At 61.9% G+C, this 42,587-nt stretch carries 37 protein-coding genes; 27 read left to right on the forward strand and 10 right to left on the reverse strand.

The annotated features are described in order from the left end of the window. Positions 1-320 (forward strand): hypothetical protein (locus VKV28_09295; GenBank protein HLH76984.1); only part of this gene is annotated, 320 nt, incomplete at its 5' end. 293 nt (positions 321-613) lie between these two features. Here the strand turns inward: VKV28_09295 and VKV28_09300 are convergent. Continuing rightward, positions 614-1,321 (reverse strand): HAD family phosphatase, encoded by a 708-nt coding sequence (locus VKV28_09300; protein ID HLH76985.1) that lies wholly within the window; start codon positions 1,319-1,321, stop codon positions 614-616. Between the two features lie 23 nt (positions 1,322-1,344). Beyond that, entirely contained in the window at positions 1,345-1,812 is a 468-nt protein-coding gene (locus tag VKV28_09305) for a TIGR03668 family PPOX class F420-dependent oxidoreductase (protein HLH76986.1), read from the reverse strand. A 332-nt stretch (positions 1,813-2,144) separates the two neighbouring features. On the opposite strand from VKV28_09305, the gene VKV28_09310 reads away from it, so the two are divergent. Both VKV28_09310 and VKV28_09315 read left to right on the forward strand, forming a co-directional pair. Then, a complete protein-coding gene (locus tag VKV28_09310) occupies positions 2,145-3,296 on the forward strand; it encodes an XdhC/CoxI family protein (protein ID HLH76987.1) in 1,152 nt (383 codons plus the stop codon). Positions 3,297-3,310: 14 nt separating this feature from the next. After that, a complete protein-coding gene (locus VKV28_09315) occupies positions 3,311-3,910 on the forward strand; it encodes a nucleotidyltransferase family protein (GenBank protein HLH76988.1) in 600 nt (199 codons plus the stop codon). On the opposite strand, the gene VKV28_09320 is transcribed toward VKV28_09315, so the two are convergent. Further along, positions 3,907-4,467, reverse strand: coding sequence for a tetratricopeptide repeat protein (locus VKV28_09320; GenBank protein ID HLH76989.1), 561 nt, complete (start codon positions 4,465-4,467; stop codon positions 3,907-3,909). The two genes, VKV28_09315 and VKV28_09320, sit on opposite strands and share 4 nt — an antisense overlap. 56 nt (positions 4,468-4,523) lie before the next feature. On the opposite strand from VKV28_09320, the gene VKV28_09325 reads away from it, so the two are divergent. Then, entirely contained in the window at positions 4,524-5,348 is an 825-nt protein-coding gene (locus tag VKV28_09325; GenBank protein HLH76990.1) for an alpha/beta hydrolase, read from the forward strand. Between the two features lie 18 nt (positions 5,349-5,366). Here the strand turns inward: VKV28_09325 and VKV28_09330 are convergent, their stop codons facing one another. Continuing rightward, entirely contained in the window at positions 5,367-5,780 is a 414-nt protein-coding gene (locus tag VKV28_09330) for a GNAT family N-acetyltransferase (protein HLH76991.1), read from the reverse strand. A 78-nt stretch (positions 5,781-5,858) separates the two neighbouring features. Then, positions 5,859-6,335 carry a flavin reductase family protein gene (locus tag VKV28_09335; protein ID HLH76992.1) on the reverse strand — a complete coding sequence of 159 codons (477 nt, stop codon included), beginning with the start codon at positions 6,333-6,335 and terminating at the stop codon, positions 5,859-5,861. A gap of 213 nt (positions 6,336-6,548) precedes the next feature. Between VKV28_09335 and VKV28_09340 the strand changes: the two genes are divergently transcribed. The 6 genes from VKV28_09340 to carB all read left to right on the forward strand — a co-directional run bounded on the left by VKV28_09340 (position 6,549) and on the right by carB (position 16,161). After that, the gene (locus VKV28_09340; GenBank protein ID HLH76993.1) at positions 6,549-7,331 is read left to right on the forward strand and encodes a Sir2 family NAD-dependent protein deacetylase; all 783 of its coding nucleotides are present in this window, start codon (positions 6,549-6,551) and stop codon (positions 7,329-7,331) included. Positions 7,332-7,750: 419 nt separating this feature from the next. Further along, positions 7,751-8,311, forward strand: coding sequence for a bifunctional pyr operon transcriptional regulator/uracil phosphoribosyltransferase PyrR (pyrR, locus tag VKV28_09345; GenBank protein ID HLH76994.1), 561 nt, complete (start codon positions 7,751-7,753; stop codon positions 8,309-8,311). A gap of 8 nt (positions 8,312-8,319) precedes the next feature. Continuing rightward, positions 8,320-10,248, forward strand: coding sequence for a phosphoribosyltransferase family protein (locus VKV28_09350; protein ID HLH76995.1), 1,929 nt, complete (start codon positions 8,320-8,322; stop codon positions 10,246-10,248). After that, a complete protein-coding gene (locus tag VKV28_09355; GenBank protein HLH76996.1) occupies positions 10,245-11,615 on the forward strand; it encodes a dihydroorotase in 1,371 nt (456 codons plus the stop codon). Before VKV28_09350 ends, VKV28_09355 begins: the two co-directional genes overlap by 4 nt. Positions 11,616-11,745: 130 nt before the next feature. After that, a complete protein-coding gene (carA, locus tag VKV28_09360) occupies positions 11,746-12,933 on the forward strand; it encodes a glutamine-hydrolyzing carbamoyl-phosphate synthase small subunit (GenBank protein HLH76997.1) in 1,188 nt (395 codons plus the stop codon). 6 nt (positions 12,934-12,939) lie between these two features. Further along, entirely contained in the window at positions 12,940-16,161 is a 3,222-nt protein-coding gene (gene carB / locus VKV28_09365; protein HLH76998.1) for a carbamoyl-phosphate synthase large subunit, read from the forward strand. A gap of 112 nt (positions 16,162-16,273) precedes the next feature. Here the strand turns inward: carB and VKV28_09370 are convergent, their stop codons facing one another. Further along, complete coding sequence (locus VKV28_09370; protein ID HLH76999.1) at positions 16,274-18,217, reverse strand: ABC-F family ATP-binding cassette domain-containing protein; 1,944 nt, start codon at positions 18,215-18,217, stop codon at positions 16,274-16,276. 212 nt (positions 18,218-18,429) lie between these two features. Between VKV28_09370 and VKV28_09375 the strand changes: the two genes are divergently transcribed. Then, positions 18,430-18,771, forward strand: a complete 342-nt coding sequence (locus VKV28_09375; GenBank protein ID HLH77000.1) for a hypothetical protein — start codon at positions 18,430-18,432, stop codon at positions 18,769-18,771. Here VKV28_09375 and VKV28_09380 read toward each other — a convergent pair. Next, a complete protein-coding gene (locus tag VKV28_09380) occupies positions 18,753-19,664 on the reverse strand; it encodes an alpha/beta hydrolase (protein ID HLH77001.1) in 912 nt (303 codons plus the stop codon). The two genes, VKV28_09375 and VKV28_09380, sit on opposite strands and share 19 nt — an antisense overlap. A gap of 419 nt (positions 19,665-20,083) precedes the next feature. Between VKV28_09380 and VKV28_09385 the strand changes: the two genes are divergently transcribed. From VKV28_09385 to VKV28_09460, 16 genes are all read left to right on the forward strand, one after another. Then, positions 20,084-20,437 carry a PKD domain-containing protein gene (locus tag VKV28_09385; GenBank protein HLH77002.1) on the forward strand — a complete coding sequence of 118 codons (354 nt, stop codon included), beginning with the start codon at positions 20,084-20,086 and terminating at the stop codon, positions 20,435-20,437. A 2-nt stretch (positions 20,438-20,439) separates the two neighbouring features. Further along, positions 20,440-20,922: a hypothetical protein gene (locus tag VKV28_09390; protein HLH77003.1), complete on the forward strand. Its 483-nt coding sequence runs from the start codon at positions 20,440-20,442 to the stop codon at positions 20,920-20,922. A gap of 102 nt (positions 20,923-21,024) precedes the next feature. Continuing rightward, the gene (locus tag VKV28_09395) at positions 21,025-22,281 is read left to right on the forward strand and encodes an MFS transporter (GenBank protein ID HLH77004.1); all 1,257 of its coding nucleotides are present in this window, start codon (positions 21,025-21,027) and stop codon (positions 22,279-22,281) included. A 58-nt stretch (positions 22,282-22,339) separates the two neighbouring features. Continuing rightward, positions 22,340-23,800, forward strand: a complete 1,461-nt coding sequence (locus VKV28_09400; GenBank protein ID HLH77005.1) for a DUF3536 domain-containing protein — start codon at positions 22,340-22,342, stop codon at positions 23,798-23,800. Positions 23,801-23,803: 3 nt separating this feature from the next. After that, positions 23,804-25,762 carry an acetate--CoA ligase gene (gene acs / locus VKV28_09405; protein HLH77006.1) on the forward strand — a complete coding sequence of 653 codons (1,959 nt, stop codon included), beginning with the start codon at positions 23,804-23,806 and terminating at the stop codon, positions 25,760-25,762. A 123-nt stretch (positions 25,763-25,885) separates the two neighbouring features. Further along, on the forward strand, positions 25,886-26,389 hold the full coding sequence (gene rimP / locus VKV28_09410; GenBank protein HLH77007.1) for a ribosome maturation factor RimP: 504 nt from the start codon (positions 25,886-25,888) through the stop codon (positions 26,387-26,389). Between the two features lie 62 nt (positions 26,390-26,451). Continuing rightward, entirely contained in the window at positions 26,452-27,825 is a 1,374-nt protein-coding gene (gene nusA / locus VKV28_09415) for a transcription termination factor NusA (protein HLH77008.1), read from the forward strand. Positions 27,826-28,112: 287 nt separating this feature from the next. Then, complete coding sequence (gene infB, locus VKV28_09420; protein HLH77009.1) at positions 28,113-31,097, forward strand: translation initiation factor IF-2; 2,985 nt, start codon at positions 28,113-28,115, stop codon at positions 31,095-31,097. Positions 31,098-31,208: 111 nt separating this feature from the next. Continuing rightward, positions 31,209-31,496 (forward strand): DUF503 domain-containing protein, encoded by a 288-nt coding sequence (locus VKV28_09425; GenBank protein HLH77010.1) that lies wholly within the window; start codon positions 31,209-31,211, stop codon positions 31,494-31,496. Between the two features lie 168 nt (positions 31,497-31,664). Further along, the gene (gene rbfA / locus VKV28_09430) at positions 31,665-32,015 is read left to right on the forward strand and encodes a 30S ribosome-binding factor RbfA (protein ID HLH77011.1); all 351 of its coding nucleotides are present in this window, start codon (positions 31,665-31,667) and stop codon (positions 32,013-32,015) included. Between the two features lie 21 nt (positions 32,016-32,036). Then, a complete protein-coding gene (gene truB / locus VKV28_09435) occupies positions 32,037-32,915 on the forward strand; it encodes a tRNA pseudouridine(55) synthase TruB (protein ID HLH77012.1) in 879 nt (292 codons plus the stop codon). A 105-nt stretch (positions 32,916-33,020) separates the two neighbouring features. Next, positions 33,021-34,052 carry a HoxN/HupN/NixA family nickel/cobalt transporter gene (locus VKV28_09440; GenBank protein ID HLH77013.1) on the forward strand — a complete coding sequence of 344 codons (1,032 nt, stop codon included), beginning with the start codon at positions 33,021-33,023 and terminating at the stop codon, positions 34,050-34,052. A 19-nt stretch (positions 34,053-34,071) separates the two neighbouring features. Then, complete coding sequence (locus tag VKV28_09445) at positions 34,072-35,286, forward strand: cytochrome P450 (protein HLH77014.1); 1,215 nt, start codon at positions 34,072-34,074, stop codon at positions 35,284-35,286. Between the two features lie 188 nt (positions 35,287-35,474). Further along, complete coding sequence (gene rpsO / locus VKV28_09450) at positions 35,475-35,744, forward strand: 30S ribosomal protein S15 (protein HLH77015.1); 270 nt, start codon at positions 35,475-35,477, stop codon at positions 35,742-35,744. A gap of 132 nt (positions 35,745-35,876) precedes the next feature. Beyond that, the gene (pnp, locus tag VKV28_09455; protein ID HLH77016.1) at positions 35,877-37,973 is read left to right on the forward strand and encodes a polyribonucleotide nucleotidyltransferase; all 2,097 of its coding nucleotides are present in this window, start codon (positions 35,877-35,879) and stop codon (positions 37,971-37,973) included. A 14-nt stretch (positions 37,974-37,987) separates the two neighbouring features. Then, on the forward strand, positions 37,988-39,244 hold the full coding sequence (locus VKV28_09460; protein ID HLH77017.1) for a pitrilysin family protein: 1,257 nt from the start codon (positions 37,988-37,990) through the stop codon (positions 39,242-39,244). A gap of 55 nt (positions 39,245-39,299) precedes the next feature. Here VKV28_09460 and VKV28_09465 read toward each other — a convergent pair whose 3' ends face one another. The 3 genes from VKV28_09465 to VKV28_09475 form a co-directional block, all read right to left on the reverse strand. Further along, the gene (locus VKV28_09465; GenBank protein HLH77018.1) at positions 39,300-40,517 is read right to left on the reverse strand and encodes an acyl-CoA dehydrogenase family protein; all 1,218 of its coding nucleotides are present in this window, start codon (positions 40,515-40,517) and stop codon (positions 39,300-39,302) included. 131 nt (positions 40,518-40,648) lie between these two features. Then, a complete protein-coding gene (locus tag VKV28_09470; protein ID HLH77019.1) occupies positions 40,649-41,443 on the reverse strand; it encodes a hypothetical protein in 795 nt (264 codons plus the stop codon). Positions 41,444-41,659: 216 nt separating this feature from the next. After that, positions 41,660-42,373 (reverse strand): methyltransferase domain-containing protein, encoded by a 714-nt coding sequence (locus VKV28_09475; protein HLH77020.1) that lies wholly within the window; start codon positions 42,371-42,373, stop codon positions 41,660-41,662. Positions 42,374-42,587: the final 214 nt, after the last annotated feature.

Raw genomic sequence — 42,587 nt, forward strand, 5'->3', positions numbered from 1 at the left:
TGGACGGTGGCACGGTTAGGCTCGCTGGCGTCGTAGCGCTTCGTTTGAGCAGTGGCGACACGCCTCTTTCCGGCGTTCTGATGCTGATCGGTATCGGCCTGATCGCGATACCGCTGAGCTCGCGCCGGCGCCTTGCCCTGGTGCTGATCGCGGCGCTGGCAATGACCGCGGGAATCGCCGGGTGCGGTGGCAGCAGCAGTAAGCCGGGAATAGCAGGAACTTCCACCCAAGCGGTAACCGCGGTGGCCGTAACAGCTCCCTCGGGGCCTGTGGGTGTCAGCGGCCTGCCAGCCTCGCTTGGCCAGGTTTCCGTCTTGTGAGGATGGTAGCGAAGCCGGTAGCCGAAGAGCTGGATGCGACAGTTTAGCGGGTCCGGATCATTGGTTCGCTTCGGGCAATCGATCTCGGGGCGAACCAACCCATTACCAGGCAAACAGAGAATGGAAAGCCACCGCGCCGAAGGCCGCGCGCTGCTGGCCTGGGCAGCCGAGGGACTCAAGCTCAACCGCACGCGAGGTTGCCCGCGAGCTGGCGAGCACCAGGGGTTATGATTCCGAGGGAAAGCGCTCCTGAAAGGGTAAACATCCGCACGGCCTTATAGTCCGCTCCCTATTTACTGGACCTGACGGGTGTGGAGACGCAGAGCGGAGAGGACATCGTCGAGGTCGGTCTCGGCCAGCGACGGGCGGATCAAGTCGGCCTGCGCCAGCATCTCCGGGGCGCTAGTATGGGCGATCGCGAGCACCTTCATGCCTGCTGCGTGAGCGGCTTCGATGCCCGCCGTGGTATCCTCGACCACCAGACATTGTCGTGCTTGTATTTCTGCTCCCAGGCGCTGATTAAGGCGCATCAGCGCGAGCTGAAATAGGGCAGGGTCGGGCTTGCCGCACGCGACGTCATCGGCGCTGGCCACGGCCACGAAGCAATCGGCCAATTCCATCCGGCGCAAAATCAATTCGGCTTCATGACGAAGTGTCCCGGTTGCCAGGGCCAGCGGGAAACGCGCGGCGCAGTTGCAGACGAAGCGGTGGGCGGCGGGATAGAGCAGATTGGCGCCGTCGATCAGCTCCAGGTAGCGGCGTGCCTTGCGTTCGACCATTGCGGCTACGATTTCAGAACTGGACGGATGCCCCCGCTCACGTAGCATCAATTCGAAACATTCGCGATCGGTAAAATGAATTAGCCGGCGGAAGTAGTCCTCGCGCGCAAGCTCGATCCCTTCCTGGGCCAAAACTTCGGCGATACCGGTGAAATGCATCGGTTCGGTATCAACCAAGGTGCCGTCAAGATCGAAAACAATCGCAGCGACGGTGTCCATCATGCTTTTATGGCGAACCAGGGCGCTCAACTCACCGGCAGGCTGAAGCGCGCGCCCCAGGCATGGACCCGCAGCGGCTCGATTCGGACCATGAGGTTGGTTTCCCGACTGAGCGGCATGGTCCGGTACTGCGGGTACCGGTCGCGCAAATTGCGCAACGCCTCCATGTACTCCTCCTGCTCCTCGACTACTTGGGCTCGGCCCGCCACCAGGACGTAGGCAAGCTGGCTCCAGTCTTCCTCGTAATGGTCGATCAGCAGGGCGATTTGCGCGTTGGCCGTGATGTTGCGCATCCGCTTGAGCTGCAAACCGCGCTGCCGTTTGGGTTTTTCGTCGATCACAAAATAAAAATTGCTGCCATCAAACCAGTAACATACCGGGATCGCGTGTGGCAGGCCCTCGGGAGTGGCGGTAGCCAAGCGGGCCACGCGCGCCAGCGAGACAAAAGCGCGGATGGCCGGCTGCTGAAGCACAGCGATTCCATCGATCGCCATCGTCAACCCACAGTCACAACAATTTTGCGCAGGTCTGGATCAGCGGCGGTTGGGTGTGTTGGCTCCAACAGCGCGGCCAATGCTCGTGCGCTCAATGCTTTGCGGGCAATTTCGACGGGGTTAGAGCGCGTCAGGCTGACGGCCGGTTCGTTCATCCAGTCTAGCGCCATTAAGTTAGATTTCACCGATAACGGGTAAAAAGTTATCCTAGCTGCAGCCTCCCGTCCATCGAGTTGCCGTGGCGGCGGCGATGCGGCCAGGATCTAGACCGGCCGGCTATGCAATCCAATACGCCGCGCAAATGTGCTAGACTCAAATGGTAGGTGCGGTCCATGGCAAATCCTGAAAATATATGGTTGGAAGCGCAGCGCTCGCTGGAGCGCGGCAAGCCGTTCGCGCTAGCTACCGTGATCAACGTGCGCGGTTCCACCCCGCGCGAGGTGGGGGCCAAGATGCTGGTGCGCGACGACGGTCAGGTGGGGACGATCGGCGGCGGATGCGGCGAGGCAGAAGTGTTTCGCAAGGCCCGCCTGCTGCTTGAAGAGGGCAGCGGGGCGCGAATGGCCGAGGTCGATTTGACGGGCGATTTCGACCAGGAAGAGATCGGCACTTGCGGCGGGATCATGGATGTTTTCATCGATCGCTGGGAACCTGGCCGCGATCTACCGGTGGTCCAGCGGATGGCGGAGGCGGTGCGCAAAAGCCAGCCGCTGGCTTTGATAACGATGATCGAGCCCACGGCTCCTCAAGAGCCGGTGCGCAGCATAATCGCGCCTGACGAGGCTCCTGGGCTGCCGCTCGAGATCGCGCCGGAGTCGGTCCGGCAACTCGAAGATCTGACTCGGCGCGCGTTGCCCGGACTCTTGGATATAGGTCAAGACGGAAAACTCACCGCGACTTATCGTACCAGCGAGGAGCATGCGCAACTTTTCGTGGATCCGCTACCCGGCGCGCAGCGGCTGGTGATCGCGGGAGCGGGGCACGTCGGTCAGGCACTGTGTCGGGTGGCGGCGCTGCTCGGTTTTCACGTCACGGTAATCGACGACCGCGCTCAGTTCGCCAATTTCGAGCGGTTTCCTGAGGCCACCGATGTGATTGTGCGTTCGTTCGAAAAAGCAATTGGCGCGCTCAAGTTGGATCGCAATTGCTATGTGGTCGCGGTCACCCGCGGCCATTCCTATGACGAGATAGTCTTGCGGGAGACTCTCAAACAGGAGCCGGGCCCCGGTTATTTGGGGATGATCGGCTCGCGCCGGCGGGTCAAAGCCACCTTGGAGCGACTGGAGCGTGACGGCTTTAATCCCGCCCGTCTGGAGCAGATCCACGCACCGATCGGGCTCGACATAGGCGCGGAGACGCCCGAAGAAATCGCCATTTCGGTAATGGCCGAAATTGTTCGCGAGCGCCGGCTGGGGACTCGTGATGCCAGTTCGATGGGGGTCAAGCTTGGCCGCTTGAAACCGGCGCTCTCCCGCGCGTCGTGAGCACGCCGGCTTCGTTGGAAGGCGTATTACTGGCGGCTGGCGAATCGCGCCGCATGGGTTATCCCAAGGCGCTGCTTACCTTGGAGGGCGATACTTTCATTTCCCACCTGACCCGTCGGATGCTAGCCGTCGTGCCCCGCCTTATCGTCGTGGTGGGGGCTTATGGCGAATTGGTTCACGCGGCTGTTCCCGCCGACCGCCGCATCCGAGTAGTGATCAACCCCAATTTTCGGGCCGGCCAGTTGTCCTCGCTCAAGTGCGCCCTGGCGGCGGTCCATCCCAACAGCGTTGGTATTATGCTTCATCTTATCGACCATCCTCTGGTCGCCACGCAAACCTTCGAGCGGATGAGCGAGGAATTCATGGGCTTGGCCCGCCCGATCGTGATCGCGCGCTACGCGGGCAAGCGGGGCCATCCGGTGATTTTTGGTCGCCCGCTCTTCGAAGAGTTGCTGGCAGCGCCGCTGGACAGGGGTGCGCGGGTGGTGGTCGATCGCGACCCAGCCCGAGTCGCTTATGTCGATGTCCCAGATGCTGGTGTGACCGCGGATTTGGATACGCCCGCCGACCTCGCCCAGGCTGGGTTGGCCCCACCCCCAAAAATTGATGGTTAGTCGCTGCCGGCCATCTCGCGCAGTTCCTTGGTCGCTTCGGTAGCGACCGAAGGATTGGTGGCGCCGGCGTCGGCGGCTTGCTTGAGGTATTGGATCGCCTGATCGCGATCGCCGTTATGCGCCAACAGTTCACCTAACCGCAGCGCGGCAAAGCTAGAATGGGGGTCGAGTTTGTAAGCCTTCTCGTAATAGGGTAGCGCGTCCGAATAGCGCGGCGGCTGAAAAGACATGTAGGCTTCACCGATATTGAGATAGGCGCTTATCTGATCGGGATGGTACTTGATCAACTTCTTGTAGACCTGTACCACGTGGTCGAAGTCCTCGCGCGAGTCATAGTAAAGCCCCAGGTAGATGTAAGCTTGATCGTCGGTCGGATCGATATCGGTGGCCTGCCAGAGCATCTTGACCGCCTGGTTGCTGTCGGTGAGCTGGATGGCGGCGTTGACCAGGGACTGGGCTTTGGCGCGGCTGGCGTCGTCCGCCCGGGCGCTGGCGGCGCAGGTCACGGCCAGGAACGTCAGGGCCAGGATCTGTACCAGGATGGATTTTCCCGTCATTCTTGTCCCTCACGAATCGTGACACGAAAACCTGTGCTTTCAAAGCCGTCCGAGTGATGTCGAGAGTGCCGCTGGAACATTTTCTTCCGGGGACTCCCCGCCTGCATTATCTGGAGTGGAACCCGGCTGGGGCGCCTACGATAGTTCTGCTCCACGGAGGATCGGCCAACGGCTGGTGGTGGCAGGCGGTGGCCGACCAAATCGGCCCGCGCCCGCGCCTGCTGGCCCTGGATCAGCGCGGCCATGGCGATAGCGATTGGGTTGCGCCACCGGCCTACGCGCCCGCCGACTATGTCGCCGACTTGCATCGACTGGTGGGCGCCTTGGCATTGCGCGCGCCAATCATAGTGGGGCATAGCCAGGGCGGAATCAACGCTCTGGCGTACGCCGGTACCCATCGCGACGTTGCCCGGGCGGTAGTCGCGATCGACTCACCGTTGCGTTCGTCGCCCCAGCGCGATCGCTTTCTGAAGCGGTTGCGCAGCCTGCCCACGGTGGTTTACGCCGATCTGGCGACCGCACAGGCGCGCTTTCGCTTGATGCCAGACGAGGGCCAGGTGGCCGGCGCGATTCTAGCTGAAATCGCCACTCGCAGCGTGCGACCGGTCAGCGGCGGCTACACCTTGAAATTCGATCGCGAAAGCTTTTGGGGGCGCGACGGCATCGACGTCCTCAAGGTGGTGGCCATGATCGAAGTTCCTGTTTTGTTGGTGCGTGCCGAACACAGCCGCCTCATGAGTGCCCAAGCGCTGAACGAGGCAGTGGCCAGCAACCCCTTAGTACGGACCCAGGTAATTCCCGCCGCGTACCACCACGTGTTGCTGGAGCAGCCGGCCGCAGTGGCCGAGTTGATTCGCGGCTTGATCAGTGAATTTGCTTGAAACGTCGAAGGCAGTAGGTTAATCGAGCCGCAGCTCCATACGACGATGGGGAATGCCGGCCTCGATAAAGACGTCCCCGATCGGAGAAAAGCCTTGGCGAGCGTAAAAGCGCTCGACCCCGAGCTGCGCGTTTAGGTAGGCGTAACGGGCGCCGCGTTGGCGGGCGATCTGAAGCAGACGACAAAGCAAGGCGTGCCCTACACCCTGACGGCGTGCGGCGCGCACCACCGCCATTCGTCCGAATTTTACCCGTGCGGCAGAAAACAGCGCACGGGCACAGCCCACCGGCAGCTCTCCGCGCAGGGCAAGCAGATGGAGTGCCTGCGCGTCATGAACATCGCGTTCGAGGCTAGGATCGATGCCCTGCTCAAGGACGAACACCTGCCGGCGCAGCTCGTAACAGGTCGCGCGTTGCGCGCAGTCGCTGGCCACAACGATCCTGAGGCCGGCAGGTGTCATCGCTATAAATCAAGCGCAAGCTAACGCGCTTAGCATTGCCTGAGCATGACCTCAGCCGCCGTAACTCCAGCCTGTTTCCTTAAGAGTCAGGACATCCATTTCCTGCTTAACCCGGGCTGCGATCACCTTGCCCACAACCACGCTGTGATCGCCCAGTTCGTAAAAGCCTACTACCTCGCATTCCACTGCGGCGGGCGCGTCGGAGACGATTGGGAGCCCGGTCTCGCCTTCTTCATAAGCATAGTTGCCGAACTTGCCGTCTTTAGGTTCCACGTGGCGAAAATAGGCGCCCGCGATCGCCTTCTGGCCGGTGCCCAGGATGGATAAACTGAACTTGCCCGAATTTTTGACCAGGGCGTGCGTGCTGGAATCGTTTTTGATACCCACCACTACCAGCGGGGGATGGAAACTGGCCTGGGTGACCCAATTGATAGTCGAGACCGTTTGGGTGTCGCCCTGACGGGCACCCAGCACGAACAGGCCGTATGGAATCATCAACAAGGCGCGTTTTTTGGCATTTTCATCCATGTTTAATAGTCCTCCTGGAGTGCGGCGGTGCTGATTAATCCGCTCAATCAAGCTTACAACAGACTGACCCACGCCCGAAGCTACGCCGAAATGCGCGTGATCGCGAATGGACGGCGGTCCGCGGCGCAGATGTAGGCGTCTTCAGCCTAGCGGTATCCGTAGCCATGAATTCGATGGAACGCAAGCTCGCAACCGGCTAAGAGTAGGGGTGCGATGGCAGAGCAGCCGGATCCAACGGACTTAGCGGCGCGCGCGCTGGTCGAAGCGGTTTATCCGATCGCGCTGACAGGGGCCGGGCTGTCGGTGGAAAGCGGCATTCCTCCTTTTCGCGGACCGGGGGGCTTGTGGACGCGCTTTGGCGAACCGCCCATGAACCAATTCCAGCTCTTTTTGGCAGATCCCAAGGCGGGATGGGAGGAGCGGCTGCGCCGGCGCGGCGAGGAACTCTACCGCGGGTTGGTCGTGGCCCAGCCCAACCCCGGCCATCAGGCCCTGGTTGAGTTGGAGCGTTTAGGGGTGTTGCGCTTTGTAATCACGCAGAATATCGACGATCTCCATCGTCGAGCCGGACAGCAGGCCTTGGCAGAAATTCACGGTAATTATCAACTGACGCGCTGCCTAGAGTGCAATCGCAGATTCCCCGAGGCTGAAATCCAGCTCGACCCGTTGCCGCCCGCGTGTCCAGCCTGCGGTGGGCTGCTCAAGGGCGATACGGTGGCCTTCGGTGAACCTATACCGCGCGACGTATTGGCGCGGTGTGCGTTGGAAGCCGAGCGCGCGGACCTGGTGCTCCTGGCCGGCACTTCGGCTACGGTTTATCCCGCCGCCGGCTTCGCGCTTCAAGTCAGGCAGCGAGGCGGAACCCTCATCGAAGCCAACGTGGAGAAATGCGAAGTCACACCTCTGTGTGCGGTCACGCTCGCAGGACCCACTGCCACGACTCTGCCCAAGCTGGTCCAACGCGTCACCCAATTGCGCCAGCAACGGCTGTCCTGAGGGCTACCAACGCTGCCCCCCGTTCCGCGCTGCGGGGCGCCCTTCGATCATTGCAGGACTCCGGCTTGGCTGGAAAACTTTTCCCTTTAATCCACTTTTCCAGGGTAGTTGCGATTCGCCACGCCCATCCTCAGGGATAAAACCTGCGGTTGAACAAAGCCACCGCCGTAAGGAGACAGCTTCGACGTGTACGATCCCGGGTTGCAGGACGTACGAGGTCGCGAGATACCACGTTATCCCCAGCCCGTGCTTGACTGTGCCTCATTGGGACGTTAGCGTCACATCAGTCGCCAGGTTCACACAACCTTTTAATTCGACCCCGGCGAGGGCGAGAAAGGTGCGGAAATGCGTTTTAAGGGAGCGTTTGGTCTGCCCTGGGTAAGCAACGGCCCAGGGTATTTTTTTGCTCGGGAATTGCGGTGAACGACACCACCCGCAGCCTGATGGACGCCGGCGCGGTTGCCCGCAGCATCAAACGTCTGAGCCATGAAATTCACGAGCATCAGCCCGACCCCTCCCAACTGGTGGTGGTCGGGATCGTGCGGCGGGGTGCGGTACTGGCCAGTCGTCTACAGGGGATGCTGGCCGAGCTGGCCGGACAGGAGGTCGGCCGCGGCACTTTGGATATTTCGCTCTACCGCGACGACCATCGCGACGTCGGCATGGCGCCGCGCCTGCTGGCGCGCGAAACCCCCGCGCTGGAAGGCAAGCATGTGGTCCTGGTGGACGACGTGCTTTATACCGGCCGCACCGTACGCGCCGCGCTGCAAGCGCTGACCGACGCCGGGCGACCAGCCAGGATTGAACTGGCCGTTTTAATCGATCGCGGTGAGCGCCAGTTGCCCATCCGCGCCGACTATGTAGGCAAGAACGTCTCCGTGCCGCGCGAGCAGCGAGTTTACGTGCGATTGGCGGAAATCGACGGCACTGACGCCGTGCTGTTAGGTGCTGCGGTGGACCCGGGCCGGCCGGCTGGGTGATGCTCGCGATGGCGCGACTACCCAAATACGACGTGGTTTCCATCGATGACCTGTCGCTGGCCGAAATCGAGCGCATCTTCGCGCTGGCCGACGAGTTTTCCGCCGATTTAGAGGCTGGCACGCGTCTGCATCGGGCCGACGGCCTGATCATGGCCACGCTGTTTTACGAACCTTCCACCCGTACCCGGCTGAGCTTCGAGTCGGCGATGTATCGTCTGGGGGGTGAGGTGATCAGCTCGCCGGACATGGACGCCAGTTCAGCGGCCAAGGGCGAGAGTCTGGCCGATACCGCGCGCGTGGTCAGCGCCTATGCCGACCTGTTAGTGGTACGCCATCCTTGTGACGGCGCGGCGCGAGTGGCGGCCGAATATGCCCGCTGCCCGCTCATCAACGCGGGCGACGGGAGCCGCGAGCATCCCACCCAGACCCTGTGCGATTTGTACGTTTTGCGCAAAAAAAAGGGGAATTTGCGTGGCTTGACGGTGGCGATCTGCGGCGATCTGAAGTTCGGCCGCACGGTCCATTCGCTCATCTACGCGCTGGCCCGCTTCGGCGCCAACGTACTGGCGGTGCCCAATCGCGGGATGGAAGTGCCTGAGCAGGTTTTGGCGCGACTGGCGACCGAGCGCAACTATAGCTTTTCCACCGTCACCATGAACGAACTCAAGAGCGTCGCCGGCGGTTTGGACGCGCTTTACCTGACTCCCAGCGCGCCCCATCAGATGGCGCTGTTCACAGGCGAGGTGCCGCTGGCGGTACACGCCGGCGCTCCACAGCCGGCTGCTCTGGACGCCTTCTATATGACCCGCTCCCAGCGCGAGCGCCATCCCGAAAGCCTGGACGAAGCCGGCCATTCGGTGCGCTTGGATGCCCGCGCACTGCGCACAGTTCGCACCCAGCAGGCGGTGGTGATGCATCCGCTGCCGCGCACCGACGAGCTGGCCTACGAACTGGACAGCGATCCACGCGCCATTTATTTTGAACAGGCCGCGGCGGGGGTCCCGGTCCGCATGGCGTTGATTGCTTGGATCCTGGAGAGTGCCGGCCACCGCCCGGCACGTGCTCCCAGTCCCTCGGACCTGCGGCTGGCGTCCGAGAGCGCGCCGACATGTGCCAATCCCAAGTGTATCTCGCGGCAGGAGTCGCGCTACCTGCGCGCGCGCTTCAATTTGGTTCTCGACGGCAGCGGTCGCGCTTTGAGGTTGCGCTGCGAATTCTGTGAGCGCGAGTTGTCCCTGGAATATGTGGGGCATGCCACCACTCGCCGCTATTATCGCTACGATGCCGGCTTGCTCGGCTACGTCCGCCAATGGCTTGCTGAACGTTCGCTGGTAGTCTTCGACAGCGTCAAGCAGGCTGAGGAGCAGGGCTACGAGCCCTATCGGCGCGGGCCGCAGCGCGAGGTGATGAACGCCGCCGAGATCGGCCGCGCGATCGAAGCCATGGCGGCGCAACTGGTGCGGGACTTGCCCGACCTGGCACTGGTCACGCTGGTGGGCGTGGTAAGCCACGGTGCGCTGATCGCACTGCGCCTGCGCAAGCTTATCGAAACGCAGACGGGAGTTGGTCCGCCCTGCCTTGCGCTCGACGTTTACCGCGGAGAGGACGCGCTAATCGACCTCGGCGCTCAGAGTGGCGCGGTTGAGGGTCGCATCATCGTTCTGGTCGACGACGTCATTAACAGCGGCTGGACGGTGCAGCGGGCGATGGAGCGGCTGTGGAAGCAGGGCCGGCCGGCGGCGATGAAGTTGGCAGTCTTAATCGATCGCGGCCATCGCGAGCTGCCCATCCGTCCCAACTACGTCGGTCGCAACCTGCCCACCGCACGCAACGAACGAGTCTCGGTGCGACTGAGCGAGGTGCCAGGCGAAAGCAAGTCGCCCGACCGCGCCATGATCTATTCGATGCTCGAGGCGCTGCCCCAGGAGTCGGCGTGAGCAATCTTCTACTCAGCGGCGGGATCGTTCTCGATCCCGCCTCCAAGCTTCAAGCGCCACGCGAAGTGCTTATCGTGGGCGGCACCGTCGAGGCGATTGCGCCTGCCGGCAGTTTCGAATTACCGCCCCAGCTTGAGGTCATTCGGACCGACGGCTGTTGGATCGTACCAGGACTCATCGACGTACATGTCCATCTCCGCGATCCCGGTTTTCCTCTTAAGGAGACGATTGCAAGCGGGCTGCGGGCGGCAGCGGCCGGTGGTTTTACCGGGGTGGCTGCGATGGCCAACACGGAGCCGGTCAACGACACGCCGGCGATCACCCGTTACATGCTGGAGCGGGCGGCCGAGGTTGGCGCTTCGAGCCTGTATCCGGTGGGGGCGGTAAGCGTGGGACTGCGCGGACGTGAAACTTGCGATTACCGGGCCCTGGCCGAGGCTGGAGTGCGATTGTTTTCCGATGACGGGATGCCGGTGGACGATCAGGCCTTGCTTGTGCGCGCGCTCAACGAGGTCAGCGCCCTAGGCCTGACCCTGTCCCTGCACGAAGAGGAACGAGAACTCAGCCGCGCGGGCGCGATCAACCAGGGGGCGGTTGCCCGCGACCTGGGCGTGGGTGGCATTCCCACCGCGGCGGAGAGCGAGCGAGTGCGACGTGACTTGGCGATCGCCCTGGGCGCGGGCTGCCCGGTGCATCTGGCCCATGTCTCCAGCGCTGCCACCCTCGATTTGATTCGGGCCGCGCGGGCGCGCGGCGCCAAGGTCACCTGCGAGGTTACGCCGCATCACTTCAGCCTGTCGGACCAGGCGGTATTAAAGTGGGGTCCTGACGCCAAGATGAACCCACCGCTGCGCGCCAGCGCAGAGGTGGCTGCCATTCGCGCCGCCATCGCCGACGGCACCATTGATATGATTGCAACCGATCATGCGCCCCACGATCGCGCTTCCAAAGGGGGCGAAGTACTGGCGGGGTGCTTTCACGGGGTGCCGCAGCGGCTCAATTCAGAGCAGGCGGCCGCCTTTACCGCCGCCGCTAACGGCGTGGTGGGGTTGGAGACGGCGCTCGGATTGGCGCTGGAATTGGTCGCTGACGGGTTGATTAGCCCGCTGCGCTTGGTTGAAATGATGGCTCTTAGTCCGGCCCGTTTGCTGCGCCTGGACGACGCCGGCGCGCTTTTCGAAGGCGGGCCCGCCGATCTGACGGTGATTGACCCCGGCCTGCGATGGCAGGTGCGAGCCAGTGAATTCCGCTCGCTTAGCCGCAACACCCCCTTCGAGGGGCGCCAGCTCAAGGGGCGGGCGCGGATGACAATCGTAGGCGGCAAGATAGTTTATCAAGCGGTGATGCCGCCTGGACCGGAGGTGTGAAAAGAGTGTCTGTACAGGGTGGTCGGGGTTTTTCGCGACTTTGGGCTCCGCCACGTGCGCGCTACCAGCATTGTGTCGCGGGTTCTTTTCCACGGCGGAAAAACTGGAAACGCGCGTTTACGGAGGCGGCGTGAGTTCGAAGCAGCCAGCGCTGCTGGCCCTGGCCGACGGCCGAGTCTTTCACGGCTTTGCCTTCGGCGCGATTGGCGAGAGCTGCGGCGAGGTCGTGTTCAACACTGCGATGACCGGTTACCAGGAAGTGCTGACCGATCCGTCGTACAAGGGACAGTTGGTCTGCATGACCTATCCCGAGATCGGCAACGTGGGTATCAACCCGGAAGATGCGGAGTCCTCGCGCATCTTCGTCGACGGCTTTATCGTCAAGGAGCACTGGCCGGTCCCTTCCAACTGGCGGGCGCAGATGCCGCTGGATGAATACCTGCGGCAGGCCGCGGTGGTGGGGATCGAGGGTATCGACACCCGTGCCCTGGTGCGCCATCTGCGCACCCACGGCGCACAGGAAGGGATAATTTCCAGCCGGGATCTCGATCCGCAAAGCCTGGTGCGCAAGGCTCAGGCTTCGCCCGGGTTGGTCGGGCGCGATCTGGTCAAGGAAGTGACCTGTCAAGCGGCCTACGACTGGAGCGAGGGCCACTGGGCACTGAATGGCGGCTATCGACAGGCGCAAGCGAAGTCCGACGCTCCGCTGGTAGTCGCGCTCGATTATGGGATTAAGCGCAACATCCTGCGATGCTTGGTCGAGACCGGCTTCCGGGTCAGGGTGCTGCCTGCGCACAGCAGCGCGGCCCAGATCATGGCCCACAATCCCGATGGAATCTTCCTATCCAACGGCCCGGCCGACCCGGCGGCGGTCCCTTATGCCCGTCAGGCGGTGGCCGACTTGTTGGGTAAGCGACCGATCTTCGGTATCTGCCTAGGCCATCAGATCCTGGGACTAGCTTTGGGCGGTCGCACTTACAAGCTGGGTTTTGGCCATCATGGCGCCAACCATCCGGTAAAGGATCTGGCCAGCGGTCGGGTGGAGATCACGGCTCAGAATCACGGTTTCGCCTTGGATGGCGATTCGCTGGCGGGGCGCGCCGCGATTTCGCATGTCAATCTCAACGACCACACGGTCGAGGGGCTGCATGGCCAGGGGCTGCCCTGCTTTTCGGTCCAGTATCATCCCGAGGCCTCGCCCGGCCCGCATGATGCCGCCTACTTGTTCGTACGCTTCCGCCGGCTAGTCGAGGCCTTCACGCGCCACGGTGCGGCGGCTTTGGAACGGGTGATGGAAATGGAAGGGGAGAAGCGCTAGCCGCTCGTGCCACGACGTAAAGATTTGAAATCGCTACTACTCATCGGCTCTGGTCCGATCGTAATCGGCCAAGCCTGTGAATTTGACTACTCCGGAACCCAGGCCCTCAAGGCCTTGCGCGAAGAAGGATTGCGCCTGATTCTGCTCAACTCCAATCCGGCCACCATCATGACCGATCCGGAATTCGCCGATCGTACCTATATCGAGCCGATGACCGTGACCAGCGTGGAGCAGATCATCGCCCGCGAGCGGCCCGATGCATTGCTACCCACCTTGGGTGGACAGACTGCGCTCAACTTGACCCTGGAGTTGGCCGAGGCTGGAGTGCTGGAGCGTCATGGGGTGGAGCTGATCGGCGCCAGTATCGCGGCGATCAAGAAGGCCGAAGACCGCGATCTGTTCAAGCAGGCGATGGTGCGAATTGGGCTTGAAGTGCCCCAATCGGCTGCGGTCCATAGCGTGGCCGAAGCTGAATCAGCCCGTGCGCGGTTGGGCTTGCCGCTTATCATCCGCCCCTCGCGCACTTTGGGTGGCACCGGCGGATCTATTGCGCGCGATGAAACCGACTTGCGGGCCAAGGTGGCTTGGGGATTGGCCGCCTCACCCAGCCACGAAGTGCTGCTGGAAGAATCGGTGGAAGGGTGGAAGGAATTCGAGCTGGAGGTGATGCGCGACCAGGCCGACAACGTGGTCATCGTATGCTCGATCGAGAACCTCGATCCGATGGGGGTGCATACGGGGGATTCGATCACGGTGGCTCCCGCCCAGACCCTGACTGACAAGGAATATCAGATCATGCGCGACGCCGCCCTGCGCATTATCCGCGAGATCGGGGTTGATACGGGCGGCTCCAATATCCAGTTCGCGATCGATCCACGCAGTGGCCGGATGGTCGTTATCGAGATGAATCCACGGGTCTCGCGCAGTTCGGCACTGGCCTCTAAGGCGACGGGCTTTCCGATCGCCAAAATCGCCGCGCGCCTGGCGGTGGGCTATCGCCTTGACGAAATTGCCAACGACATCACGCGTCAGACCCCGGCCTGCTTCGAGCCTACCATCGACTACGTCGTGACCAAGATTCCGCGCTTTACCTTTGAGAAGTTTCCTGGCTCCCTCGACGAGTTGGGACCGCAGATGAAATCGGTGGGCGAGGTAATGGCGATGGGACGGACCTTCGCCGAATCGCTGCACAAGGCGCTGCGCTCGCTGGAAACCAATTCCTACGGCTTGGAGAGCCGGGTTGGCGGGATGACGCGCGAGCAGGCGATGGCCGAGGTGGAAAGCCGTCTGAGCAATCCCAACAGCCAGCGCCTATACTATCTGGCCGACGGTCTGCGCCTGGGAATGAGCGTGGCGCAAGTCGCAAGTTTGAGCCTGATCGATCCCTGGTTCATTGAGGCGATCGAGCGAATCGTGCGCGCCGAGGAGCGGCTGCGCTCGGCGCCTGAGCTGGACAGCGCGCTGCTGCGCGAGGTCAAGAGTCTGGGTTTTGCCGACCGCCGCATCGCCGATTTACGCGGCTTGAGCGAGGCTGAGGTCGCGAGCTGCCGCGAGGCGAGCGAAATCGTGCCGGTATACAAGACAGTCGATACTTGCGGCGCGGAATTCGAAGCTTTCACTCCCTATCTTTATTCGTCCTATGACGGCGAGGACGAGGCCCCGGCCAGCGCGCGTCGTAAAGTGATCATCTTGGGAGCGGGTCCCAACCGGATTGGGCAGGGATTGGAGTTCGACTATTGCTGCGTGCACGCAGCCTTTGCCCTCAAGCAAGATGGTTTCGAGACCATCATGGTCAATTGCAATCCCGAGACCGTCTCCACCGATTACGACACCTCCGACCGATTATATTTCGAGCCGCTGGTGTTTGAAGACGTGCTGGCGATCGCGCGGCGCGAGCAACCGATCGGCGTGATTGTGCAATTCGGCGGCCAGACTCCATTGAAGCTGGCGACGGCGCTGGCGCGCGCCGGGGTGCCGATTCTGGGGACGCCGCCAGACGCTATCGATCGGGCCGAGGATCGTCAGCGTTTCAACGCAATGGTCGCGCGGCTTGGGCTCCAGCAGCCGCGCGGCGCGATGGCCCGCAATCTGGAGGAGGCGGCCGCTTCAGCTCGCGAAATCGGCTATCCGGTCCTGGTACGTCCCTCGTATGTGCTAGGGGGGCGGGCGATGGAGATAGCGCATGACGAGCAGTCGCTGAGCGCCTTTGCCGGCTACGCGCTGGCAGCGTCCGAGGGGCGTCCGCTGCTGATCGACCAGTATCTGGACAATGCCACCGAAATCGACGTCGATGCGATTTCCGACGGCGAGACCGTGGTGGTCGCTGGCATCATGGAGCATATCGAGTACGCCGGCGTACACTCCGGCGACAGCGCCTGCTCTTTGCCCCCGCGCAGCCTGTCTCAGGCGGTGCAGGCCGAATTGATTCGGCAAACCAAGCTGATGGCGCGCGAGCTAGGCGTACGCGGTTTGATGAACGTGCAATACGCCTACTATCGCGGCGACATCTATGTGCTCGAAGTTAACCCACGCGCCTCGCGCACTATTCCTTTTGTCAGCAAGGCGATTGGTGTCCCGCTGGCCAAGCTGGCGGCGCGCGTAATGGCTGGACGCACCCTGCCCGAGTTGGGCTTCACCCAGGAGATCACGCCGCGTCACGTCTCGGTCAAGGAATCGGTTTTCCCCTTCGTGCGCTTCGCTGGTGTCGATACGATGCTGGGACCGGAGATGAAATCCACCGGCGAGGTGATGGGAATCGCGCCCGATTTCGCGATGGCCTTTGCTAAGGCCGAGCTGGCGGCTGGCACCGATTTGCCATTGGCAGGCAACGTTTTCATCTCGGTGCGCGACGGTGACAAGGCGGAGCTCGAACCAATCGTGCGCGGTCTGACCGCGCGCGGCTTTGAGCTTATCGCCACCCGCGGTACGGCGGCCTTTATCAATCGCATGGGAGTGGCCTGCGCGCGGGTGAACAAAGTCGCCGAGGGCAGTCCCCACGTAGTCGATCTGATGCGCGAGGGACAGATCGTGATGGTCATCAACACGCCCGAGCCAGCCACGCGCCAGGATTCCTTTTCGATTCGGCGCACGGCGCTGGAGGCGCGCCTGCCTTATTTCACCACTATGGCCGGGGCCAAGGCGGCGGTGAGTGCGCTAAGTGCGCTGCGAGAGCGGGCGCACAGCGTGACCGCGCTGCAGGATTACCATCGGGCTAACTTCCAGTCTTGAAGCGAAACTAATTGGGCGGAACGCGGCGGTCACAGGCGCCGCTCCGCGTGCTTGTTGGTTCTCACCAACCACGGGCGAGGTTGGCTTCTGAAGCCCTTTGTAAGAGGTGGTCTTAAGGGTTGGCGTCAAGCTTGACCAGATCGTTGTAGAGCTGGTCGATTTCGCGTCCCAAGGTTTCGTAATCGCCGATCAAATCGTGGGCATCCTTGCGGGTCAGATAGAAATTGGGATCTGCCATTTCGCTCGCCAGTTGCGCCCGGCGTGCCTCCTTCGATTCGATCGCTGCTTCCAGATCGCGGCGCGCGCGTGCCACCCGCTGCTGCTTGCGTTGGGCCTCGCGATCGATCGGCTCCCGCTTAACCGCGCCCTTGCCGTTATGGTCGCCGTTGGCTGATACCGAGGTGGCGGCGGAGCGCGCGGCTGAACCTAGGGTGGGCGCGACCGTGCCGGCCGCCATTTGTTCCTTTTTGACCAAGTAGTCGTCGTAATTGCCTAAATAGCGCAGGGCGCGCCCTTGCCCGACCTCGATTACCTCTTCCACCAGTTGGTTGAGGATGTAGCGATCATGGCTGACGATTACCACCGTTCCGGGATAGCTCTGCAGGGCTTCGAGCAGGCTGTCCTTGGCTACGATGTCCAGGTTGTTGGTGGGTTCGTCCAACAGGAGGCAATTGGTCGGCTGAGCTAGGACTTTGGCTAAGGCCAGACGGCCTTTTTCGCCGCCGGATAACACACCGGTGCGTTTGAGTACGTCGTCACCGGAAAAGAGCATCGCGGCCAGCAAATTGCGAACCGCAAGCTGGCTCAGATGGCGAGCACTGTCGCTCAATTCATCAAGCACAGTCTTTTGTCCATCCAGACTGTCACTCAAGTCCTGAGCGAAATAGCCGATCAGAACATTGTGGCCCACCGTGCGCCGGCCCGCGCTGAGCGGCTCGACTCCCGCCAGCAGCTTCATCAGGGTGGATTTGCCCGCACCATTAGGACCGACCAGGGCGATCCTACCGCCGCGTTCGATCGCCAAGTCGATACCCTCATAGACCAGCAGCTCGCCGTAGCGTTTACCCGCGCCGCTCAACTCCAACACCATCCGGCCGCTGCGCGGGGCTTGCGGGAAACGAATCGCAGGCGGCCGATCGGCGCCCAGCGGCGGCTCCAGCCGCTCGATCTTTTCGAGCTGTTTGACCCGGCTTTGAACCAGCTTGGCCTTGGAGGCCTGGGCGCGGAAGCGGCTGACAAACGCCTCGATATGCTCGATCTCTTCGCGCTGCTTTTCGTACGCCGCCATCTCCAGGGCGAAGCGCTCGTCGCGTTGGCGTAAGTAGAGCGAATAGCCACCCTGATATTCGGTCAGTCGGCCGCGACCGACCTCGACGGTGCGCTGGGTAACCCGGTCTAGGAAATAGCGGTCGTGCGAGACCACAATCATGCCACCGGGGTAACTGAGCAGGAACTCTTCCAGCCAGTTGCGGGCTTCCAGGTCCAGATGGTTGGTGGGCTCATCGAGCATCAGGAACTCGGGCCGTTGCAGCAGGAGCTTGGCCAATCCGATCCGCATCCGAATGCCGCCGGAAAACTCGGCCACATCACGACTCAGATCGCTGGCAGTGAAGCCGAGGCCAAACAGAAGGGATTCGGCACGGCTTTGCGCGGTGTAGAAATCGTGGCGCTCCAGTTCGGTCAGGACTTCGCCCAACTCGGCCAGAGCGGCGTCGTGGTCCGGGTGCTGGGGCTGGGCCAGGATCACTTCCAACTCTTGGCGGCGACGGTTCAGTGCGTCGATTTCGTTCAAGGCGGAAAGCGTTTCCACCAACAGCGGACGGCCGCCCATCTCGGGCGTGTCCTGGGCCAGGTAGCCCACCCGGGCTCGTTGCGGCCTGCTGACCCGGCCGCCGTCCGGTGCTATCAGGCCGGCGATAATCTTGAGCAGCGTGCTCTTACCGGCGCCGTTGAGCCCGACCAGGCCAACCCGGCTGTCATCGCCCATTGCCCAGCTCACGCGATCGAAAATCTTGCGATCGCCGTAATGTTTGGTGAGTTCTTCTAAACTAAGCACTTATTTGAATTAAAAACGTGACAATCAATCCTGCCAAGTTTATCGTCAGAACGCCGACTAGGAAAGGCTGGCATAGGCGAAAGCAGTGAACGACTCAAACAAATAGGAAAGAAGCGATCGCAATCGGGACAAGCTCTTTACCAAAAAAAGGAATCGCGGCGAGTTAAGCGCGAGGCTTGATTGTGCCACACTGGCGATGTGAAGGTATTGTCATGGCAACCGTTCACCCCAACGACCGGCTTCTGATTATCGATCGCAAGCTATTCCGCGACGACCTGACCCGGTTCTTTGTCGGCGTGGTGGAGGATTGCGAGGAAGGAGTGGTCCGCATGCACGGCTACTCCTATCATATCAACCCCTATCAGATGGGCTCGGAGAAGCGAGTGGATGAGCGCACCAGGATTGTGTCGCTGCATGGCACCGATCTGTGCTATGTGCTGCCCCGCGAACTCAATATCGCCCAGGTCGCGGTTACCCATACCACCAAGTCCGTGATCCTGTCCGATGGCCAAGCCTGGAGTCTCGATCTGACCGATTACATGACGCGCGCCTGAGCCTGCGTGTAGGGCGCGCGATGGCGGCGGACGAAATCGCTTATGGCCTTGGCGGTGGCGGCGGGATCGTCCAGAGTAATGTGATGGAAGGTGTGGGGCAGCTCGCGCAACTCGGAGCCAGCGATCTTTCGATGCAGCCAGCGCGCCAGCCGGGGAGAGACGATGGTGCTGCCGGCGCCGCGCAAAATCAGGGTGGGAATCTGCACTGCGCGCGGATCGGGAGCGGGGAGGTGCCCGCCGCGCCGGCGCCAGGCTCGGGTCTGCGGATCGAAGCGGAAAGCCCAATGGCCGTTGGGCAGCTCTTCGGCGCTGGCCAGAGCCAGGCGTGCCAGAGTTTCGGCGCTGGCGGTGGTGGCGGTGGGAATCAAATGAAAGCGACGCACGACCGCTTCGGCCGAGGGGAGTTCGGGCCTGCCACCGGTCTGGGCCCGGCGCTGCCGACGCAGCCAGCGCAGGCGCCGCAGCAGGGAAGGGGGAATTCCCGGGGAGTCGGCCAGCACCAGCATCTCCAGCCCAATCAGCTTCCGCGTCGCTACCCAGAGCGCGACCATTCCGCCCATCGAATGGCCGACTAGAACCACCGGAACTTTTAGCTGGCTGAGAAAAGCCTCGGTATCGGCCACATAGCCCTTGGGTCCGTAACTATCCGGCGCGGCCCATTGGCTTTCCCCATGACCGCGAAAGTCCAGCGCCAAAACCCGTCCCTGGCCGGTCAGTGCCGGTGCCACCGCATCCCACCAATGGGTGTTGGCGGCGCCACCATGGAGTAGTACAAAGGTGCCCAGCGCGTCGTCGCCGCCCCAATCGGCATAATGCAGGCGCAGACCATTGAGGGTGATGTAACGGTTTTCGGGGAAAGCAGCAGCGATTGAGGGACCTGGTTCCAGCGCCATGGCGCGATCTTAGACCACCCACGCCCTCGAAACAGCATCGCGCGTGGTGGATGACCGCGCCCCAGCGGAAACTTGTAGTTCTTGCCAGGCGACCTACTTTCTCGCGAAGGCTTGCACGAATGCTCGCTGGGCGTTCGCCGCGGGCGCGAACAGCAAGCCCAGCAGCCGCTTCTGCGGGCTTCAAGAGTTGTAGGTGCGCCCTCCTGATTGCGATGTCATATTATTTTAGCGTTGCGGATGGCGGCCACGCTCACGTCGAGCATATTTGCGATGGGGAAGCAGCAGCGAGACTGGGTGTGGGTTTTGGCCTAGCGATATTATGGCACTCAGCCTCTGTTTATAATCCGATTCAGATGGAAGCTCGGAGAACTGCGACAGGGTGCTACTGGGGTGGCGCAATCAGAGTAGCGGGTGCGATTATGCTGGTAATGGCGCTGGCTGGGGCAGCGGCGGCGCAGGATAACGGACCGGCGCCGACTGCCATGTCCTTGCCCGAGATGCCGTCAGTGGCGGTCAACGCCTTTCCCACCATCGGAATGGCGCCGCTGACGGTCGGCTTTTTCCCCGCGATCGACGATCCCGAAGGCGGGCAAATCGCATCTTACCGCTGGGATTTTGGCGACGGCACCCAGGCGACCACGCCCCCGGAAGTGACGCTCAAGACCTATACGAAGCCCGGCAGCTATGTGGCCTCGCTGACGATCGTGACCGATGACGGACGGTCGGCAACCGGATTCACCGGAATCACGGTGGAGCGCCCCGCGGCGCGCTGATCATGGCTTCTGGCATGCGTTATAGTCGCTGCGGTCGGTGGGTGCCTTTGGTCGGGCTGGTGGGTTTGCTGGGATGCGCAGCAAATAATGCGTCGACCCAGGAGCTGCAGCGCCAGATCCAGCTTCAGGGCGAGGAGATCAAGCATCAGGAAGCTCAGATTGCTGCCTTGCAAGCGCAAAGCCATCCGCCTCCTATCTTGCCGCCACCCGCCTGCGACCACGAAGTTCTGCACTTGGCCCAGCGTCATGGCGACGAGCAGATGGCGGCGGGCAATTTCAACGGTGCCCTGGGGTATTTCCAAGACGCCTTGACCGCTTGCCCCACGAGCGCCTCGGCTCTGCTTAAAGCAGCGCAAGCGGCGGGTGCGAGCGGAAAGCGCGCACTGGCGATAGAATATTATCATCGTGCCGCAAAGGCGGCCGATCCCGCCGTGGCGGCGCGCGCCCGCCGGGCGCTGGCCGCGATGAATAGAACTCTAAAGTAGATTCGCCTGTCGCTTTCGCTCCTCTTATGCTATCGAAACCGGGCGTAGCTTGACCGTACCGGCAGCGCGGCTGGGGGCTGGGACACGTCGGGGGCAAAATCGGTGTCGATTCTCGAACTCAAGGGACGTCAGTGGACCATCCTGCTCAGCTTGTTTGTCCTGCTGATGCTTGCCACCGGGCCGGGCCTGGGCGCGATCGGGATTATCATGCCAGCGCTGATTCGGGAGTTCCGTTGGGATCGTGCGCAGGTGTCCAGCCTGATCTTCGCCAGCACGTTTGTGGGCGGGCTACTCGGTCCGGTGGTCGGGTGGCTCATCGACTACGCCGGGGCGAACTGGGTGATGGCGACCGGGTTTGCCATTTTAGGCTCTTCATACCTGGGCCTGAGCTACGCTCATAGCTGGGTCGCGATGTTCGCTCTTTACAGCGCCTTTGGCCTGGGAATGGCGATGTCAGGGATGGTGCCGGCGATGGTAGTGGCGGTGAATTGGTTCGGCCACCGGCGCGGAGCGGGCAGTGGAGTGGCCATTTTCGGCTTTACCCTGGGACTGGCCGCCGTTGCTCCGGTGGTGACCGCGCTTATCGCCGCCGGCGGCTGGCGTATCGCGCTGCGCGTGTTGGCACTGCCGCCAATGCTGATCGGCATACCACTTTCGGCCGCGCTGATCCGGACTCGGCCACCGGCGCCGGCTGCATTGACCGCCTCTCAGGAAATGGCCCTGCAGCCCGGCTTGGAGGTCGGCGAAGGGCTGCGCCGGCCGGCCTTCTGGCTTTTGCTCGCGGTGCAGTTCACCTTCGCGATCGGGTTCGGCGAGGTCTTTCTCCATATCGTGACTTATCTGATCGGGGCGGGGTTTGCCCCCGGGCAAGCGGCCGCAATTTTTAGCGCGCAAACCCTGATGAGCGGCGTAGGCGTGGTGTTGCTGGGAATATTGGCCGATCGGCTGAGTGCGCGCCAAGTTCTGAGCGTTTCGATGGTGGTGCTGGCCGCCGGTATCGCCGCTCTGCTGGGCAGTGCCCATCTCGGCTATCGGACGCCGATGGTGCTGTTGTTCATCCTGTGCTGGGGTACGACCGCTACCTCGATCAATACGCTGTTGCCCATTTTGATCGCGGAAACTCTGGGACTGCGCCGCCTGGGTACCTTCAGCGGTATCGTGCTATTGGTGGGCGCCGTGGCCCATTCACTGGGACCGCTGCTCTCGGGTATCCTGTTCGACCTGACTGGCAGTTACGTCCGTCCCTTCGAATTGGCCATCGTCCTGGTTTTCGCCACCGGTCTGCTGGTGGTTGGAGTGAGGCCGGCCAAGGGTTGGGATCGGGTCGAAGAGCCGGTGGATATGCGGGCGGGTGGTTAGGGAGCTTGCATGCTAAAGTAAAGCTTTATGTGGCATCCCGGGATTCGGATTGGATGGTATGTCGGAAGCACAGCGCAGTATCGTAATACACGGCCATTTCTATCAACCACCCCGCGAGAGTCCCTGGACCGGGCTGATCGCGCCCGAGCCCAGCGCGGCGCCCTTTTCCAATTGGAATGAGCGGATTACCAGTGAATGCTATGGGGCCAATGCTCATGCCCCAGTAAGTGCTGGCTCGGTCATTCATCTCCGCAACAACTATGAACATCTGAGCTGCGATTTCGGGCCCACCCTGATGGGTTGGATGCAACGCCACGGCAAACAGGCCTACGGCGCGATCGTGCGCGCCGACGCGCTCAGCGCGCAGCGACTAGGGGGTCAGGGCAACACCCTGGCGCAGTCGTACAACCATTCCATCCTGCCGCTGCTCCTCGACGCCGATAAAGAGCTTCAGATCGCGTGGGGGATCGAAGATTTTCGCTTTCGCTTCAAGCGCCTACCGGTAGGAATCTGGCTGCCCGAATGTGCCGCCGACCCGGCGACACTGGCGGCGGTGGCACGAGCCGGGATCAAGTTCGTGATTTTGGCGCCGTGGCAGGGGCGATTCCAAGCCGCCACGGCCGACGAGAGTGCTGGTGCGGGGCCCTTCGTATGGCGTAGCGACGATCTAAGCTTGGCGGTATTTCGCTACGACCGCGAGCTGAGCAGTCAGGTTGCCTTTGGTGACGCACTCGTCGACGGCGAGCGTTGGGCCGACGCGATTATCGCGCGGGCGCGGGGACTGGCGCCTGGCGCGACCCTGCTCATCGCCACCGATGGCGAGACCTTCGGCCATCATAAGCGCCACGGGGCGGCCGAGTTGGCACGGGCGTTCGATCGGCTGGCGCGCGAGCCGGATTTGAGCATTACCAACTGCGCCGAAGTGCTGCAGCGCGTCGCCCCGGCCGGTAATTTCACCCTGGAAGGGGTGACTTCTTGGAGCTGCGCGCACGGTGTGGAGCGCTGGCGCTCGGATTGCGGCTGTCGTTTGAGCGAGGGCACCTCGCAAAGCTGGCGGGCGCCGCTGCGAGAGGCGATGGAGTTTGTCAAAACGCAGGTGGACACGGTATACGCGCGCGAGGCGGCAAGCGTGTTGGCCGATCCGCGTGCGGCGCTGCTCGAATCTATCGGCTTGGCGCTGGATCCGTCCCCTGCTCTGGCCGAGCAATTCTTTATTCGCTACAAAGTTGGCGAGGAAGCCGCGCGGGCCCGCCTGCAAGCCCTGTTCGAGATGCAACGAGCGGCGCAGGCGGCCTTCACCAGTTGCGCTTGGTTCTTCGATGATTTCGCTGGACTGGAAGGCAGGATCGTGTTGCGCTGGGCGGCGCGGGCGGTGGAGCTGGCGGCCTTCTTTTCCCCCTCCATCGAACCTGAGCTGCTGGAGCGCTTGCGGGGTCTGCATTCCAATCGGCGCGAATCTGGAGACGGAGCGACCTTATATCTGAGCTTAAAGGCTCGCGAGCCGCGAGTCAGGAGTTAGGCCATGGCCAGCACTGGAACAAGCGATATCGAAAGCCTGTTGAGTGAAAGTAGAATATTTCCTCCTCCGCCTTCCTTCAGCAGCCGCGCGCAGATCAAGACCCTGGCCGAATATGACGCTCTATATCGACGCGCTGAGGTCGATCCCGATGGCTTTTGGGCCGAGCAGGCCCGTGAGCTTAGCTGGTTTACTCCCTTCAAGCAGGTTCTGGAGTGGAAGTTTCCATTCGCCCGGTGGTTTGTGGGCGGTCAGCTCAACGTCGCCTACAACTGCCTGGACCGCCACCTGGACGGTCCGCGCCGTAACAAGGCGGCCATCATCTGGGAGGGGGAGCCCGGCGACAGCCGGGTGTTGACCTACCAGCTGCTGGCCCAGGAAGTGGCGCGCGCCGCCAATGGGCTGAAAAGCCTTGGCGTCAAGGCCGGGGATCGGGTGGCGATCTATCTGCCGATGGTGCCCGAAGCGGCGATCGTGATGCTGGCCTGTGCACGCATCGGTGCGATCCATTCAGTGGTCTTCGGCGGCTTTTCTGCCGACGCCCTGCGCGACCGAATCAACGATGCCGAGGCGGTGGTCTGCATCACGGCCGATGGCGGCTGGCGTCGGGGTCAGATTGTGGAACTCAAGCGCAACGCCGACGAGGCTCTGCCTCAGACTCCCTCGGTGCGCCATTGCGTGGTGGTGCGGCGCACGGGCCAAGCCATTGAGATGCAAGCTGGACGCGACCTGTGGTGGGATGACGTGATGGCTGGGCAGAGCGCGCAATGCGAGCCGGTGGCGGTGGATTCCGACCATCCACTCTTCACCCTGTACACCTCGGGCACCACCGGCAAACCCAAGGGGGTGGTCCATTCCAGTGCCGGCTATCTGCTGCACGTGCTGAAGACGATGCGCTGGGTCTTCGACCTGCGCGACGAAGATCTGTTCTGGTGTACCGCCGATGTGGGCTGGGTCACCGGCCACAGCTATGTGGTTTATGGACCGCTGGCGGCGGGGGGCACGACTCTGATGTACGAGGGGGCGCCCAACGCCCCAGCCAACGATCGGTTCTGGCAAATAATCGAGAAGTATCGGGTCAACACCTTTTATACCGCGCCCACCGCGATTCGAACCTTCGTCAAGTGGGGCGACGAATGGGTACGCAAGCACGACCTCTCCAGCCTGCGGCTGCTCGGTTCGGTGGGCGAGCCCATCAACCCGGAGGCCTGGATGTGGTACCACGAAGTGGTGGGTGGTGGGCGCTGCCCGATCGTCGATACCTGGTGGCAGACCGAAACCGGCGGCATTTTGATTAGTCCGATGCCGGGGGCGACTCCTACCAAGCCCGGTTCGGCGACCAAGCCACTGCCTGGCGTGATCGCGGAAGTAGTCAATCGGGACGGACAAGCGGTGGACGTCAACCAGGGCGGGCTGTTGGTTATCAAGCGGCCTTGGCCGGGGATGTTGAGCACGATTTTTCGTGACCCCGAGCGCTATCGGCAGCAGTATTTTTCCCAAATTCCGGAAGTGTACACCACGGGTGACGGCGCGCGGCGCGACCAGGACGGTTACTTTTGGATCATGGGTCGCGTGGACGACGTAATAAACGTCGCCGGTCATCGTCTGGGCACGATGGAAGTGGAAAGCGCGCTGGTCTCTCATCCCACGGTCGCGGAAGCGGCTGTGGTCGGCCGGCCCGACGAACTTAAGGGGCAAGCGCTGGTCTGTTTCGTAACCTTGCAAGGGACTCATGGCGGAAGCGACAAGCTGCGCGAGGAGCTGCGCGCGCACGTCGCCAAGGAAATCGGCGCGTTTGCGCGTCCCGATACGATTCGCTTTACCGAGGCGCTGCCCAAGACCCGCAGCGGCAAGATAATGCGCCGCTTGCTTCGCCAGATCGCCGCCGGCGACGCGAGCTTGGGTGATACCACGACCTTAGAAGACCTTTCGGTGCTGTCCCGGCTGCAAAACGAGGAAGAGTAGGCGCTCCCACTCCCCTGACCCCCGCCTTGAAGAGCAAGCGCGCTCGATGGTAAGCTCAAGGCGGGAAGTGGGCTTGAGCCCACTTTTTTATTGGGGCCGCCGACGCCCAGAGCGCCGGCAGGGATGGCAGCCATGGTCCTTAAGCTCAATCCCACCGCCGCCAGGGTGATGGAGTTGCTCGAGCCGCATATCGAGCGGCTGGGTTTCGAGCTGGTTTTGGTGGAGTATCGCGGCGCCCCGCGGGGCGCGCTGCTGCGGTTGTTTGTGGATCGGCCCGAGGGTGGGATCGGCTTGGACGAGTTGGAGCCGATCAGCCGGATGGTGGGCGACCTGCTGGACGTGTATGACCCGGTGGAGGGGAGCTACACCTTGGAGGTATCGTCCCCGGGCGTGGATCGGCCGCTGACCAAGCTGGGCCATTTCGAACGCTACTGCGGCCAGCGGGTCAAGGTGCGCACCCATCAGGGGCACGAGGGGCAGAAATCGTTCGTGGGCGTGCTGGCGACGGTTGATGCTGGCGGGATCGAGGTCGAAGACGAGATTAGCCGACGGCGCTTGAGTCTGCGCTTCGAGGATATAAAGGAGGCCCGATACCAACATCAGTTCCAGAGCCCGCGCCCGGGATAGGTGGCGCGGCGGCGGCTGAGTTAGAGCAGCGATTTGGCGCCACAGGCGCGTGGGAGGCTACAATGCAGCCGGATTTGAACCGGGTTATCGAACAGGTATCCAAGGAAAAGGGCATCGATAAATCCATCGTCATCAGTGCCGTCGAAGAGATGATGCATTCGGCGGCGCGGCGCACCTTTGGAGCCGAGCGCAACATCGAGTCGCGCTACAACGCCGACCTGGGCGAAGTGGAGTTGTTCGAGATCAAGACCGTCAGCGAGGAGGCAGGGGCGAGCCAAGTCGGATTGGCCGAAGCACGCACCAAATATGACCCTGAGGCCCAGGCCGGCGACGAGATTTTGATCAAGCTGGATACCGCGACCATGGGACGCATCGCGGCCCAGGCGGCCAAGCAGAACCTAATCCAGCATATCCGCGACGCCGAACGTAAACAGATTTACAGCGAATTCAAGGACCGTAGGGGCGAGGTGATCTCGGGCATTGTGCAGCGCTTCGAGCGCAAGAACATGATTGTAAACCTGGGCCGCACCGAAGCTATTTTGCCCGAAAAGGAACAGATCCCTCACGAGCGATATCGCCAGGGCGATCGGATTCGCGCCCTGATACTGGAGGTCGATCTGTCGGAGAAGGGGCTGTCCATCGTTCTGTCGCGCACCTCCAACGAATTCCTGCGCAAGCTCTTCGAGCAGGAAGTGCCGGAGATTTACGAGGGAATCGTGGAGATTCGCCAATGCGCGCGCGAGCCCGGGGGAAGAGCCAAGGTGGCGGTTTATTCCAACGATTCGGATGTCGATCCGGTGGGGGCCTGCGTGGGACTCAAGGGCACCCGGGTGCAATCGGTGGTGCAGGAGTTGCGCGGCGAGAAGATCGATATTGTGCCGTGGACCGAAGATCAGGCCGAACTGGTCTGCCGCGCGCTGGCGCCGGCCAAGGTCTCCAAGGTGATAATCGACGAGGAAGAGCACGCGATGGAGGTGATCGTGCCCGACGATCAGCTTTCCCTGGCCATCGGCAAGCGCGGTCAGAACGTCCGCCTGGCCCATCGCCTGACTGCGTGGAAACTTGACGTACGCAGCGAGGCCGAGGCGGAGGAAGAGGCGCGGGCCGCGCGGGCCTCGCTCAACGCGATTCCGGGGGTGGGCGACATCAACGCCGAGTTGCTCTATCAATGGGGTTTTCGCTCCGCCGAGCAATTATCGGAGACTGCGATTGATGCCTTTGAAATCGATGGCATCTCGGCCGAGCGCGCCACTCAACTGATCGCCGCCGCGCAGTCGCATGTGGCCCACAAACGGCGCCAGTCCGAAGAAGCTGAAGCCGCGGCGCGTGCCGTGGCGGCCGCCCAGAGTGAGACCGGCGGCGCGGCCGGAGAAAGCGCAGCCCAGACCGGGGAAGTGGAGTCGCACGAAGATGGCAACGGCGAGGTCCCGTCATAGGCCTGAGCGTCGCTGCATGGCGTGCCGCCAGCGCGGATTCAAATCCGACCTGCTGCGGCTGACGGCCGGCGAGGGGGGCGCACTGTACTGGGACTTGAGCGGCCAGGGCCAGGGGCGAGGTGGTTACTTGCACCCCAGGCGCGAATGTTTGGCGCGTTTTGCCGGGTTGAAGGTCGAGAAGTTTACTTCGCTGCGGCGCTCGATTGATCGCGCCGAGCGAAGCGCTTTGGTAAAGATGATGCTGGAGCGGCTAGCTACATCACCGCAGCATGCATAGAATATAGGCAATGGCTCGTAAACGTATAAAGACTTTGGCTTTGGAATGGAACGTCTCGGTCGAGGACGTACTACATAGTTGCGAGCGCCTCAAACTGGCGCACGGACGCTCCGACGCAAGCTTGCTAGCTCCCGAGGAAGCCGAACGTATCCGCGCCGACCTCAACGAGCAAGCCAATCGCGCCGCTTTGCTGCGCCGCGAGACCGTTTTTGAGACCACCGCCGGCAAGGTGGTTGAAAAGCGCCTGAACGAGACGGTCATGCGCCGGCGCCATTCCGAGCCCGAAGCCCCCCCGCCGCCCGCGCCGAGCCAGGGTGGGGCAGAGCCCTTCCATTTTGAATTGGAGAGCGCCGAGACGCCCGATCTGGCGGCGCCGTTTTTGGAGACGATGGCGGAGCCCGAGCCCACGCTAGAGTTGCCCGAGGTTGCTCCCGCAGCGCCCGAAGTTGCCTCAGCCACAGCCCAGGCTCCAGCCGCGATAAGCCCGCCGCAGGTGGCCGAGAACGACTCGCCCGCCAGCGCATCGGAAGCGCCTACGCCGCCGTTGAACGGCGGGGCTCGCCTGGAAACGACGCCGGCAGCCGATGCCAAAGCGGCTACGGAGCGCATGCAGCCAGTACCGCCTCCTCAAACGGCCAAGCCCAATGTGTTTTCCACCCCGCCCGTGCAGCCAGGGGCGGTGCGTAACCTGCCGGGCGGACGCGTAAGTGTGTCTCCTTCAGGGGTGACGCGGGAGACCGTGCGGCCGACCGGACGCACGCAGGTTATTAATTTGGCGCGCGGCCACGCCTCGGCCCCCGTACTGGATGATCAGCAGCAGGGGCCCAAGGTGTTGGGCAAAATCGACCTGCGCAAGGCAGTACCGGCGCGGCCGGCCACGCCTCCGACCCGCCCTGGCGGTCCGCCGCTGCGACCGGGAATGCCGGGGGGACCGGGACGACCGACGATGGGTGGCCCGCGGATGGGACGTCCAGTTCCCAGCGCTCCGGTCGAAGCACCAGCGATGCCGGTGGGACAGGCGCCTGCCAAACCCGGCGCACGCGCAATCAAGAAACGGCGCGTGGTCAAGAAGGAACCGGGAGATTTAATCGCCGAGCGCGAGATTCGTGGCGGCCGGTTTCCCAAAAAACGGCGTGCCTTGCCCGGCAAGGAGCAGCGTAAGACCGAAATCACCACGCCCAGAGCTTCCAAGCGTGTGGTGCGAGTCTCCGAGGGGGTGACCGTCGCTGACTTGGCTCGCAACATGGGAGTCAAGGCTGCCGAGGTCATCAAGAAGCTGATGACATTGGGCTTGATGTCCACTGTCAATCAGGTGCTCGACGTCGATACCGCAACCCTGGTCGCAAGCGAGTTCGGCTACAATGTCGAGAACGTGGCCTTCGACGTCGAAGCCGCGATCGAGGAAGGGGCCGAGGAAGCGACCGCCGAAAATCAGCTTCCCCGTCCACCCGTGGTCACGGTCATGGGGCATGTCGACCACGGCAAGACCTCGCTGCTGGATGCTATTCGCCATACCAGCGTGACCGCGGACGAATTTGGCGGAATTACCCAGCACATCGGCGCCTATACGGTGGAGGTCAACGGCCGCAGTATCACTTTCGTCGATACCCCCGGCCATGAAGCCTTTACTGCGATGCGGGCACGTGGGGCCAAAGTAACCGACATCGTAATCCTGGTGGTTGCGGCCGACGAAGGGGTGATGCCACAGACGGTGGAAGCACTCAACCACGCTCGTGCGGCCAAGGTTCCGGTCATCGTGGCGATCAACAAGATCGATCGTCCCGAGGCCAATTTGGACCGGGTCAAGCAGCAGCTTTCCGAAAACGGCCTGATTCCCGAAGACTACGGCGGCGATGTCATAACCGTGGGGGTGTCGGCCCGCACTCGTGAGGGTATCGATCGGCTATTGGAGATGGTCTTGTTGCAGGCAGAGTTGCTCGACCTCAAGGCCAATCCCGATCGCCTGGCGCGCGCTACTGTAATCGAAGCGCAACTCGATCGCGGGCGTGGCCCGGTGGCCACCGTGCTGGTTCAAGAAGGCACGTTGCATCAGGGCGATCCCTTCGTGTGTGGCACCACTTACGGTCGGGTGCGCGCGATGCTCAACCATTTGGGGCAGCGTCTGACGCAGGCTGGTCCCTCCACGCCGGTGGAGATTTTCGGACTGTCAGGGGTACCCGAGCCAGGGGTTCCGTTGATCGCGGTGGCTGACGAGGCCAAAGCCCGCCAGGTGGCCGAATTTCGCCTGAGCAAAGAGCGCGAGGGCGAATTGCAGAAGACCAGCCGGGTCTCGCTGGAGGATCTCAGCCAGCGGATGCGGGCGGGCGAGGTCAAAGAACTCAAGGTCGTGGTCAAGGGCGACGTGCAGGGCTCGGTCGAGGCGCTGGCGGCGTATTTGCGCCGACTCTCCACTCAGGAAGTCAAGGTGGAAGTAATCCATGCTTCGGCGGGTGGAATCTCCGAGACCGATGTCTCGCTGGCCGCGGCGTCGGGCGCGATCGTCGTCGGCTTCAATGTGCGGCCCGAGCCCAAGGCGGCAGCGCTGGCCGAGACCGAGAAGGTCGATATCCGGCTCTACACCATCATTTATGACGCGGTGAACGAGATTCGCGAGGCGATGGAGGGGCTGTTGGCGCCGACATATCGGGAGAAGAATCTAGGTCGGGCCGAGGTGCGGCAGATTTTCAGTGTTTTGGGCTCGACCATTGCCGGTTCGATGGTTCAGGACGGGCGCATTCTGCGCGGCGCGCGCGCTCGCCTGGTGCGCGACAGTCGTGTGGTGTGGGAAGGCCGAATCGGGTCGCTGCGCCGCTTCAAGGATGACGCACGCGAAGTTTTGGCCGGTTACGAATGCGGTATCGGGCTGGAAAATTACAACGACCTCAAACCCGGCGATGTGATCGAGGATTTCGAGCTGGAAGCCGTGGTACGCAAGCTAGGCGCACCTGCGGTGGAATCCGGGCACGCCCCGGTCGCCGCAGAAAAACAGCTCTAAAGGATCGTGCGCCCTTTTGTCCCCTCCTCGATGATTTGCCCTGGAGGAGGGAGGGCTAGGGTTGGGAGGCCGTGCGCGTTGCGTAAGCCAATGCGTCTTTAGGGGATGACGATGGTGGTTGGGGTATTGAGGTTGACCCTGTTCCTGCCCGATAACCATTCGCTCAAGGGCAAGCGGCAGGTATTGCGCGCGATCAAGGACCGTGTGCGCAACAAGTTCAACGTCTCCATTGCAGAATCCGCGGATCACGACCTTTGGCAGCGAGCCGAACTGGGCATTTGTCAGGTTGGCAGCGACCGCGCCTTCGTCGACGGCGCGCTGCGCGAGGTTGTCAACTTCATCGAGGCGGTCGGCCTGGCTCCCTTGGGTAGCGAAGAGGTGGAATTTCTTAACTACTGAAAGGCTGCCGTGCGGCGGCGGTTGCGGCAAGAGGTGCGGCCGGGGATGTCCATCACACAGCAACAAACCCCAGGCGCGACGATGCGGGAACGCCCTTTCAGCTAGGTAGAAAGTTATCTGTAGCGGCTGCGGCTTCAAGCCGAACTGCAATCCGGATAAAATCGCCATATGCTTGGTAGTGAAGGGCGTCGGCCCGAACGCGTGGCCGAAGCGTTGCTGCGCGAGATCTCTAGTTTGCTCCAGCGTGACCTCAAGGATCCCCGCCTGCGCGGAGTCACGCTCACCGAGGTCAAGCTCAGTCCCGATCTACGCCAGGCGCGGGTTTTTTTCTCTCACCTCGAGGGCGCCGCCCGTGCCGCCGAGGCGGCTGCTGGGTTTCGCAGCGCCAGCGGGTTCATTCGTCAAAAAATTGGCCGCGAGCTGGGATTGCGCTATAGCCCGCAACTGGATTTTGAATTCGATCGCAGCAGCGAGCGTGCGGCGAGAATTGACGCGATCTTGCGGAAGCTGGCCCAGTAATCGACGGCTCGCGGGCACACGATGCACGGTGTACTGCTGGTCGATAAGCCGCCGGGGGTAGGTTCGGCGCAAGTCGTGCGGGCGATCAAGCGTGTGGTTAGGCCTTACCGGGTTGGCCATTTGGGCACGCTCGATCCGTTTGCCACCGGCTTGCTGCCGATTCTTATTGGCGAGGCCACCAAGTTGGCACCGTTCCTGGAGTCCAGCCACAAGCAGTACGAAGGTATCATCGCGCTGGGAGCCGAGACCGATAGCTGCGATCGGACCGGGCAGGTCGTGGCGACCGCGCCTGTACCTCGACTGGATCGCGCCGGTGTGGCCGCCGTGGCCAAACAGTTTATCGGCGAGATTAGGCAGGTCCCACCAATTTTTTCAGCCCTCAAGCGAGCGGGTGTTCCGCTGTACAAATTGGCTCGCCGCGGCGAACCGGTCGAGCCGCCACCGCCGCGCGTTGTTCGGATCGAAGCCTTGGAACTGGATCTGGTTGATTTCAATCATCTGCGCGTCAGCCTGATCTGCTCGCCGGGGACCTACGTGCGAACTTTGGCGCGAGATATCGGACTGGCATTGGGCACGATGGCTCATCTGGTGCAACTACGGCGATTGGCCACCGCGGGCTTTGTGGTTGTTCACGCCCATCGGTTGGAAGAGTTGATGGAGGCGCCCGAGCAGCTCTCCCAGCACGTTATTCCAATGGCCGAGGCGTTGAGCAAGATGGCGCGAGTGGAGGTCGATGAAGAGAGCGAGCGCCGCCTTCGCCATGGTGATGCTTCCGCGCTGATACCATCGATAGGCGCTCGCGAGGGTCTTTTCATGGCGGTGCGGGGGTCGGAATTGATAGCGATCGCGCAGTGCTCTGGCGCGGATGGCTTGCGTTTGTTGCGTGTTTTCGTGCGGTAGCGGTTTTGTTCAGCGAGACGCATTTGAGACCTTGAGCCTTGAGCAGCCAGGGATTAAAGCTTGTGCTAACTGTAGCAAACCGCCATTCAAAGGGACCGTCGCTGCTTGAGGTTTGACTTAAAGTATTTTTTTTCGGATTGGCCACTAGGCGCCAAAATCGCTGGTCTATATAGCCTGCTGATGCTGGCTACGGCGGCGGTCTGGATCTGGGCGGCGCTGACTTTTCGCGCCCAGCCGGTCTTTCTGGGCGCGGCATTGCTGGCCTATGGCTTCGGTTTGCGCCATGCGGTTGATGCCGACCATCTGGCTGCCATTGACAACGTCACTCGCAAGCTTATCCAACAGGGGCAACAGCCTATCGGCGTGGGTTTCTGGTTCGCGCTGGGCCATTCCACCGTGGTGGTACTGGCCGCGGCTGCGGTCGCGGTCGGAGCATCGACGGTGCAGCGCGATTTCGCCGCCTGGAGAAGTATCGGTGGGGCGCTCTCCACCGGCATTTCCGCACTGTTTCTGTTTGCCATCGCGGCTATCAACTTGATGATTTTGCGCTCGGTCTGGCTGGTCTTGCGTCAGCTACGTAGCGGTGGGGTCTATTCCGAGGGTGACTTGGACCTCTTGATGGAACAGCGGGGTTTCCTGGCGCGACTATTCAAGCCACTTTTTCGGCTCATTACACGCACTTGGCATATGTTTCCGCTGGGTTTTCTGTTCGGTCTGGGCTTCGACACTGCCACTGAAATTACCGTCTTGGGAATCGCGGCCACCGAGGCCGCCAAGGGGCTCTCTATCTGGTCGATCATGGTCTTCCCCGCTTTGTTTGCGGTGGGGATGGCACTTGTCGATACCAGCGACGGGGTCCTGATGCTGGGTGCGTACGCTTGGGCCTTCATGAAGCCGGTCCGCCGTCTTTACTACAATTTCACCATTACCCTCATCTCGGTCGCGGTGGCGGTTGCGATCGGGGCGATCGAAGCACTGGGGCTGATCGGACAGGCGATGGGCCGGCCGCAATGGAGTGGGCTGAACTTCAGCAACCTCGGGTTGGTAATTATCGGGCTGTTTATTGTCGCTTGGCTAGGTTCGGCGGTCATATATCGCCGCACCGAGACGCAAGAAAGCAGTCCAAGCGGCGGCTAAGCCGCAGTGGAACAAGGTCGTGATAGCGATAAGCCAAGAGCCTTTCCCGCTTGATTGCGATCCTACGCTGCCCGGCCATCCCGATCCTTATCCGCTCTACCATCGCCTGCGCCGCGACGATCCTGTCCATTACAGCACTCTGACCAAGGTCTGGATGCTGACGCGATATTCCGATGCACTCGCTTATCTGCGCAACCCGACTTTCAGCCGCAGCGCATATCTTGATCTCATTCGCGCTCAGTTCGGTCCGGATCACCCAATTGTTGCCTTTCAAAGCCGCGAGCTGGCCTTTACCGATGCGCCGCGGCATTCATGGCTGCGGGGGATCATGGCCAAGGCCTTCTCGCCCCAGCGAATTGCGGCGGTGCGGCCTCATATCGAAGCGGCGGTTGATAGGGCGCTTAAGCGGGCAGCGGTGCAAGGCGCAATCGAAGTGGTGGCAGATTTTGCCTATCCGATTCCCGCCGACGTTATCTCGGCGATGCTTGGGGTGCCCCAGGAGGACTGGGCGACGCTGCGGGAGTGGGTGGAAGGGATTGTGGTTTCACGCGGACTGTTGCGCACCCCCGCGATGATGGAGGCCGGAGCGCACGCCAGCCAGGACTTTCACGACTATCTCAAGCGGCTGATGGAGGATAAGCGCAAGAGCCCGGGCGAGGACTTGCTCAGCGCGCTGTTGAGCGTTCGGCATGAGGAGCGTGCGATGGAAGCCGAGGAGATCATCACGATGATCGAAACCCTGTTCGCGGCCGGCCACGCCACCACCCGCAATCTTATCGCCAACGGACTGATTGCGTTGCTCAACCATCCGGACCAACATCGCAAGCTGCGCGACCATCCCGCCCTGATTGCCGGTGCGATTGAGGAGGTCCTGCGGTATGATCCGCCCACGCAGGCGCCATCTCCCCAGGTCGCGACCGTCCAGAGCGAGATCGGCGGGCGAGTTATCCGGCGCGGCGAGATGGTATCTGTGTTATTTGGCGCCACCAATCGGGATCCTGCACGTTTTGAGGAACCCGACCGCTTCGATATCGAACGCCGCGACAACGAGCATTTAAGCTTCAGTCACGGTATCCACTACTGCTTGGGTGCTGGTTTGGCGCGCTTGGAAGCGCAAGTGGCGGTTGGCGCGATCGTGGCTCGGTTCCCCGCTTTGCGGCTGGCTGCGGAGCAAATCGAGTGGACCCAAGCGGGCCGCTTCCGCGGCCCCCGCGCGCTGAAGCTGACATTGTGAGCAGCGTGTTCAGACATTGTCGCGCCCGGATAGTCCTTTCATGAATGCAGGCCAGCGAAATTTGGATGGCAAGGCCTCGCAGAAAGCGCGCGCCCCCCAGCGGGGGAGCGTCGGGGTGCTTGTTTGCGCGTGCCGCCCATGTTAGAGTCTGCGCGAACGAAAGGAAAAGGGAAAGAAAGAGTCTCCCAATGCCCCTGGCATCCGCTCGCAAGCGAGAAATAATCAGCAGCAATGCTCGTGTCGCCAACGACAGCGGCTCTCCTGAAGTCCAAATCGCGCTGATTACGGCGCGGATCGAAGGTTTAGCCGAGCATTTCAAATCGCATGCGAAAGATCATCATTCCAGACGCGGATTATTGCGCTTGGTTGGCAAACGGCGTCGTTTGCTGGAGTATCTGCGGGGGTGTGATTTCAACCGTTACAAGACGTTGATCGATCGGTTGGGCATTCGGAGATAGGCTGCCACATGTCCCAGCGGCCATGGCCCGAGGAGTGTCGGGCGTGGGTGCAACGGGACGACCGGTGACAGAACCCCCGCTCTGTTCCTGGATAGGGAACAGCCGTTTTTCATCTCCCTCAGGTAAAACATTATGGTTAGGAAGCTCGAAATCGACTTCCACGGGCGCAAGCTCTCCCTCGAAACCGGCCGATTGGCCCGGCAGGCGCATGGCGCGGTGCTAGCTCAATATGGCGAAACCGTCGTCCTGGCTACGGTGGTTTCCTCTTACAAAAGCCGGGAAAACGTCGATTTTCTCCCTCTGACGGTCGATTATTTGGAAAAGACTTTCGCCGCCGGCAAGATTCCTGGCGGCTTCTTCAAGCGCGAGGGGCGCCCTTCGGAGAAGGAAATTCTGACCTCGCGCCTGATCGACCGCGCGATGCGCCCCTTGTTCCCCAAGGGCTACGACAAGGAGACTCAGATTATCGTCACGGTCTTGTCGGTGGATCGCGAAAACGACCCCGATATGCTGGCGCTGATTGCGGCCTCCACCGCCCTGGAAATCTCCGACGTTCCGCATAACGGGCCGGTAGCGGCGGTGCGTGTGGGCCGGATCGACGGCCGGCTGGTGATCAATCCTCAGCGCAGCGAGATGGAAAACAGCGATATTTCGCTGGTGCTCGCGGGTAAGCCCGACTCCATCATGATGTTGGAAGGCGGCGCCAATATCGTGGATGAAGAAGGGGTGCTGGATGCGCTGTTCGCCGGGCATGAAGCTTTGGCACCGATTTTCGAGATCCAGCAGGAATTGCGTCGCCAGGTCGGCAAACCCAAGCGCGAATTCAAGGCCAAGGAGCGCGCGCCCGAAGTGGTCGAAGCGGTGCGCGAGCGGGCGGCCGAGGGGCTTGAGGTAGCGCTGACCGCGGCGGGCAAAAAAGAGCGCGGGATGGCGCTGCGAGAGCTGGAGGATCGGATTGTCGGCGAACTGACCCAACGCTTCCCCGACAGTGAAGCACAACTGCGCGACGCTTACGATTACGTGGTGCGCGAGCGCGTGCGGCGGGCGATCGTGATGGAGGATCGGCGTATCGACGACCGTAGTTCCACCGAAATCCGCGAGCTGAGCGCGATTACCCAGGCGATGCCACGCACTCATGGTTCGGCTATCTTTACCCGGGGCGAAACTCAAGTGCTGGCGACGGTCACCCTGGGGACTTCGGCTGACGAGCAGAAGATCGACGCCTTGCTCGGCGAGCACTACAAGAAGTTCATGCTTCATTACAACTTCCCGCCTTTCTCCACCGGCGAGGCCAAGTTCCTGCGCGGCCCCTCGCGGCGCGAGATCGGTCACGGGGCGCTCGCCGAGCGTGCCCTGCTGCCGGTGCTGCCGGCCGAAGGCGAGTTTCCCTACACCATTCGCGTGGTGTCCGAGGTGTTGGAGTCCAACGGCAGCTCCTCGATGGCGACGGTGTGCGGCGGTAGTTTGGCGCTGATGGACGCTGGGGTGCCGATTAAGGCGGCGGTGGCGGGTATTGCGATGGGGTTGGTCAAGGAGGGCGATCGAGTCAAGGTCCTTACCGACATCCTGGGCGACGAAGACCATCTGGGCGACATGGACTTCAAGGTCGCGGGCACGGCGCAAGGCGTCACCGCCATTCAGATGGATAACAAGGTGGGTGGCATCACCCGCGACGTGATGCGCCAAGCCCTGCATCAGGCGCGCGATGCTCGCTTGTTCGTGCTTGAGGTAATGCAGAAGGCGCTGGAAGCGCCGCGTAGCGAAATTTCGGTTTACGCCCCGCGGATCGTTACGTTGCATATCAAGCCCGACAAGATTCGCGAGGTCATCGGGCCAGGCGGCAAGGTTATTCGCGGGATCGTCGAGGATACCGGTTGCAAGATCGATATCGAAGACGACGGTACCGTGCTCATCGCCTCGGCCGACGGCGTGGCCCTGGAGCGCGCGATCAACGCGATTCGTTCGATCACCGCCGAGCCCGAGATCGGCAAAATATACAAGGGCAAGGTGCGCAAGGTGGTGGATTTCGGCGCCTTCGTCGAAATCCTGCCAGGCACCGATGGTCTGGTCCATATCTCGCAGTTGTCCAACACCCGCGTTCGTCGAGTCGAAGACGTGCTCAACGAGGGCGACGAAGTGATGGTCAAGGTGCTCGACGTCGATCGCAACGGCAAGATTCGCCTGTCGGTGCGGGAAGCCCAGGAAGACGCCCAAGGTAGCCAGGTCTGAGGAGACGCGACAGGATGATGCGCAAAAGCGTGCTGGCCAACGGCGTGCGGGTGCTCACCGAGGAGATGCCGCAGGCGCTGTCGGCGTCACTGGGCATTTGGGTCGCCAACGGATCGCGCTACGAGACGCCGGCCGAGAACGGGGTTTCGCACTTCATCGAGCATCTGCTCTTCAAGGGCACACCAACGCGCAGCGCGGCGCAGATCGCCGAAGAGATGGACGCGGTCGGAGGCAACCTCAACGCCTTCACGGGCAAGGAATATACTTGCTACTACGCCCGTGTCCTTGGCGAAGATTTTCCGATGGCTACCGGTTTGCTTGCCGACATCTTCTTGCATTCCGTGTTCGATCCGGAGGAAATCGATCGCGAGCGGCAGGTGATTCTTCAGGAAATTTCGCAGGCCGAAGATACTCCCGACGATTTCATTCACGACCTCTTCAACCTGCACTTCTGGGAGGGCCACCCGCTCTCGCTGCCGATTTTCGGTAGCGTGGCCACGGTCAATGCCATCGACCGAGCGTTGATGACCTCTTTCATGAGCCAACGCTATCGAGCCGAGCGCGTGCTGATCGCGGCCGCCGGCAAGCTCGACCACGCTCGACTAGTGGCGCAATGCGAGAACTTGTTCAACGGGATTGCCGCCGGTGCCCCGACCGAGAAGCTGGTACCCCCTGCAATTTCACCCGGGGTCTTCAACTACGAAAAGGATTTGGAGCAGGCGCACATCTGTTTGGGTGGACCGTCGATTGGAGTCAATCATGAGCTGCGCTACGCGGCCTACGTGCTGAACACGGCGCTGGGCGGTGGGATGTCCTCGCGGCTGTTTCAGGAAGTGCGGGAAAAAGCCGGCAAGGTCTATACGATCTACTCGTTCCTGTCCTCGCATCTGGACTGCGGCTACGTCGGAATCTACGCCGGGACCAATCCCGAATGGGTGAACGAGGTGCTGGACATTACTTTGCGCGAGTTACGCGCGATTTATCGCGAGGGCTTGCGGCCAGCGGAACTGCGCCGTGCTAAGAGCCAGCTCAAGGGCAACATGTTGCTGGGGATGGAATCCACCGAAAGCCGTATGAATCGTATCGCGCGCAACGAGATCTATTTCGGTCGCGATATCACGCCCGAGGAGACCGCCAGCGAGATCGAGCGGGTGACCAACGATCAGATCGTGGAGCTAGCCCAGATTTTCTTCGATCCTGCCCGGATGGGGTTGGCCCTGTTGGGCAAGAGCAATGGCACGGCGATCGATTCCTCGATCTTCAACGCCTGAGCATTTCCGGGCTTTGCGTCGTGTACCGGCGCAGGAGCCGATGGCGCCACCGGCCCTACGCGTGCGGGTTGCGTGCCATGACGCCAAGGCTAACTTGGCCCCAGGGGCGTGCGGCCATGTGCCAGCGCAGGCCGACGTGACTCATCATCGCGCGAATATCGACGAAAGCGCGGGCGATCGCGCTGCTCTCGTCCAGACCGTGCGCGCCGCTGAGGTTTTGCAGTCGGTCGGTGGCCTCCATCAGCGCCTGCCCGACAAAGGCGGGGTTGCGCAGAAAACGAGCGCATTGTTCCTCGCTCAGTTTTTGTCCTGAACCAACCACTTCATTGTATTCCTGAGCGTCGGCGCTGAGCAGCGCAACCGCGCTGTCTATGAGCGCACCCGCGTGGGCGATTGCCAACTGTAATGCTTCGCTCTGCGCGCCGGGGCGACCGGCGGCGGGCGGGCGGCTGTGCAGCCGCTCGACGAATTCCTCCAGCGCGCCGCGGGCAATGCCGGTGGCGGCTGAAATCAACGTGCTGTTGGAAAAAGCCGGAATTCGATAAATGTGACTGCGATGGAAGGCGGCGCCGGGGCCCTCGCCCGCCATCAGGGTGGCCAGTGGCAAGGTGCGATGGGCCGGAACAAAAATGTCGCGGATTTCGATGTCGTTGCTGCCGGTGGCTCGCAAGCCGATGGAATGCCAAGTGTCGATGATGCTGAAGTCGCGCCGCGGCACCAGGCACCAGATCATCTCGGGCGCGCCCGAGCCGCGTGCCAGCGGCGCGCCCAGCATCACCCAATGGGCATAGTCCACGCCGCTGGAAAATTTCCAGCGCCCCGACAGTCGATAACCTCCTGGCGCCGGGGTGAAATCGCTGCGATCGGGTACAAAGGCGCTGCAGACCAGAGCATCGGGCGTGTCGCCCCAAACGTCATTCTGGGCTTGCAGATTGAACATCCCCACTTGGCAGGCGTGCACGTTCATCACGGATAAAACCCAGGCGCTGGAGCCACAAGCGCGCCCGATCTCGCCGCATAAACGTAGTTGCGGATAGCCGTAGTCAAGCTCGTAGCCGCCGAAGCGGTTAGGTTGGAAGACCTTGAAGAAGCCTGCGGCGACGAACTCCTCTATCGTCTCGCGCGGCAAGCGGCGGGCCTGGACAGCGGCCAATGCGCGCTCGCGCAGAGCGGGAAACATCGCGCGCGCCTGTTCTACCAAGCGCTCGAGCAACGCGGCCTTGGCTATTCTCTCGGACGATGATGGCTGGATGGAAAGGGTTGTGTCTGCCATTTAGTTGCGAATTAAGCCTTACGCCTGCGAGCGAAATCGAGGGCTAGGTGGTTCCCACGACCTAGCATGAAAGGGTCACGAGCGTATAGAGATTCACACAACGGAGCCAAGCTCGCGCGCACGCTCTCGGCTTAGCTCGCGGCGTAGGCGAAGCCGGCGTTTTGCAGCTCCATTATAGCGGCGGCCACTCCGGGTGTGAGGATAACGCCGGGGAGCAGATGGTTGGTCAGCTCCGCGGCCAGCGCGGGCTGGGAGAGATGGTCAGGGTTGCTGCCCATCGCGATCAGGCGGCCGGACAGGGCCCAGATGATGTTGTGGCAGCACATGAACACGACGCCGCGCCGTTGCAGGACTGGCACGGTCTCGCCGCGTTCGGAATAAATTCCATCGGCCGCTTCCACCTCCATCGCGATCGTGGGCGGGGTTGGGCGGCCCAAAGCGTTGTCATGAACCTTGCCGCCCGGAATTAACCTTCCTAACCGGTACTTTTCCCACATCGCCTCGTCCTCCAGTGCCAGATGGGCGGTGCCGTGAGTGCCCGACACGCACAAAAAATCGGGATGGCGATAGGAGAATACTTCGGTGTTCAGCGTGTTGCGCATCACGGTCAGCCAATGCGAGGCGTAGTTGGAGTTACTCCAGCACTGCTTCGGGCCGGAGCGATAGGCCGCAAGCTCCATCAGCGCCCGGCTATCCCATTGGCTGGGGTCGCGCAGAATCATCGGGACGCTCTTGAAATCCCGCCGCCGCGGCGCACGCTCCAGACGTATGCTTAGTTCTCGCAAACTCGTTGCGCCGTGAGGTAGCAGGGCTGGTGCGCCGGCCGCTTGTGCTTTTTCATGGCCTGCCGTCAGGCCGACGACGCTGGCCGCCACCGCGATTCCCAAGCTTTTGAGTAGCTCGCGCCGCTGCCCGACTACCGACATAAGCGATTGTCTCCGTATAGAAATTGAACGACGAAAATGCCCTGAAGATTCGAATCCAAACCGGTTAAAGCTGACCGCAATATTGAAGTTGACCTCAATAGATTGCAGTGCCAGCCCAGGGCGCGAGGTGCCGGTAACGTCTAAACGCGCTCCGGCACCTAAGCGGTCTAATTGCCAAAAGAGAGCCCAGCCGCTTTCCGCCCCGCCGCGTGCTTGCTACTGCGACTCCTTTTTCATCTGTTCCATCATCCGTTTAGTCAGGACGCTCCCGGCATAGGGGCGTTGATAGACCACGAAATACATGTCGTCGAACAGCCCGAAGTGATGGACATCATAGAAGCCATCGGCGGCCATCCAGCTATCGAGGTCAGATTTCCTGAGCCACATCCAGTTCTGGGTGTTATCCTGTGGGTTCTTGTCGATCACGACGATCTCGCCCGTGGGCTTCAAGTAGTTGATGGTGTTGTTCAGGTAGGCTTCGCGCTTTTCGATCATGTGCAGGGAGCGATGGAAGTAGGCGATGTCGACATCCTTGACCGGCAGCTTGGGGTCGGTGTAGCTGCCCAACACCGTCACCACGTTGGTGACCCCGGCCTTCTCCGCACGCTGCTTGACGTAGTCGAGCATCTTGGGGTCGATATCCACCGCGTAGACGGTACCCTTGGGGGCGACCGCCTTGGCGAAAGGAATGGTAAAAGTGCCGCTACCTGAGCCGATGTCCGCCAAAATAACGCCGTTTTTCAGTCCTAATTTAGCGATAATCTGGTCGATTTTCAGATCGCGCTTGGCGTTGATCTTGTTCATCAAGTTGATGTACTTGGCGGCCGGCAATTGTTGCAGTTGAGCCTGCGCGCTGGTCAAGCCGACGCTCGCTACCAGAACCAAGGCAAGACCAAGGATGGTAAGCTTGTTCCGTCGATATGTTAACATGGGGTGCTCCTAAATTGTTGAGGGTTCGTGAGGTCTGAATCGTTCAATACAGCCATTTGCTCCAAATCGCAAGATGCGAAGCGGTGACCCATTTTGGGCAACAGGCAGCCAGCGGCCTGGACACGACGCGGCGATAACATCGACTTTACGTCGCCGCTTCGGCGCGCCCTGTGACCCGTTGTAGCGTCCGGCTTCAATGGGGCCGCACTCATTC

The organism is Candidatus Binataceae bacterium, assembly GCA_035294265.1.
Classification (GTDB): domain Bacteria; phylum Desulfobacterota; class Binatia; order Binatales; family Binataceae; genus DATGLK01.

Coding starts and splice junctions, on each gene's coding strand:
- VKV28_09390 (HLH77003.1), top strand. CDS start 20,440: ATGGCTTCTGGCATGCGTTATAGTCGCTGCGGTCGGTGGGTGCCTTTG.
- VKV28_09340 (HLH76993.1), top strand. CDS start 6,549: ATGGCAGAGCAGCCGGATCCAACGGACTTAGCGGCGCGCGCGCTGGTC.
- VKV28_09320 (HLH76989.1), bottom strand. CDS start 4,467: ATGACGGGAAAATCCATCCTGGTACAGATCCTGGCCCTGACGTTCCTG.
- VKV28_09310 (HLH76987.1), top strand. CDS start 2,145: ATGGCAAATCCTGAAAATATATGGTTGGAAGCGCAGCGCTCGCTGGAG.
- VKV28_09375 (HLH77000.1), top strand. CDS start 18,430: ATGGCAACCGTTCACCCCAACGACCGGCTTCTGATTATCGATCGCAAG.
- nusA (HLH77008.1), top strand. CDS start 26,452: ATGCAGCCGGATTTGAACCGGGTTATCGAACAGGTATCCAAGGAAAAG.
- VKV28_09460 (HLH77017.1), top strand. CDS start 37,988: ATGATGCGCAAAAGCGTGCTGGCCAACGGCGTGCGGGTGCTCACCGAG.
- truB (HLH77012.1), top strand. CDS start 32,037: ATGCACGGTGTACTGCTGGTCGATAAGCCGCCGGGGGTAGGTTCGGCG.
- rpsO (HLH77015.1), top strand. CDS start 35,475: ATGCCCCTGGCATCCGCTCGCAAGCGAGAAATAATCAGCAGCAATGCT.
- VKV28_09465 (HLH77018.1), bottom strand. CDS start 40,517: ATGGCAGACACAACCCTTTCCATCCAGCCATCATCGTCCGAGAGAATA.
- infB (HLH77009.1), top strand. CDS start 28,113: ATGGCTCGTAAACGTATAAAGACTTTGGCTTTGGAATGGAACGTCTCG.
- VKV28_09425 (HLH77010.1), top strand. CDS start 31,209: ATGGTGGTTGGGGTATTGAGGTTGACCCTGTTCCTGCCCGATAACCAT.
- VKV28_09380 (HLH77001.1), bottom strand. CDS start 19,664: ATGGCGCTGGAACCAGGTCCCTCAATCGCTGCTGCTTTCCCCGAAAAC.
- VKV28_09350 (HLH76995.1), top strand. CDS start 8,320: ATGGCGCGACTACCCAAATACGACGTGGTTTCCATCGATGACCTGTCG.
- VKV28_09335 (HLH76992.1), bottom strand. CDS start 6,335: ATGGATGAAAATGCCAAAAAACGCGCCTTGTTGATGATTCCATACGGC.
- VKV28_09325 (HLH76990.1), top strand. CDS start 4,524: ATGTCGAGAGTGCCGCTGGAACATTTTCTTCCGGGGACTCCCCGCCTG.
- VKV28_09385 (HLH77002.1), top strand. CDS start 20,084: ATGCTGGTAATGGCGCTGGCTGGGGCAGCGGCGGCGCAGGATAACGGA.
- VKV28_09305 (HLH76986.1), bottom strand. CDS start 1,812: ATGGCGATCGATGGAATCGCTGTGCTTCAGCAGCCGGCCATCCGCGCT.
- rimP (HLH77007.1), top strand. CDS start 25,886: ATGGCAGCCATGGTCCTTAAGCTCAATCCCACCGCCGCCAGGGTGATG.
- VKV28_09300 (HLH76985.1), bottom strand. CDS start 1,321: ATGATGGACACCGTCGCTGCGATTGTTTTCGATCTTGACGGCACCTTG.
- VKV28_09475 (HLH77020.1), bottom strand. CDS start 42,373: ATGTTAACATATCGACGGAACAAGCTTACCATCCTTGGTCTTGCCTTG.
- pnp (HLH77016.1), top strand. CDS start 35,877: ATGGTTAGGAAGCTCGAAATCGACTTCCACGGGCGCAAGCTCTCCCTC.
- VKV28_09470 (HLH77019.1), bottom strand. CDS start 41,443: ATGTCGGTAGTCGGGCAGCGGCGCGAGCTACTCAAAAGCTTGGGAATC.
- rbfA (HLH77011.1), top strand. CDS start 31,665: ATGCTTGGTAGTGAAGGGCGTCGGCCCGAACGCGTGGCCGAAGCGTTG.
- acs (HLH77006.1), top strand. CDS start 23,804: ATGGCCAGCACTGGAACAAGCGATATCGAAAGCCTGTTGAGTGAAAGT.
- VKV28_09400 (HLH77005.1), top strand. CDS start 22,340: ATGTCGGAAGCACAGCGCAGTATCGTAATACACGGCCATTTCTATCAA.